This is a genomic window from Bacteroides sp. RCH18, from assembly GCF_058231005.1.
The window spans coordinates 1,787,538-1,845,208 of the sequence record NZ_JBIPTC010000002.1; the positions used below are offsets into that span (position 1 = coordinate 1,787,538).

The 57,671-nt window shown below is 43.9% G+C and carries 39 protein-coding genes (1 of these 39 only partly in view); 20 read left to right on the plus strand and 19 right to left on the minus strand.

Features of this window, described 5'->3' with window-relative positions:
- The first annotated feature begins 476 nt into the window (after positions 1 to 476).
- From ACHLI0_RS22265 to ACHLI0_RS22275, 3 genes are all read left to right on the plus strand, one after another.
- Entirely contained in the window at positions 477 to 3,233 is a 2,757-nt protein-coding gene (locus tag ACHLI0_RS22265; RefSeq protein ID WP_490750064.1) for an endo-acting ulvan lysase-like protein, read from the plus strand.
- 144 nt (positions 3,234 to 3,377) lie between these two features.
- On the plus strand, positions 3,378 to 6,671 hold the full coding sequence (locus ACHLI0_RS22270; protein ID WP_490750065.1) for an alginate lyase family protein: 3,294 nt from the start codon (positions 3,378 to 3,380) through the stop codon (positions 6,669 to 6,671).
- Between the two features lie 211 nt (positions 6,672 to 6,882).
- Complete coding sequence (locus ACHLI0_RS22275) at positions 6,883 to 7,254, plus strand: hypothetical protein (RefSeq protein WP_008766743.1); 372 nt, start codon at positions 6,883 to 6,885, stop codon at positions 7,252 to 7,254.
- 105 nt (positions 7,255 to 7,359) lie between these two features.
- On the opposite strand, the gene uxuA is transcribed toward ACHLI0_RS22275, so the two are convergent.
- Both uxuA and ACHLI0_RS22285 read right to left on the minus strand, forming a co-directional pair.
- Positions 7,360 to 8,547 (minus strand): mannonate dehydratase, encoded by a 1,188-nt coding sequence (gene uxuA, locus ACHLI0_RS22280; RefSeq protein ID WP_490750066.1) that lies wholly within the window; start codon positions 8,545 to 8,547, stop codon positions 7,360 to 7,362.
- A gap of 12 nt (positions 8,548 to 8,559) precedes the next feature.
- Entirely contained in the window at positions 8,560 to 9,375 is an 816-nt protein-coding gene (locus ACHLI0_RS22285; protein WP_490750067.1) for an SDR family oxidoreductase, read from the minus strand.
- 212 nt (positions 9,376 to 9,587) lie between these two features.
- Here ACHLI0_RS22285 and ACHLI0_RS22290 point away from each other — a divergent pair, with 212 nt between their 5' ends.
- Positions 9,588 to 11,534: a glycoside hydrolase family 97 protein gene (locus ACHLI0_RS22290; protein WP_490750068.1), complete on the plus strand. Its 1,947-nt coding sequence runs from the start codon at positions 9,588 to 9,590 to the stop codon at positions 11,532 to 11,534.
- Here the strand turns inward: ACHLI0_RS22290 and murQ are convergent.
- Genes murQ through ACHLI0_RS22305 form a run of 3 tightly spaced genes read right to left on the minus strand, consistent with a single transcriptional unit; the run spans position 11,518 to position 13,505 of the window.
- Entirely contained in the window at positions 11,518 to 12,351 is an 834-nt protein-coding gene (murQ, locus tag ACHLI0_RS22295; RefSeq protein WP_225709903.1) for an N-acetylmuramic acid 6-phosphate etherase, read from the minus strand. The genes ACHLI0_RS22290 and murQ overlap by 17 nt on opposite strands.
- A 10-nt stretch (positions 12,352 to 12,361) precedes the next feature.
- The gene (locus ACHLI0_RS22300; RefSeq protein ID WP_008760453.1) at positions 12,362 to 12,745 is read right to left on the minus strand and encodes a DUF3037 domain-containing protein; all 384 of its coding nucleotides are present in this window, start codon (positions 12,743 to 12,745) and stop codon (positions 12,362 to 12,364) included.
- Positions 12,723 to 13,505, minus strand: a complete 783-nt coding sequence (locus tag ACHLI0_RS22305) for a HipA family kinase (protein WP_225709904.1) — start codon at positions 13,503 to 13,505, stop codon at positions 12,723 to 12,725. Before ACHLI0_RS22305 ends, ACHLI0_RS22300 begins: the two co-directional genes overlap by 23 nt.
- A 153-nt stretch (positions 13,506 to 13,658) precedes the next feature.
- Here ACHLI0_RS22305 and ACHLI0_RS22310 point away from each other — a divergent pair, with 153 nt between their 5' ends.
- The 11 genes from ACHLI0_RS22310 (at position 13,659) to ACHLI0_RS22360 (ending at position 34,528) form a co-directional block, all read left to right on the plus strand.
- Complete coding sequence (locus ACHLI0_RS22310) at positions 13,659 to 15,269, plus strand: hypothetical protein (RefSeq protein WP_225709905.1); 1,611 nt, start codon at positions 13,659 to 13,661, stop codon at positions 15,267 to 15,269.
- Positions 15,270 to 15,379: 110 nt separating this feature from the next.
- A complete protein-coding gene (locus tag ACHLI0_RS22315; protein ID WP_490750069.1) occupies positions 15,380 to 17,299 on the plus strand; it encodes a glycoside hydrolase family 127 protein in 1,920 nt (639 codons plus the stop codon).
- A gap of 185 nt (positions 17,300 to 17,484) precedes the next feature.
- A complete protein-coding gene (locus tag ACHLI0_RS22320) occupies positions 17,485 to 20,268 on the plus strand; it encodes a two-component regulator propeller domain-containing protein (RefSeq protein ID WP_225709907.1) in 2,784 nt (927 codons plus the stop codon).
- A 747-nt stretch (positions 20,269 to 21,015) separates the two neighbouring features.
- Positions 21,016 to 21,531 carry a sigma-70 family RNA polymerase sigma factor gene (locus ACHLI0_RS22325; RefSeq protein ID WP_055217305.1) on the plus strand — a complete coding sequence of 172 codons (516 nt, stop codon included), beginning with the start codon at positions 21,016 to 21,018 and terminating at the stop codon, positions 21,529 to 21,531.
- Between the two features lie 68 nt (positions 21,532 to 21,599).
- Positions 21,600 to 24,887, plus strand: a complete 3,288-nt coding sequence (locus ACHLI0_RS22330; RefSeq protein WP_225709908.1) for a SusC/RagA family TonB-linked outer membrane protein — start codon at positions 21,600 to 21,602, stop codon at positions 24,885 to 24,887.
- 12 nt (positions 24,888 to 24,899) lie between these two features.
- Positions 24,900 to 26,621: a RagB/SusD family nutrient uptake outer membrane protein gene (locus tag ACHLI0_RS22335; protein ID WP_225709909.1), complete on the plus strand. Its 1,722-nt coding sequence runs from the start codon at positions 24,900 to 24,902 to the stop codon at positions 26,619 to 26,621.
- Positions 26,622 to 26,650: 29 nt separating this feature from the next.
- Entirely contained in the window at positions 26,651 to 28,102 is a 1,452-nt protein-coding gene (locus tag ACHLI0_RS22340; protein ID WP_225709910.1) for an Ig-like domain-containing protein, read from the plus strand.
- A 47-nt stretch (positions 28,103 to 28,149) separates the two neighbouring features.
- Positions 28,150 to 29,355, plus strand: coding sequence for an alginate lyase family protein (locus ACHLI0_RS22345; RefSeq protein WP_224200317.1), 1,206 nt, complete (start codon positions 28,150 to 28,152; stop codon positions 29,353 to 29,355).
- Positions 29,356 to 29,376: 21 nt separating this feature from the next.
- The gene (locus ACHLI0_RS22350) at positions 29,377 to 31,329 is read left to right on the plus strand and encodes a glycoside hydrolase family 97 protein (protein WP_081030345.1); all 1,953 of its coding nucleotides are present in this window, start codon (positions 29,377 to 29,379) and stop codon (positions 31,327 to 31,329) included.
- Between the two features lie 271 nt (positions 31,330 to 31,600).
- On the plus strand, positions 31,601 to 33,250 hold the full coding sequence (locus ACHLI0_RS22355) for a glycoside hydrolase family 43 protein (protein ID WP_490750070.1): 1,650 nt from the start codon (positions 31,601 to 31,603) through the stop codon (positions 33,248 to 33,250).
- A gap of 57 nt (positions 33,251 to 33,307) precedes the next feature.
- Positions 33,308 to 34,528: a glycoside hydrolase family 88 protein gene (locus ACHLI0_RS22360; protein WP_225709912.1), complete on the plus strand. Its 1,221-nt coding sequence runs from the start codon at positions 33,308 to 33,310 to the stop codon at positions 34,526 to 34,528.
- A gap of 192 nt (positions 34,529 to 34,720) precedes the next feature.
- Here the strand turns inward: ACHLI0_RS22360 and ACHLI0_RS22365 are convergent, their stop codons facing one another.
- The 4 genes from ACHLI0_RS22365 to ACHLI0_RS22380 form a co-directional block, all read right to left on the minus strand.
- Positions 34,721 to 35,197, minus strand: coding sequence for a copper resistance protein NlpE (locus ACHLI0_RS22365; RefSeq protein ID WP_008760465.1), 477 nt, complete (start codon positions 35,195 to 35,197; stop codon positions 34,721 to 34,723).
- A gap of 61 nt (positions 35,198 to 35,258) precedes the next feature.
- Positions 35,259 to 36,548, minus strand: coding sequence for a hemolysin family protein (locus ACHLI0_RS22370; RefSeq protein ID WP_022470179.1), 1,290 nt, complete (start codon positions 36,546 to 36,548; stop codon positions 35,259 to 35,261).
- Between the two features lie 218 nt (positions 36,549 to 36,766).
- Positions 36,767 to 37,552, minus strand: a complete 786-nt coding sequence (locus ACHLI0_RS22375; RefSeq protein ID WP_055217311.1) for a M48 family metallopeptidase — start codon at positions 37,550 to 37,552, stop codon at positions 36,767 to 36,769.
- A gap of 40 nt (positions 37,553 to 37,592) precedes the next feature.
- A complete protein-coding gene (locus tag ACHLI0_RS22380; protein WP_490750071.1) occupies positions 37,593 to 39,971 on the minus strand; it encodes a TonB-dependent receptor in 2,379 nt (792 codons plus the stop codon).
- Positions 39,972 to 40,068: 97 nt separating this feature from the next.
- On the opposite strand from ACHLI0_RS22380, the gene ACHLI0_RS22385 reads away from it, so the two are divergent.
- Entirely contained in the window at positions 40,069 to 40,503 is a 435-nt protein-coding gene (locus ACHLI0_RS22385) for a putative signal transducing protein (protein ID WP_055217540.1), read from the plus strand.
- A 26-nt stretch (positions 40,504 to 40,529) separates the two neighbouring features.
- On the plus strand, positions 40,530 to 41,348 hold the full coding sequence (locus ACHLI0_RS22390) for an alpha/beta hydrolase (protein ID WP_008766725.1): 819 nt from the start codon (positions 40,530 to 40,532) through the stop codon (positions 41,346 to 41,348).
- A 364-nt stretch (positions 41,349 to 41,712) separates the two neighbouring features.
- On the opposite strand, the gene ACHLI0_RS22395 is transcribed toward ACHLI0_RS22390, so the two are convergent.
- The gene (locus ACHLI0_RS22395) at positions 41,713 to 42,588 is read right to left on the minus strand and encodes a DUF4595 domain-containing protein (RefSeq protein WP_490750072.1); all 876 of its coding nucleotides are present in this window, start codon (positions 42,586 to 42,588) and stop codon (positions 41,713 to 41,715) included.
- Between the two features lie 6 nt (positions 42,589 to 42,594).
- Positions 42,595 to 44,049, minus strand: coding sequence for a S41 family peptidase (locus tag ACHLI0_RS22400; RefSeq protein WP_008760472.1), 1,455 nt, complete (start codon positions 44,047 to 44,049; stop codon positions 42,595 to 42,597).
- Between the two features lie 329 nt (positions 44,050 to 44,378).
- Here ACHLI0_RS22400 and mnmA point away from each other — a divergent pair, with 329 nt between their 5' ends.
- From mnmA to ACHLI0_RS22415, 3 genes are all read left to right on the plus strand, one after another.
- Positions 44,379 to 45,446, plus strand: a complete 1,068-nt coding sequence (gene mnmA / locus ACHLI0_RS22405; RefSeq protein WP_490750185.1) for a tRNA 2-thiouridine(34) synthase MnmA — start codon at positions 44,379 to 44,381, stop codon at positions 45,444 to 45,446.
- A gap of 89 nt (positions 45,447 to 45,535) precedes the next feature.
- On the plus strand, positions 45,536 to 45,790 hold the full coding sequence (locus ACHLI0_RS22410) for a hypothetical protein (protein WP_055217315.1): 255 nt from the start codon (positions 45,536 to 45,538) through the stop codon (positions 45,788 to 45,790).
- Positions 45,780 to 46,121, plus strand: coding sequence for a type II toxin-antitoxin system RelE/ParE family toxin (locus ACHLI0_RS22415; RefSeq protein ID WP_055217316.1), 342 nt, complete (start codon positions 45,780 to 45,782; stop codon positions 46,119 to 46,121). The genes ACHLI0_RS22410 and ACHLI0_RS22415 overlap by 11 nt, the downstream gene beginning before the upstream one ends.
- Before the next feature lie 4 nt (positions 46,122 to 46,125).
- Here the strand turns inward: ACHLI0_RS22415 and ACHLI0_RS22420 are convergent, their stop codons facing one another.
- The 8 genes from ACHLI0_RS22420 to ACHLI0_RS22455 all read right to left on the minus strand — a co-directional run.
- Complete coding sequence (locus tag ACHLI0_RS22420) at positions 46,126 to 46,788, minus strand: response regulator transcription factor (RefSeq protein ID WP_008760474.1); 663 nt, start codon at positions 46,786 to 46,788, stop codon at positions 46,126 to 46,128.
- 85 nt (positions 46,789 to 46,873) lie between these two features.
- A complete protein-coding gene (locus tag ACHLI0_RS22425; protein WP_008766721.1) occupies positions 46,874 to 47,464 on the minus strand; it encodes a DUF4251 domain-containing protein in 591 nt (196 codons plus the stop codon).
- Between the two features lie 67 nt (positions 47,465 to 47,531).
- The gene (locus ACHLI0_RS22430; RefSeq protein ID WP_490750073.1) at positions 47,532 to 48,959 is read right to left on the minus strand and encodes a Na+/H+ antiporter NhaC family protein; all 1,428 of its coding nucleotides are present in this window, start codon (positions 48,957 to 48,959) and stop codon (positions 47,532 to 47,534) included.
- A gap of 94 nt (positions 48,960 to 49,053) precedes the next feature.
- Entirely contained in the window at positions 49,054 to 49,926 is an 873-nt protein-coding gene (locus tag ACHLI0_RS22435; RefSeq protein WP_008760477.1) for a VIT1/CCC1 transporter family protein, read from the minus strand.
- Between the two features lie 121 nt (positions 49,927 to 50,047).
- Positions 50,048 to 50,482, minus strand: coding sequence for a hypothetical protein (locus ACHLI0_RS22440; RefSeq protein WP_055217543.1), 435 nt, complete (start codon positions 50,480 to 50,482; stop codon positions 50,048 to 50,050).
- Positions 50,483 to 50,529: 47 nt separating this feature from the next.
- A complete protein-coding gene (locus ACHLI0_RS22445) occupies positions 50,530 to 51,705 on the minus strand; it encodes an MFS transporter (protein WP_490750074.1) in 1,176 nt (391 codons plus the stop codon).
- Positions 51,706 to 51,724: 19 nt separating this feature from the next.
- On the minus strand, positions 51,725 to 54,043 hold the full coding sequence (gene pbpC, locus ACHLI0_RS22450; RefSeq protein ID WP_490750075.1) for a penicillin-binding protein 1C: 2,319 nt from the start codon (positions 54,041 to 54,043) through the stop codon (positions 51,725 to 51,727).
- A 318-nt stretch (positions 54,044 to 54,361) separates the two neighbouring features.
- Positions 54,362 to 57,671, minus strand: partial view of an alpha-2-macroglobulin family protein gene (locus tag ACHLI0_RS22455; RefSeq protein ID WP_490750076.1) — the 3' portion only. It continues 2,339 nt past the right edge of the window; the window shows 3,310 of its 5,649 coding nt (coding positions 2,340-5,649); the start codon falls outside the window, past its right edge — the gene reads right to left on this strand; the stop codon is at positions 54,362 to 54,364.

Here is a 57,671-nt window from a genome sequence, read left to right on the forward strand (position 1 = left end):
TGGTATGAAATCTTTATTTTTAACACTTTTAATAGACAGTGTTAACTATAATAATAGCATAAAAAAATTATCTTCGCATCGAAAAAGGGCGGATACCCATATGAATCCAACGATAGTTGGGGAGATTCGCAAGAACATTGTGGAGTGGCTTATGGGGACCTGTCGGTACTGTGTCTGAATGGGGAAATGCTCCTTGTATGAGTTTTATATAGCTCGATGGCAAGGATGTACAGCGAGAGGTTCCGGCGGGGACGGGGAAACGTAAGTTGCCTCCCTGATACAAAGGGAAAAAAGGGGATTGTGATAGCCTGTAAGTGGTATGCTTGCAGGCTATCTTTTTGAGTATACTTGAATGTCCGGAGTATGAAGGCAGTCCGTACCGCTGAAAATAAAAACAGCTTTTCTGATACCAGTTAGGTAAATTATTCCTTATTTTCGTATTAAATACGTAGCAAACGTAAATAAGAAATGGAAGTATGAGACGAATTTTGTTAGGATTATGTGTGCTTTTTTTCCTGAATGCGCACGGGCAGGAGATTCCGTTGCCGGAGAAGATGCCGCAGGATCATCCGAGAGTACTGACTACCCCGGAAGGAAAAAAAGAAACATGGAAGTTGATCAAGAAGGAAGCATGGGCACAAGATGTCTTTAACAAGCTGAAAGAACGGACGGAAGTATATACACGACGTACGGAAAGTCAGCCGGACTGGTTATTATCCCGTTTGGCCATGTACTGGAAGTCGCATGCAACGGAAGTGTACGTGAAAGGTGAGGTGTTCGACCATGCCGGAGGCGAGAAGGCACCTGCCCCGACGGTTCGCTATACCGGAACACGAGGGACGGCCGCTACGCACGGTCGACCTAAACTGGAAGATGTAGTACCTTATGACGATAGTGCGGAAGGAAACGTGACTTTCTGCAACAATGCCCTGAAAGGCCGTCCGCTGGAGAGTGTGCATCCGTCCAAGACCGGACGCAATATTGAAAGTCTGAACTGTGAGATTCTGGGAATTGCCCGTGACGCCGCTTTCCTCTATTGGATGACGGGAGAGGAAAAGTATGCCCGACTGGCTGCCGGCGTTTTCGATACTTATATGACGGGAATCTATTACAGGAATGTTCCTGTTGACCTGAATCACGGGCATCAGCAGACACTGGTGGGGCTGACTTCTTTTGAAGTGATCCATGAGGATGCTTTGCATATCGTTGTCCCTTTGTATGACTTCCTCTATCATTATCTGCAATCCAACTATCCGGATAAGATGATGATTTATGCCGGCGCATTGAAGAAATGGGCGGATAATATCATCGCCAACGGAGTCCCCCATAACAACTGGGATTTATTGCAGGCACGATATATCATGAACGTGGGACTGGTGCTGGAAGATAATAAAGAATATGCGGACGGGAAAGGACGCGAATACTATATTGACTACGTTATGAACCGTTCGAGCATCCGCCAGTGGAGTCTGACCAAGCTGGCCGATTACGGCTTTGACTCCGAAACGGGTATATGGGCGGAATGTCCGGGATACAGCAGTGTAGTCATCAATGACTACGCGAACTTCGCCAATCAGTTTGACCACAATCTGCAATATGACTTGGTAAAGGCAATGCCTGTGCTGGCAAAAGCAGTAGCGACTACTCCGCAGTATCTTTTTCCGAACCGGATGATCTGTGGTTTCGGAGATACGCATCCAAGTTACTTAAGTACGAACTTCTTTATCCGGATGATACAGAATGCGCAGGCAAACGGAAAGAAAGAGCAGGAACGTTACTTCACCGCTTTGCTGAAATGTCTGAATCCGGAGGAAGGCAGCGAAAAAAGTGGCAAGAAGAATGTACGGGCCTCTGTCAATTCCTTCTTTGAGGACAAGCCGTTGGTGTTGGACCCGAAGGTGGAGGCGGGGAAAATCGAGGATTATGTATCTCCTCTGTTCTATGCTCCCAACGTATCGTGGCTGGTACAGCGCAACGGGATGCATCCGCGCAACAGTCTGATGATTTCTCTCAACGCAAGTGAAGGCAATCATATGCACGCGAATGGCATTTCGATGGAGCTTTACGGAAAAGGATACGTGCTGGGACCGGATGCGGGTATCGGACTTTTCCTGTATAGCGGTCTGGATTATGCGGAATATTACTCTCAATTCCCCAGTCATAATACGGTTTGTGTAGATGGCATTTCCAGTTATCCGGTGATGAAAAGTAATCATTCTTTCGATTTGCTTTCCTGTTTTCCGGCTTCGGCGGAACCGGGTAAAGGATTTACCTCCGTCACCTATAGTCAGGTCGCTTTCCGTGAGCCGGAGAGCAGGGCGGATCAGACTCGACTGATGGGCATTGTTACTACCGGTCCGGAGACAGGGTATTATGTGGATGTATTCCGCAGCCGGAAAGAACGGGGAGGCGATAAAATGCACGATTATTTCTACCATAATTTAGGTCAGACAATGACACTTACGGCTGCCGACGGTACGGACTTGAATTTGCAGCCTACCGAAGAGCTAGCTTTCGCAGGTGCCCATCTTTATGCTTATTCCTACTTATATGATAAGAAAGTGGCTGCCACCGGTCAGGATGTGAAAGTGACTTTTACCATCGACATGAAGGATAAAGGCGGAGATGATATTTCCATGAATCTTTGGATGAAAGGAGAACCGGAACGGGAAGTGTTCACCGCACTGGCACCGATGACCGAAGGATTGAGCCGGACTCCCCATATGCCTTATAATATAAAGGAACAGCCTACTCTCACCTTCGTTGCCCGCCAGCATGGAGAAGCGTGGAACCGTCCTTTTGTCGCTGTTTATGAACCAAGTACGCAGAAAGAGCCTTCGGCTATTCAGTCAGTCTCTTACTTTGATGCGGAAGAGTCCGGATTGAAAGATTTTGCCGGTATCTGTGTGGAAAGTAAAAACGGGCGTACAGACCATATTTTCTCTTTGGCGGATTCGTCGCAGACCGCTACTTATCAGGGAATGAAAGTGAAAGCGGACTATGCCGTAATCAGTAACGAATATGCGGGAAACCGGACACTGTTTATGGGGAACGGGACGCAACTGACTGCATCCGGTATCAGTGTCCAGACTTCGGAGGCTGCTAATGTGCTGCTTGAAAAGAAGCAGGAAAAATGGTATATTCTTACTTCTGCCCCCTGTAAGATAGTGATTGACGGAAAAGCGGTGCAATCTGGAATAACCACCGAATTGACGTTATTGGCTGTACAATAAGAATCATTGCTAGATGAATAAACATATCATTGTTTTAATTGAACGATTGTTGTTTTGCGAGTTTTCATAAATATCTTTGATAGAGAATAGGTGAATCGTCTTTATTGTTCGTAATATTATAAAAGAATTTTATTCGGTAATATCATGAAGAAATATTGCTTCTTATTATTAGCTGCATTATTAGGTGGTGCAACTTGTATCTTTGCTAAAGACACGCTTGCAACCTGGAAGGCTCCCGCAGGAGTTGCTTTAAATAGTGATTTTACGGTTAAGGTCCGTTTGCAAGATGGAGTCTGGCATACCTTATCTTCTTATCTTATTAAGGTGGATGAGGTAAGAGATACACGACATTATGTAGAAAATGCTTCGATGGCAATTTTTGATTTTACAGGAAAAGTGGAAGTAGCCGTAACCTATAATTTGGGAGAAGTACAGACGGCAAAAGTCCGTCCTCTCTCGTATGATATCCCATTTCAAATCGATGGTAATACAGTAACTTTTACATTAGAGCATCCTCGAAATTTGTCAGTAGAAGTAAATGGGGATATTTTTCATAATCTTCACTTATTTACAGGATCTCCGGAAAGAACGATTCCGGACAAAGATAATCCGGAAGTAATTTACTTTGGTCCTGGAATACATACAGTAAAAAATGGGGAATTGAGAGTGCCATCCGGTAAGACTGTGTATCTGGCAGGAGGAGCTGTTTTAATGGGGCGTGTCCTAATCGAAAACGTACATGATGTAAAATTGCTAGGAAGAGGAATTATCGATCATTCTATAAAAGGAGGTATTCGTATTGCGAATTCCCGAGATGTCTATGTAGAAGGAATTGTTGCTACTCAATGTGCGACAGGAGGGTCGGAAAATGTTACTATCCGTAATGTCAAAAGTATTAGTTATTATGGGTGGGGAGATGGCATGAATGTTTTTGCGAGCAATAACGTATTATTTGATGGTGTCTTCTGCCGTAACTCAGATGATTGTACAACTGTTTATGGCACTCGTTTGGGATTTGAAGGAGGTTGTCGGAATATAACAATGCAGAATTCCACTCTTTGGGCAGATGTAGCCCATCCTATTTTTATTGGAATTCATGGTAATTCAAAAGCTCCCGAAGTTTTGGAAGATCTGAATTATATTAATATTGATATATTGGATCATAGAGAGAAACAAGTCGATTATCAAGGATGTATGGCTATTAATGCAGGTGATAACAATTTAATACGCAATGTTCATTTTGAGGACATCCGTGTTGAGAATTTCCGTCAGGGGCAACTTGTCAATTTACGTATCTTTTATAATGAAAAATACTGTACCGCTCCCGGAAGAGGAATTGAGAACATCTTGTTTAAGAATATATCCTATACCGGAGAGAATGCGGAACTTTCTATTATTGAAGGATATGATGAAAAACGTAAGGTAAAGAACATACGTTTTGAAAATTTGAAAATAAATGGAAAATTGATTGATGATAATATGCCGGACAAACCTCGGTGGTATAAGACTTCAGATATGGCACGCATATATGTAGGACCTCATGTGGAAAATATTGTTTTTACAAGTGATGTAACTCAGTCACAACGTCGTTTTGTTCATCCGGGTATTACTTATACGCAAGGTGACCTTGATCGTATGAAAGCAATGGTAGAGGCCAGACAAGAACCTTATTATTCTACCTTTTTGAAATTGAAGGAGTCTTCTTATTCATCACTTGATGCACCTGTGGTGAATCGTGGAGAGCAAATAAAGGAAGGGCGATTTAATGCTACAATCGGGGTGGATGGGCGTCGTGCTCATGATTTAGCTCTTCTTTGGCACTTGACAGGAGAAGAAGCCTATGCACGTAAGGCTGTAGAATATTTGAATGCGAATTCTTATTATACTAATACTAGTAGTCGTGGTACAGGACCGTTGGATAATGGGAAAATTTATTTGTTGATTGATGCGGCTGAAATGATGAGAGATTATTCTGGATGGACACGGCAAGATCAGCAACGTTTCAAAGATATGCTGGTTTATCCGGGGTATAGTAATACGGAAAATTATTCTGCTAAATATGCTAATTATCTGGATGATACAAAAAATGGAGTAACTTTTTATTGGAATATCTATAATTTTGATGCAGCGCGTTTCGGTAATCAAGGATTGTTTGCAGCACGCAGTATGATGGCAATGGCTATCTATCTTGATAATGAGATAATGTATGACCGTGCTTATCGCTATTTACTGGGAATGAAACATCGTAAAGATGATTTGCCATATCCTTCAGGACCGGCTATTTCCAGCGATCAACCCATTCATGTTTCTCCTACTATGATTGATTATAAATTGTTACAACGGAAGAATGATATTCAGGATTATGGTTATGACGAACAGCTTCAATATTATATTTATCCTAATGGTCAGTGTCAGGAATCCAGTCGTGATCAGGGACATGTATTAGCCGGGTTGCACAATTATGTTGCTATTGCAGAAATGGCATGGAATCAGGGGGATTCTTTATATAGTAGTTTGGATAATCGTTTATTGCTCGGGCTAGAATGGAGTTATCGTTATAACCTGTCAAGTATTCAATCTTACAAAAAACAGGAAACACCTTGGGAGCCGACAGGATTAACAAAGGATATGAATGAAGTCACATTTGATAACGGGAAATATCTCCAGATAAAAAGTCGTAGCGGACGTTGGGAGTCTGTGAATATCTCCTCTCATGGACGGGGAGATGTTGCCGGGACAGGAGGAACCAGAGAAATGGCATTGGCACATTATGCGGTGCGTAGTGGATTACCGGCTGAAAAATATACCTGGTTACAGCGTTATCGTGATTATATGATAGAACGTTATGGATGTGAAAATTGGGGAGTAGCCCCGAATTGGTTTTATGAGTGGACTGGTTGGGGGACTTTAACTAAGCGACTGACCCCTTGGATGGCAGGTGATCCGGTTACTTTTTCTACAGGTAAGCGAGTATCCGGTTTGCATCAATTGCCCAGTACAATTTTGGCTGCTGATTATGATTATTATTGTATATCAGAAAATCCTGAAGGGCATACCTATCATAATATAGGGACAGTACGTGGAAATGAGTATCGTCCGGATGGAGCAGTTGAATTACAGAAAATAGATAATAAATACGTAGTGGTTCAGGTAGAAGACGGCGAGTGGATGAATTATACTGTCAATATCCCTAAAAGTGGAGCTTATGCTGTTTATCTTACTTATTCGGCAAATTCCTCTTCACATGTAGCAATGGCCTCTGATCAGGGATTAGAAATCTCGTCTTCGATCCCTTCTTCTAAAAAGTGGAAAGAAACAAAACTTGGCGAACTTTCACTTTCGGCTGGTGCCTGTGTATTGCGTTTACGTGTTGACAAGGCCGGACAAAAGTTATGTCTCAGTGCTTTCCGATTGGAAAAAGTAGAAAGGGATAGATAAAGTGGTGATATGATATAAGTATGTGTGAAGCATTTTTTAGGGAGTAATTAACGTATAACTCAAGTAATTTGTAGGAAAATATAGAAAAAGAACAGAAAAATGATCATTATGATATTATAAATTACTATTTTTGTGCACTCTGTTACAGGATGATATTCTGATCCTGATAATTGAACCGTTGAGCATGTTTTATATTATAAATGATAGATATATGAAATTATTGATTTTTATTTCGTTATTTGGAGGCTTATTGTTAGCCTCTTGCGGTAGCAGTAGTTCACAAAAAAATGCAAGTACACAAGAAGTAAATCCGGCAGACACTATTTATTTAGGTGATTTACGTGAAAAATTTGAAGGAGATAGTATTTTCTTTAAAGTGGTTGCTCCTGACTTGATGCTGATGGATTACCAGTATTTCTGGGCGGCTACAGAGTCTGAAGCTGTGGAGAAAGGACTGACTAAAGAGTATTATAAGCGTGTTAAGAAAGAAATTTCAGAAACCAATGAAGCAATTAAAAAAGGTGTAATGAAAGGTGCGGATGTAAAACGTATACCGGATTTCCAAGAAGGACAAAAGAAATAAACCGTTTCAAAAAGAAATAGGTTATTGCTATGATAGATAAAAAGAAGGGAGATGTTAAATATGACTTCTCCCTTCTTTTTTGCATAAACGTCTGGTGAAAGAGAATCATAATTTCATCTGACGTTTTATTTCATCATCCACTACCGTCATCATACCCTCTACTTGTGCCAGTGCCAGCATACGTCCATAAAAAGAATAGCCTGGATTATACCCCTTGTCTTCATCTCCCAGCATCATTCTTCCATGATCAATGCGCATAGGTAATCCCGGATTTTCTTTCTCAAAGATTCGGATAAGGTCAATGATATGTCCTCTTCCTGCCAGGTGAGAACTTTCAATGAAGTTTCCACCCGGCATGGCAGCTGTGCTGCGTAGGTGTACAAAATGCGTACGTTTGGCAAACTTCTTTGCCAATTCGCGGGTATCATTGTGTTCGCCGGCACTCAAGGAACCTGCACAAAATGTCAGTCCGTTGTGCGGATTGTCTACTGCATTCAGGAACCAGGCTATATCTTCTTCATTAGTAACGATACGAGGAAGACCAAGAACCTGGAATGGAGGATCATCGGGATGCACACACATATTCACTCCGTATTCTTCGCAAACCGGCATAATGGCAGAAAGAAAGTAACACATATTTTCTCGCAGGATGTCACGGTTAATATCCTTGTACAAAGCTAACAACCGTTTGAAGAGAAGGACCGGTTCTTTGTCTCCTTCTTTGATGTTCCCATTGACAAATCCTTGTGTCTTAACGATAATGGTATCAATCAGATCATCCTTCTCTTTTTCGGTGATCACCTGATCCAGTTCGGAAACTTTATGAAGTTCCTCTTCTGTATAATCCTTTTCAGCCCTTTCCCGTTCCAGTATCTTTATGTCGAAATAGGCGAAACGGATACGGTCATAATACAATGAGCTAGTACCGTCCGGCCAGGGGTATTGCAAGTCTGTACGTATCCAGTCGATGACTGGCATAAAGTTATAGCAAACAGTTTTTATTCCACATTTACCCAGATTGGCAAGGCTTACTTTGTAGTTCTCTATCAACTGTTCACGTTCTGTTCCACCATATTTGATCGCTTCGCATACGGGCAAACTTTCTACTACAGACCAGCGTAGTCCGTATGACTCTATATAGGACTTCAGATCATTAATCGCTTCTACTGTCCATATTTCTCCGTTCGGTACGTCGTGCAAAGCTGTAACAATCCCTTCCACACCTATTTGCCGGAGCATTGGCAAGGTAATTTTGTCTTTCTTGCCAAACCATCTCCATGTTTTTTCCATCATAGTTTCTTCTCCTTATACGCCGCTGAATGCACTGAATCCACCGTCGATAGGCAACATTGCACCGGTTACAAAACTGGCAGCTTCGCTACACAAAAATTGTACGGCACCGTTCAATTCTTTAATATCACCAAAACGGTTCATCGGTGTCTTGGCTAAAACCTTTTTGCTTCTGTCAGTCAGCGAGCCATCCGGATTGATAAGTACGCGACGGTTCTGATCGCCGATAAAGAAACCGGGAGCAATGGCATTTACACGGATGCCGTCACCATATTTCAGAGCCATCTCACTGGCAAGCCATTGTGTAAAGTTGGCTACAGCTATCTTTGCTGCCGAATACCCCGGCACACGGGTGATGGCACTATAAGCAGCCATAGAAGACACATTGATAATGCACCCTTTTTTCTGTTTTGCCATCACTTTACCAAAGATCATAGACGGATAGACTGTACCGTTCATATTCAGGCTGGTCACTTTCTCCCAACAGGAAATGTCCATATCATAAAAGTTCTGATCCGGTTCAAGAGTCGCTCCCGGCATGTTACCTCCGGCAATATTCAGTAGAATATCAATCTGTCCCCATTGGGCAACAATCTCTTCCGCTACTTTTTTCAGACTGGCGATGTCCAGTACATTTCCCATAATGCCGATAACATCCTGACCATATTGTTTTAGTTCCGCTACACGGTTGTCCAGTTGCTCCTGACGGATGTCGATAGCTACAACTTTTGCTCCCTGCTGTACAAAGTGCTGGGCGATATTTCCTCCCAATACACCACCTGCTCCGGTAATTACAGCCACTTTACCGGCAATACTAAATAATTCGTTCATGGTTTTATTTATTACTTATATGAATTGATGCAAAAGTAGCTGCTTTTTGAATGTGATGTTGTGCTTATTTTTGCAAGATGTTTGTTTATATTTGCAGAAATGTATGGAAGAAAAGAGACTTTTACAAAAAGAATTGAGAAGTAGTGTTTCTTTGCGGGGCAGATTGAGTATAATAATTAATTCGTTCGTATATATTGGAAAAACGGATAAACATGAACTTAAATAGAATGAAGAAAAGTATCTTGCTTTTACTGTTGGCAATACCGGTATTGACAAAGGCACAGAATGTGATGACAGAAACCCGCCGGGAACTGACTTCTCCGGACGGAGCGTATCGGTTCACCTTTTACCAGCGTTCGTTGGGAGAGGATAATGCGCGAATGTATTATACGCTGACATATAAGAATCGTCCGGTAGTGGAGGAGAGTGAACTCGGTGTACAGATAGAGAATCAGCTGTTTGAATCGGCATTGGGAGTACCGAACGATACCTGCCATTTTTGGTGCGAGAATCTGAAACTAACGGATACTGACCATCGGAAAAGCGATGAAACATGGAAACCTGTATATGGAGAACGTGCCGAAGTTCGGGACTGTTATAATGAAATGACTTTAAAGTTTCGTAAAGGAGAAGGACAAGGGATGACTGAAGGCGGTTACGACAAACGTAAAAACTACTTTATGAATATTATTGTCCGCGCCTATAACGAAGGAGTGGCATTCCGTTATCATTTTCCGGAAACGACCAATGGACTATTTTTACATATTACAGGTGAACAGACAAGTTTCACAATGCCTGAAGGTACAATGGCTTACTATGAACGTTGGGCACAAGGTCCTTATGAGCTTCGTCCCCTGTCAGGGTGGGGAAAAGAGGAAAGTGAACGTCCTTTGACCATGAAATTGCCTGATGGACTGACCGTTGCGTTATTGGAAGCGGAGATGGTGGATTATGCTCGTGGTAAATTCCGTCTGTCTGCAGAAAAGCCTTCAACACTGGAAACTAGTTTGTATAGCAGTGTTGACGTAATTTCTCCCTACAGTACCCCTTGGCGTGTTATTATGGCTGCCGAACGTCCGGTCGATTTGATTAATCATACTGATCTGGTTTTGAACTTAAATACTCCCTGTCGGATGTCGGATACTTCTTGGATTAAGCCCGGGAAAGTATTCCGTTCCGGGCTGAAGCAAGCTGAAGTAATGGCTGGAATAGATTTTGCGGCCGAACGTGGCATTCAATATGTACATATGGATGCGGGATGGTATGGTCCGGAAATGAAAATGAGTTCGGATGCTACTACGGTTTCTCCGGATAAGGATCTGGATATTCCTGCTTTATGTAAATATGCTGAATCTAAAGGCATTGGATTAATGGTATATGTCAATCAACGTGCTTTGGTACAACAGTTGGATTCTTTATTGCCATTGTATAAAAAATGGGGATTGAAGGGAATTAAATTCGGTTTTGTACAGATTGGTAATCAATATTGGAGTACATGGTTACATGATGCGATCCGTAAATGTGCGGAATATGAAATGATGGTGGATATTCATGATGAATATCGTCCGACGGGTTTCAGTCGTACTTATCCCAATTTGATGACACAAGAAGGTATCGGTGGAAACGAAGAGATGCCGGATGCGACACACAATACCATTCTCCCTTATACCCGTTTTCTTGCGGGTGCAGGAGATTATACACTCTGTTATTTTAATGGCCGTGTGAAAAACACCAAAGCACATCAACTGGCAATGGCAGCCGTATATTACAGTCCTTTGCAATTTATGTTTTGGTATGATAATCCTGCTATGTATAAAGGTGAGGAGGAGCTGGAGTTCTGGAAGGCCATTCCGACTGTTTTCCTTGAAAGTCGTGCGTTGGATGGAGAAATAGGTGAATATATCGTGCAGGCCCGCCGTTCCGGAGAAGAATGGTTTGTGGGAGCAATGACAAATACAGAACCGCGTACCATTACGTTAACCACGGATTTTTTGAAACCGGGAACGAAGTATAGAGTCAACTTGTACGAAGATGACGACAAATTGAATACACGTACAAAGGTTCGTACTACTCATAAGAAGATAAAAGCCGGAGATAAGTTAACTTTGAAGTTAAAGTCCTCCGGTGGTGCTGCACTGCATTTTACTCCTGTTGAGTAGAGTTGTGTCTGCGATAGGCCTCTATCGCAGACTTAACCGAACCGTGTAGCAACAGAAGTGCTTTAGCCTTTTCGTAGTCCAGATGGAGTTCTTCGATGATCATGCGCGTTCCCCGATCAATGAGCTTTTGGTTACTCAATTGCATATTGACCATTTTATTACCTTTCACTCGCCCCAGCTCAATCATGATAGTAGTGCTGATCATATTCAGAATCATCTTTTGAGCAGTACCCGATTTCATTCGCGAACTTCCTGTCACATACTCCGGACCGACAATCACTTCTATCGGTATATCAGCTTCGGCAGCCATCGGCGAATTTGGATTACTGGTAATGCAGCCGGTCAGTATTCCGTGTTCCCGTGCTGTGCGCATGGCTCCGATCACATACGGAGTGGTGCCGGATGCTGCAATTCCGATGACTGTATCTTCACTATTGATATGATGCTGCAATAACTCTTCCCATCCGCGGGACATATCATCTTCCGCATTCTCGACGGGATTGCGCAAGGCGGTATCTCCTCCGGCGATTAGTCCGATAACTACGGTGGGAGGCATACCGAAAGTCGGAGGTATTTCGGAAGCGTCGAGTACACCTAAACGTCCGCTTGTTCCGGCCCCCATATAGAATATTCTCCCACCTTTTTTTACTCGGGGAATAATTAATGTGACCAGTTTCTCTATTTGTGGGATTGCTTTCTGCACGGCATCCGCTACTTTATGGTCTTCAGTATTGATATCTTCCAGAATCTCTTTTACCGATTTCTTGTCGAGGTCATCATAGAGCGATGGTTGCTCTGTTATCTTGATAAATTCCATGATTGATCATTTAAAGCACTAATTCTTTGAACAAACGCTCCAAGGTAGCATCCAAATCCTCGGAAAATCCGGGATGCGGGCGGGATACTTGTATACATGAGCTTTTTACAGCGGTCAGCCACCGGAAACGATCGGGGACATCCATGCTTGCTATCATTCCCCCTTCCTTACTGCCCGAACAAATCCTATCGAAGACATGCAGTCCTTCTTTCAGACAATTCATATCCAGTTCGGAAGAAAACAGTTTCAGTTTATTCTCATCTATCGTATAAAGTGATTTGAGGTATTTGCACCGTTTGGAGAACAGTACAATACCTACATTGATAAATTCTTCACGTTCTACTTTGGGAACGAAACGAATGGTTGCGTATTCATATAAGTGCCTTTCTTGCATGCTGCGCTTCATTTACAAAGATTTCGGAATGCTTGATCCTTTCCTCTAAAAATTGAATATAAATATCTCTCAGGTCTTGTGGAGTTTCCTGTCCTTCCGTCCAGTTCAACCAGTCGTCGGGGACGGTATTGACTATTTCCCGTATCTTATCGGAGGTTAGTATCTGCTTGAATGCCGTATCAGTTTCTTCCAGTTGGTCGGCAAATGGCAATAAAACATGATCTTTTATCTGCACGAACGGGGTGAGTGCCTGCTTCTGCCAGTTGGTCCAGCTATGTTGGAAGTAAAGGGAAGCTCCATGATCGATCAGCCATAATTCTTTGTGCCACATCAGCATATTGGTATTCTTGATGGTACGGTCCACATTTGTCAGAAAAGCATCCATCCATACAATCTGTGAGGCGGTTTTACCATCCACTTGATGTACGACAGGGTCGAAGGTCAACGCTCCGGACAAGAAATGCAAACCGATATTCAATCCACGGCTCCATTGCAGTAAATCCTGTATCTCTTCATCCGCTTCCGTTCGTCCGAAAGCTTCATCTAAATTCAGGAAGATGATCTCCGGTACTCTGAAGCCCAGAGTACGGGCTATTTCTCCTCCGATCAATTCAGCGATTAGGGCTTTGGTTCCGTGCCCCGCTCCTCTGAATTTTACGACATATTTGAACTCATCGTCCGCTTCAGCCAAAGCCGGCAATGATCCGCCTTCCCGCAGGGGAAGAATATATCTAGTTACGTTTGCTGTACGTAAATCCATATCACTCCTTTCTTAAATTGAGAATAAAGATACGACGTTTTTGTGAGATTGTTGATGAAAGAGTTCCTATAATAATAGTTTTTTTATATTTTTCGATTGAGTATACTTTGGTTTCGTTACGTATTACATAAAATAACGATAAATGAGTGGAACATGAAACTACTTCGATTTTTAGTCTTTGGTATATTAGCGTTTATGTTATGGCCGGAATGTATAGCGGCGGAATGGCAGTGGTCTGTACAAATACCCGGTATTATTTCTAACGAAACCGATGATCATCCACAGGCATTTCTATGGATACCTTCCGATTGTGCCCGGGTAAAAGGTGTGATGATAGGTACTCACAATATGACAGAGGAAACCCTGTTTGAGAATCCTCTGTTTCGGGAGAAAATGTCCGAAATAGATATGGGCTTGATTTGGATTACTCCGGGCTGGGATCAGAAATGGGATGTATCTGCCGGAAGTCAGAAGGCATTTGAGCAGATGTTGGAGGACTTTGCTGCTATCAGCGGTTACAATGAATTAAAATACGTTCCGATTGTTCCTTTCGGACATTCGGCGATGGCAACTTATCCTTGGAATTTTGCAGCATGGAATCCCGAACGGACATTGGCTGTCATATCCTTTCATGGAGACGCACCGCGTACTAATCTTACCGGATATGGCCGTGATAACATGGAGTGGGGGAAACGTACTATTGACGGCATTCCCGGCTTGATGATCGAAGGAGAATATGAATGGTGGGAAGACCGTGTAAATCCGGCATTGGCGTTTCGCTTAATGTATCCCCGGAGTTGCATCTCGTTTCTTTGTGATACGGGACGCGGACATTTTGATATTGCAGACCGTACGGCAGTATACCTTGCATTGTTTCTGAAGAAAGCCATGGAGTACCGATTGCCGGAAACGTATGATGTAGATAAACCTGTAATGCTGAAGAAATTGAATCCGGAAAACGGATGGCTTGCCGAGCGTTGGCATCCTGACCAAAAGAGACGTGCCAAAGCGGCTCCCTTCAAACAATACAAAGGCGATCCGCATGATGCCTTCTGGTATTTCGATAAAGAGATGGCTGACATGACAGAAGAACGTTATCGTCAGGAAAGAGGGAAAAAACCGCAATATCTTGGTTTTGTACAAGAGAACAGCCTTCTTGCATATCACCCGAAGTCTCATGTGAAAGTTGCTGCCCGTTTCCTGCCGGAGGAAGATGGACTTACTTTTCATCTGAAAGCTGTATTTACGGATAGTCTGCATAAAACCATCTCCGACGAACATTCATCGACCTTTCCCGAAATAACCCGTATCTGCGGACCGGTACAGAAGGTGAATGATACTACTTTTACCGTTCGTTTCTATCGTATGGGAATGTATAATAAGCGTCGTACAGGAGACATCTGCCTGTTGGCGAGTCATGACGGTGATAATCAATATAAAAGTACAGTACAGGAACTTAGTTTCCGGATTCCTTACCGTAACACGGAGGGGAAACGACAGTATATACTTTTCCCAGGCATTGGGGATGTGAAGGCAGGGACGGAGTCCGTCACTCTTCGGGCTACTTCCGATTGCGGACTGCCTGTATATTATTATGTGAAAGAAGGCCCTGCGGAAATCGAAGGAAACAAACTTGTATTTACCCCGATACCTCCTCGCAGCAAATATCCGTTGAAGGTGACAGTAGTAGCCTGGCAATATGGGCTGGCGGGAAAGGTACAGACAGCGGAGCCGATAGAGCGAAGTTTCTTTATTTATCAATAATATGGAATAAAACGAAAACTCATGAAATGATCAATCAGAATTAATTTCATTGTGTTGAGTGTTGAACAGGGCTTATTCGTATCTTATTCAAAAGGATACAAAGAATGATTATGAATAAGAAAAATTTAGTTGCAATAGCATTATTGGTCGTGTCGGCTATGACGTCCGCCCAATCGGTATACCCCGGTCAGCACCAGGGGAAAATGAAAAAAGAGACAGTGGCTCCTGTACAAGTACAGAGTTTTGATTTAAAAGACGTTCGGTTGCTTCCGAGCCGTTTTCGTGATAATATGTTGCGGGATTCGGCATGGATGACTTCTCTTGATGTGAATCATCTGTTACATAGCTTCCGGACCAATGCCGGAGTCTTTGCAGGTCGTGAAGGCGGCTATATGACCGTGAAAAAACTCGGTGGCTGGGAATCTCTGGACTGCGAACTTCGCGGACATACTACCGGACATTTGCTTTCAGCTTACGCATTGATGTACGCTGCTACCGGAAGTGAGATTTTCAAACTCAAAGGAGATAGCCTTGTAAACGGATTGACCGAAGTGCAGAATGCACTTAAAGGAGGATATCTGAGCGCATATCCCGAAGAACTGATCAACCGCAATATTCAGGGAAAGAGTGTCTGGGCACCTTGGTATACCTTGCATAAACTTTATTCCGGTCTGATAGACCAATACTTATATGCAGATAATCAGCAGGCTTTGAGTGTGGTGACCAAAATGGGCGACTGGGCTTATAACAAACTGAAACCGCTTAGTGAAGAGACACGCCGGTTAATGATACGTAATGAGTTCGGGGGAATCAACGAATCATTTTATAATTTATATGCCATCACAGGCGACGAGCGTTATCGTTGGTTGGCGGAATATTTCTATCATAATGACGTGATCGACCCACTGAAAGAACTTCGGGATGATTTGGGAACCAAACATACAAATACATTTATCCCGAAAGTAATTGCAGAAGCTCGCAACTATGAATTGACACAGAATGAGACGAGCAAAAAACTTTCAGAGTTTTTCTGGCATACCATGATTGACCATCACACCTTTGCTCCGGGATGCAGCAGTGATAAAGAGCATTTTTTCGACCCGAAGAAATTCTCTAAACACTTGACAGGTTATACCGGTGAAACATGTTGCACCTACAATATGCTGAAACTTAGTCGCCATCTTTTCTGCTGGACCGGTGATTCTTCTATTGCCGATTACTACGAGAGAGCATTATACAATCATATCCTTGGACAGCAAGACCCGGAAACAGGGATGGTCACTTATTTCCTTCCGTTACTTTCCGGCTCTCATAAACTGTATAGCACTAAAGAAAATTCTTTCTGGTGTTGTGTAGGTAGTGGATTCGAGAATCATGCCAAATATGGAGAAGCCATCTATTACCATAACAATAAAGGCATCTATGTGAATCTGTTTATTCCTTCCCAGGTGACTTGGAAAGAAAAAGGACTGACGCTTCTTCAGGAAACCGATTTTCCGAAGGAAGAGACTACTCGGCTCACTCTTCGTGCAGAAAAGCCAAGGCATGCTACTATTTATTTGAGATATCCCTCATGGAGTAAAAATGTGAAGGTACTTGTGAATGGTAAAAAGGTGTCAGTGAAACAGAAACCGGGTTCTTATATCGCTATTACCCGTGAATGGAAAGATGGTGACCGTATTGCGGCCACTTATCCCATGCAGATCGAGCTGGAAGCTACTCCCGATGATCCGAATAAAGTGGCTTTGCTGTATGGTCCGTTGGTACTTGCCGGAGAACGGGGAACGGAAGGAATGCAGGCACCTGCTCCTTTCTCTGATCCTGCTCTTTACAACGATTATTATACTTATAATTTTCATGTTCCTGCCGACCTGCGTACATCATTGAAAATGGACGTGAAACACCCCGAACGAACATTGCATCGTGTGGGAAAAGACTTGAAATTTACTACGGAGCAAGGAGATGTGATCCGTCCGCTTTATGATTTGCATCACCAGCGTTATGTGGTGTATTGGGATTTACAAGATTGATTTAATTTAATGAACAGGCACGAATAAATTATTCGGGTGCATTGAGTAAATACTTCCGCCTCTTCGTATTTGTCTATTAGCATTAGCAAATACGGAGAGGCGACTTTTTAGATAAGGAACCGCTCTCTTTTGGAGATTTTTGTGTATGTTTGTCACATGTTTAATTTGATAAAGCCCGTTGGCAGGTGAAAAGCACGATTAAATATTTGGTTCTTATACTAATGTGTTGGGTTTGCGGGGAGAACTTGCAGGCACAACCCTATATGTTTCGTAATGTCGTTATGTCCGACGGCCTTTCCGGCTTGTTGGTGAATGCTATTTATAAAGATTCGGAAGGTTTCATCTGGTTGGGGACAGACAATGGCCTCGACCGTTTTGACGGTGTGAAGGTGAAGCATTTCGAATTCCGCGGAGTAGATTCGGGAAGAAAGAAACGGGTGAACTGTATCACAGAAACCGGTAACAAGCAATTATGGATAGGAAACGGAATCGGACTCTGGCGGCTGAATCGCTCCGGTAGTGAATTGCAGAGAATCGTTCCCGAGAAGATCGACTTTGCCGTCAATGCTTTGTTGGCAGATGGAGATGTACTTTATATAGGCACGGAGAGAGGACTGTTTATTCAGAAAGACGGTCAGTTGCTTCAGGTACAGACCGATAAGAATATGCTGGCGGCCTGTAACCGGATCATGGACCTCTGTCTGAATGAGGATAAGAGTGTACTTTGGTTGGCTACAGTGCAGGGTTTATTTTCTTATTCGCTGAAAGACGGTCGGATTAGTTCCTGGCATTTTCAGGAGAACGTTCCTGAAGCAGATTATTTCCGTTGTCTGACCCGCATTGGCGAAACGCTGTATCTGGGGACAATGAGTCAGGGAGTCGTACGTTTCGATATCCCGAAACAGACATTTGCCCATACGGTTTCTTTGGGATGCGATGTGATATCTGATATTTCCGGCGATGGAAAGGAGACGGTGTACATCGCTACAGATGGAAATGGGGTTCATTTCCTATCTCACAAAGACCGGAAAGTGGTTCGCCGCTTTTTCCATGATGTGAATGATAAAGAAGGGATTCGCAGTAATTCTATCTACTCACTACTGGTGGATGACAGGGGGGCAGTCTGGGTAGGACATTTCCAAGCCGGATTGGATTATTCACTGTATCAAAACGGACTGTTCCGTACGTACGCTTATCCTCCTCAGTTTAACTCTGCCAATTTATCCATTCGTTCGTTCGTAAACCGGGGACCGGAGAAAGTGATTGGTTCGCGTGACGGATTGTTCTATATTAACGAAGCTACCGGCATAGTGAAAAGTTTCGTGAAACCGGTTCTTACGTCCGATCTGATCCTTACCATTTGCTTCTATGAAGGTGAATATTATATCGGTACGTATGGCGGTGGCATGATGGTATTAAATCCGCAGACACTATCTCTTAAATACTTTACACAGGGGGATACGGAACTCTTCCAGAAAGGACATATCTTCTGTGTAAAACCGGATAACAGGGGAAATCTTTGGATTGGCACCTCGCAGGGATTATTCTGTTACAACGGACAGACAAAGCAAATCAAAAACTTCACCAGTGCCAACTCTCAGTTGCCCGAAGGAAATGTCTATGAAGTAAGTTTCGACTCTACCGGAAAAGGATGGATTGCTACGGAAACCGGTATGTGCATCTATGATCCGGCCTCACAAAGCCTTCGTTCCAATGTGTTTCCGGAAGGATTTGTACACAAAGATAAAGTACGTACTATTTATGAAGATGCAGAACATAACCTTTACTTTATTCGTGAGAAAGGCAGCCTGTTTACTTCTACCTTAACGATGGACCATTTCCGCAATCAATCGGTACTTTCTACTCTTCCTGATAACTCACTGATGTCAATAACAGAAGATAATCAAGGCTGGCTGTGGGTAGGCTGCAACGATGGATTGTTGCGCATTAAGGAAGAGGGAGAGGAGTACGACTCCTTCACCTTCAATGACGGAGTGCCGGGACCGACTTTCACTAACGGAGCGGCTTATAAAGATGAAAAAGGACTGTTGTGGTTTGGCAATACTAAGGGGCTGATCTATGTAGATCCGAAACAGGTAGATGAGGTACGTGGAAAGGTCCGTCCGATTGTCTTTACGGATATTCTGGCTAATGGAGTTTCCATCAACAAATCATCATTGAAGTATAATCAGAACAATCTTACTTTCTGTTTTACCGATTTTGCGTACGGATTGCCTTCTGCCTTGTTATATGAGTATAAACTGGAAGGAGTGGACAGTGACTGGAAGTTGCTGACAGCACAGAGTGAAGTATCGTATTATGGGCTTTCTTCCGGGACATACACATTCTGTGTACGTATTCCGGGCAATGAACAATCAATGGCCACTTATAAGGTGACAGTGCAGCCGATGATTCCTTGGTGGGAATGGGCGATTCTTGCTATATCGATTATTCTGATCGTTGTTCTGGTGAGATACTATGTGCGGAAATCTGCGCCATTGGTCACGGAAGTACATGAGATCTCATCCGAAGAAGAAGAGGAAGAAGAAAAGACGGCCGAACCACATCCTGCAGAAGAAAAATATAAGGCCAACCGTATGAGCGAAGCCGAATGTAAAGAGCTTCATGACAGGCTCGTTGCCTATGTGGAGAAAGAAAAACCTTATATTAATCCCGATCTGAAAATGGGAGAACTTGCCGCCGCATTGCATACTTCCTCCCATTCCTTGTCTTATCTGCTCAATCAATATCTTAATCAGTCATACTATGATTTTATTAATGAGTATCGGGTTGCCCAGTTCAAGAAAATGGTAGAAGATAGTGATTACTCCCGTTATACATTGACAGCATTGGCCGAATTATGCGGCTTCAGTTCACGTGCTTCTTTCTTCCGTTCATTCAAGAAAAGTACCGGAGTTACTCCGAACGAGTATATTCGTAGTATCGGAGGAACGGCTAAGGATGAATAGTAAATATGCTCCCTTCATTAAGCTATTATGCAGGTAAGATTAATGTATTCGGTCAGTAACAAGAGATCGTTTCACGTATATGATCCCATCGGTTCATGTACGTGATTCATTGGGTTTACGTACATGAACTGAATGGTTCACGTACGTGAAATGAATACATGAAAGCACCTGAATATATTAGTCAAGCCTTGTTTGTATGTTAAGCTTCCCAGCCTTTGTCTTAATACATGCAGCATACATAGAACAATATTGGGCGTAAACAACGTACATTCACGGCAAAAATGGTGTTTTTAACATTGGTAGACGTTACCCTTGAATAGTCTGTCTAATACCTGATAATCAAATGAATAAATAGAACGTTTATCAAAAACTGGTGATAATAGAAATCAAGAACTATTCTATTATCACCTTATTATCACCATCTATTATCACCCTTACTTCTTTAATTATAAGACACTTGTCCTGCCAAGGTGATAAGTGACAATAACCAAAGGCTTTTTGTTTCCCAGGTTACTTTGCTCAAATGGATGAGATATGAACCATCGGTCTGCTTATTATGCCCAAACAGAGTCTCATTTTATAAAATGAGACTCTGTTTTAAATGCACATAACTTGTTGATTATTAGTTGTGTGAATAAAATAAAGTCTACCTAGATGCGTTGAGATTCATCTCCCTTGTTTTTTGAAATCATTCTCCGGAATTGCCTTTATATTTGCATCGTGTTCAAAACCGAAAAAGATAGTATTATGGAGACAACAGCTTACACTTCCGACAACATTATCACCCGTTCTTACGAGGAATATCATCAGGTAATCTTAAACTATATTACCTATCGGATTGCTCACCGTTATGAAGCGGAGGATTTAACTCAGGATGTATTTGTGCGTCTGATGGATTACAAACAGATGCTCCGTCCGGATACAGTAAAATACTTCCTCTTCACGATCGCACGCAATTTAGTGACCGACTATATCCGTCGTTATTATAAAAAGCAGGAGATAGATAGTTACCTCTATGATTTTACTGTCACTTCTTCCAATGATACTGAAGAGAAAATCCTTGCTGATGACTTGGCTTCTATAGAACGACGTCAGCTTACTATTTTACCGGAACAGCGCCGCGTGGTTTATATCTTAAGTAGATATGAAGATAAAACTTCTACAGAAATAGCGGAAGAATTACATCTTAGCCGGCGTACAGTTGAGAATCATCTCTTTTTGGGACGCCGGGAGATGCGGGAGTTCTTCAAGAAATGCATTTAATCTTATTATTTAATAAATACCCTTTGTGCTTATGGAAAAAGAGTTAGAATCTATCCAGAGACATTTAGATGCCTCATCTAATTTTAGAAAACAAGAATTTTATACTATTTTTAAACCTCAAATTTAATTTTATGAAACAAAGAGGATTAATTTTTAATTCGCGGCCTGACAAAACCATTGCGTTAGTGTTAGGATTGATGTTGGGACTATGTCCTGTTTCAAAGGCATGGGCCGATACAAATATGAATGATAGCCAGATTGTGGCGCAAACCCAGAAGAGGGTGAAAGGGCAGGTGGTAGATGCGACGGGTGAACCATTGATTGGCGTCAACATCAGTGTTATAGGAGGAACTGAAGGTACTATAACGGATATCGATGGAAACTATTCAATAAATGTACCTGCCAAAGCGAAACTGAAATTTAGCTATATTGGCTATAAGGAACAGATTGTAGAAGTGACTACGCAGACTGTAATCAATATGAAATTGCAGGAAGATAGTGAAGTGCTGGATGAAGTTGTTGTAGTGGGGTATGGAACACAGAAGAAAGAATCACTGACAGGAGCTGTTACAGTAGTTAGTGATAAAATGATTAAAGATAAGGGAGTGCTTGCCAGTCCGGCCCAGGCATTGCAGGGGCAAGTTCCGGGAGTGATTATTACCCGAAACTCATCGGCTCCGGGTGATGAAAGCTGGAATATGAAATTACGTGGTTCTTTCTCCAAGAATAATTCTGATCCTTTGATTATTATTGATGGGGTAGAGTCTGATGCTTTTAGTCAGATAAACCCTTCAGATATTGAATCTATTAATTTCTTAAAAGATGCTTCAGCTGCTATTTATGGTAGCAAGGCTGCTGGTGGAGTAGTGCTTATTCAAACAAAAAAAGCGAAGAGTGGAAAGGCCAAAATTGAATATAGCGGTTCTGTTACAGCTAAATTGGTTGGTTTGCAACCCACACTGATGAGTTTGGATGAATGGTGTGATGCGGCTACGCAAGTACGTATAAATGATGGATTTAAATCTGATGATAAATGGTTGCAATATGTAGCTTTAGCAAAAGCGTATAGAGGACACTACATCGATCTGGATCATAGTGAGAATCCGTTTGCGACAGATTTTCATGATGTCGATGATTTTGTGTTTTTTGATACTGACTGGCAAGATATATTATGGGGAACTACAGCCTCTACCTCTCATGAGTTGAGTGTGTCCGGAGGAACGGAGAAAAATACTTATCGTTTATCTGCACGTTATATGTATGATGGAAGTAACCTGAAATGGGGTAATAATAATAATCAGCGTTATAATTTCCGTCTGACTAATAATTTCCAGGTTACGGATGCTTTCAATATTGAATCTGTCATTGCATACAATCGTCAGGATCAAGTTGCTCCGACGCAGATTAATAAAGCGTTGACATCTTCGGTTCAACAACCGGGCTTTCCTTCATCTACGATTGATGGCAAACCTTATTCATGGGGATCTTGGGGAGCACCCAACTGGTATTGTGAATTGGGAGGAGACAATAAATTAAGAGTTTCGGCTATCAATATCAGTGAAACTTTGAGATATAAGTTTAACAAGAACTTTGATGCAGTTGCTACTATGGGTTATAATACTTCTACTTCTATACGTGATATAAAGTCAGAAGCAATCGACTGGTATAATTACGCCGGAACAAGGAAAGTAATAACCAACCCGGAAAAGAGTGAGAGTTTTTATAACAAGACGTTTTCGCGTACCGATATGTACACTCTTAATGCTTATCTTAATTGGCATAAAACATTGGCCGAAAAACATAATTTAGCAGCAATGTTAGGTGTGCAATATAGTTTCAAGGATTACGATTACACAGCTACCAATGCCAAGAATATATTGCCTTCTCTGGATGTAATAAATGGTATCGGAGAAGTAACCTTACAAAATAAAGATAAGAATGGTCCCGAAAGATATCAAGAAGCTCTCTTATCCTATTTCTCTCGTTTGAATTACAATTATATGTCTAAATATTTGTTGGAAGGTAATTTCCGCTATGATGGTTCTTCTAAATTTCAACCGGAAAATCGTTGGGCTTTTTTCTGGGGAGTATCCGGAGGATGGCGATTGAGCGAGGAGAACTTTATGAAGAATTTAAATCTGTTTGATGAGTTGAAATTAAGACTCTCTTATGGGACTGTAGGAAATCAAGGGGGAATTGACCGCTATGACGGAGTCCAGCTTTATGACTTCTCACAGAATAAAGGAGCTTTAGTGGGCGACAACAAATTGTCTTATGTGAATACTAACGGTAAATTGATTAGCCTTGATCGCACATGGGAAACTATTCAGAATTATAATATCGGATTAGATTTCGGTTTGTTTGATAATCGTCTGACCGGTACAGCGGAAGTTTTTTGGAAGGTATGTAACAACATGTTGATAGATGTGACTTATCCGGCTATATTGGGAGACAAAGCACCTACGGCAAATGTTGGCAGTTTCAATGCACGTGGTTGGGAAGGAACTATAAACTGGGCTGAAAAAATCGGTAAAATCTCGTACCACATTGGAGGGACTTTTACTTATGCAACTAATAAGTTGACAGACAATGGCGGTAGTGTTGTTATTAAGGAAGGAGTGCGCTCCGATCGTGAAGGGTATCCTTTGAATTCTGTATTTGGCCTGAAATATTGTGGCAAGATTCAGACAGAGGAACAGTTAGAAAAATACATGAAGCGTTATGGTGGCAATAATACTTTAGATATGCCTAGTGCACTGCGTTTGGGTGATAATATGTTTGAAGATGTGAATCGTGATGGAAAACTGACAGAAGCTGATTATGTGTATTTAGGTACTGACGATCCGAAAATCTCCTTCTCTTTCAATGGAGGGATGGAATGGAACGGGTTTGATGTTTCCGTAGTCTTTCAAGGGGTGGGTAAACGCACTGTTTGGCGTGACGGAGATAATAGTAGTAATATAAATTGGCGTATCCCGATGCGACAGGTATATATGAACACTACTAATCAGTCTGTAGGTAATGTCTGGTCACCCGATAATCCGAATGCGCATTATCCTACTTATACAAGTGTATCCCAGATCAATAATTACAATTATCGTTGTTCCTCTTGGTCGGTTGAAGACGGTTCTTATTTACGTTTGAAAAATATAACATTGGGTTATACTATTCCTGCAACATTATTGGCTAAAACAAAAGTTATCAGTTATGCCCGTGTTTATGTTACTGGAGCCGACTTATGGGAAACAAGTAAAATAAACGATGGATGGGACCCGGAAGCTTCTCGTAAAGTCTCAGGTTATGGGCGTTATCCATTCACACGAAATGTTACATTTGGATTAAACTTAACTTTTTAAATTTGGAATGTTATGAAATTATATAGGATAAAATATGCTTTTATAGTGGCAGTAGGTTTAATGTTGCATTCGTGCTTGGACTTAGAACCTAAAGACCAGTTGGCAGAAACAAATATATGGAGTACCCCTTCCGATTTTGAATTATTTGCTAATCAGTTCTATGGATGGAGCCGTAATTTTAGCGTAGTCGATAATCATTCGACCAAACCGTTGCATTCGGATTATAATTCAGATTTAATGACTTATAAAGATGACCGTAATCGCTTTAGTAATGGCTCGAACGCCGTTCAGGAGTCTGATGGAAATTATGGTGATGCCTATGCGCATATCCGCCGAACTAATTTGTTGCTGAAAAATGCGGAGGATTATTCTAATCAGGCGGATATAGCACAGTTTGTAGGTGAAGCAAAATTCTTTCGTGCCTACTCATATTTCGAATTGGTACAGTTATATGGTAATGCAATTATTGTTACCAAGCCTTTGAATGTAACAGACCCGGAATTAAAAGTTGCTCAGAATGATCGTAGTGAGGTTATTGATTTTATTATAAAAGACTTGGAGGACGCTGCATTATTGTTGCCCAAATATGCGGAAGTAGAAAAAGGCCGTATCAGTCAAGAAGGATGTTGGGCGTTTTTGTCCAGAGTAGCTTTATATGAAGGTACTTGGCAGAAATTCAGAGACAATGTGGAACGTGGAAAGTCATTGTTGGATATCGCAGCCAAAGCAGCCAAAGAGGTAATAGATAGCAAGCAATTCAGCATGTTTAATCCGGAAGCTTTGGGGGATAGTGCCCAGAAATATATGTTTATATTGGAGGATACAAAGTCTAACCCTGCCGGATTGAAAAAGGATGCTAATAAGGAGTATATTTTTTCTCGTCGCTATGATGAGATATTGAATCCTATAGGCAAGAATATCACAAAGGGCAATTTGATAAATGTGGTGTGGATTACCCGTAAGTTTGCCAATATGTATCTTTGTCAGGACGGACTTCCTATTGATAAGTCTCCGTTGTTTAAAGGATATGATAAAATGGATTCCGAATTTATGAATCGTGATAACCGGATGCGTTATACAATGGCTCGCCCACATGATAATTTCTGGAGCAACAGCAATCCGCGTGTAACTTGGAATGGAGATGCGGCAGATCTGGCATCGGCTTCCATTAAAAATTTTATCCCGAATGCCGGTACCGGATATCATAATCAGAAATGGGCTGCGGAGCGTGCCGTTAGAGATAATTATGAGGGTTATGATTTTCCTGTAATTCGTTATGCCGAGATTTTATTGAATTATGCTGAAGCTGTATTTGAACGTGATGACCGGATTTCTGATAGTGATTTAAATATTTCTTTGAATTTGGTACGTTGCCGGGTGAATAAGAAGATGCCTAAACTTTCTAATGAGTTTGTTTCTATTAATAGCCTGGATTTGAGAACAGAGATTCGTCGTGAACGTACAATTGAATTGTTTCATGAAGGATTCCGTCTGGATGATTTGAAACGTTGGAAGACAGCGGAGACTGAAATGCCGCAAGATCTTCTAGGTATTAAATGGAAAGGAACGGAATATGAGACAGCATGGCCTAAATGTCAGTATACAAGAAATGCTGATGGTATTTTAGTACTTGAAACAGGCCGTAAATGGGCTGAAAAGAATTATTTGTTCCCTTTGCCTAAGGATCAGTTACAGCTAAATCCTAATTTGAAACAAAACCGGGGATGGGAATAATGTATAGTGTACTTTAAATGATGAATGATATGAAAAATAGATATTCTTTTTTTGTGAACAAAGTTTGGGGGATTAGTCTTTTAAGTCTATGCCTTACGGTCGTTTCATGTGAAGATGAGAAACAATTTACGACGGGGATGCCTGAAGTGCAGTTAATTAATAGCATCACGTTGGACGTATCGGAACAACTGCCGGTTGCCATCGGTATGGATACTACGATTGTATATTCCATTACACCTGAAAATCCTACAAGTTCAGAACTTTTATGGGTTTCCTCAGATGAGAAGGTAGCTACAGTATCTGAGAATGGTACGATTTCGGGTAAAACAGAAGGAAGTGCTATTATTTCTGTTACTCCTGCCATTGGCTTTGGTGTGGCCAATATTACTCAACGTACTATTAAGGTAACAGTTATTCCTGAGGTTATAAAAGCGACGGGAATTGAATTTACAAATGTTGATGGTGAGGGGAATTTGGTAAAAGAACTCTATCAAACCGATAAATTACAGTTGACTTATCGCATTTTGCCTGCTGATCACACTTATTCTTATTTGACATGGAAGAGTAGTGATGAGAGCAAAGCTACAGTTGATGAGAAAGGCGTAGTGACCGGAATAGAGCCGGGAAATGTTTCTATTTATGCTTATACACATGACAAAAGTGGTGTTGTGGGGGAATTTAAGCTCGAAATATTACCATTTATTCCTGTTGAGGATGTGAAAATAGAACCATATAATGAACTGCTGTATGTGAGTCAGGAGCTTGCTCTGGATTATTCTTTTACTCCGGAATCTGCTACTGCCAGTACCGTTGAATGGCTTTCCAGTGACGAAAAAGTCGTAACAGTGAAGCAAGGAGTGGTGACGGCAGTCGGTTTTGGAACGGCTACTGTTTCAGCGACTTGTATTTCGAACGGTAAATCTTCCTCTGTAACTCTTACAGTCGATCCGGGCTGGTGGATTTGGGATGGACGTAATAGTTTTAAGAATTGGGGAATTGCCCAGAATTATTCAAGCTTCGTTGTCCAAGATGGAAAAATGATTGTAACATGTGGTCAGCAAAATACAGAAATGAAACGTGCCGACTTAAGACTTTCCGCCAGTGATAAGGCACCGATGCATTGGGGCAATTATCCGGTGATAGCTCTTAGAACCGACCTTCCTGGAGGTGGCAAAGGTATCGGCAAGGGAGGGGTCTATACGCTAAATTTGGTTTTGACTTCCGGAACAGGTGCAAGCAAGTCCGAAAATAATGGTATTTTATTGAATGATGGTACACGTATGTTGTATTGGGATGTTGCCTCATGGGGGAAATTCTCAACTACAGAACTTTGCTACTATAAAACGTTTGAAGTAAAGGTGGCAGATATCTATAATCAGAACCTGCCAACCGGGCAGTACACTGTCTATTGGATTCGTTCCTTTAAAAGTGTTGCAGAGGCGGAAGCTTATGCCAATGCCGAAGTCGCTGCCGGTAAATAAAGCGTGATATATAGATAATTATTTAATGGTTTACTAAAAGTATTTGTATGAAAAAGAATTTTATATTGATATGTATTCTATTGATCGGTAGTACATTTGGTTCTTCTTGCAGTGAGATTGAAGATGGTGTAAACAGAATGGACGAATGGGAAGATGATAAAATAGAAGTTGACTATCCTGCTAAATTTGTCCATCCCGGTATAATGCATACTACGGGTGATATTGAGCGTTGGCGTGAGATTGTTGCAAATAAGGAGCAACCGGCCTATGGCTGCTACGAGATTTTTGTGGCGGATGCCCGTTCAAAATCGGATTATGTGATGCAAGGACCTTATAAAGAGATCTACAGAGGGAATGACAATGGAAATCGACCTAGTATCCAAGGTAAATATGAGAGTGATTTTAATGCGGCTTATCAGAATTCGGTGATGTATGCTGTCACTAAAAAGGAAGCTCATGCCCAAAAGGCAACAGAAATTTTAGTGGCTTATGCGAATACCTTAGAAGCGATTGTTGCTGGTGATCAGCCTTTGCTGGCGGGTATTATGGGAGTCAAGTTTATGTATGCTGCCGAAATGATGCGTTATTTATATCCTCAGGGAATGACAGATGATAATTTTGACAAGGTCTGTACTATGTTTAAGAAAATCTTTGTTCCTGTTCTTGATGAGTTTATTGCCACTCCGGCTTATTCAAATGGAAATTGGGGAGCATCTGTGGGGATGAGTTATGTAGCTGCTGCTGTGCTTCTCAATGATATGGATATGTATAAGAAGGGGGTAGACTTTTATTTGAATGGGAATGATAATGGTACGATCAAGAATTACGTGGATGGCGATACGGGGCAATGTCAGGAAAGTGGGAGAGACCAGGCGCATACACAACTGGGATTAGCTTGCCTGTCGGTCACTTGTGAGATAGCTTACAAACAAGGTACTGATCTTTATGAAGTTTTGGACAATCGTTTGAGGAAAGGATTTGAATATACTTCTATGTATAATATCGGTCATGACGATGTTCCTTTTAAAACATGGACAGATATAACCGGCAAATATTGTAGCTGGACTAAAATATCAGCTGATGGCAGAGGACAATTTCGTCCGGTATTTGAAATGGTCTACAATCATTATGTAAATCGTAAGGGATTGAACATGGTTTATACAAAAGAAGTTCTTGATAAGATTCGTCCGGAAGGATACTACTATGAACATTTTGGTTTTGGAACGTTCTTGTTCAGTGATAAAAAGAAATAGAATCTTAAAATTATCTGTATAATGAAATATAGCGCGTTTTTTATATGTTTGTTGCTGGCACTGAAAGTGCCGGCACAAACATTTCAAATCACTTCTCCTGATGGTAAGATACGTTTGCAAGTCAATTATGAGGACCAACTGTCTTATTCTGCTTCCTTTCAGGGGAAGACGTTGATTAGTGATTCACCATTAGGTTTTGAATTTAAGAATGAAAAGCCGATGGGCACTAACCTTTCTTTGCAGAATACTCCTGAAGTACTTGCGGAAAGTGAGTCATGGACACCGGTAGTAAAGAATAAGCATGATAAAGTTACTCTGAACTGGAATGAAGCTACATTGAATTTCCGTGAGAAAGGAGGAGATTGCCGGCAGATGGATTTTTGCATTCGCGTATATGATAACGGTATCGCATTTCGTTATCAGTTATATGGTGTACGCAAGATTGGCAATAGACATCTGACACGTGAATTGACAGGTTTCTCTCTCCCTGAATCATCAGTGGCATGGGTTGCTAAGTATAAACGTAATTATACTTCGTCACAGGAATCGGAATTTGTTAAAACACCATTGAGTAAAATGCCGACGGATACAGTAGCTGGCCTGCCTTTCCTAGTCGAGATTGACAAACAAAATTATGTAGCGATTACTGAAGCATATATTGATGATTATCCGGGATTTTATATAGGTGTGGCAGATAGCAAGGTGGAAGGGCGACAAATGCTGACTACAAAGTTGTCACCTCTGCCCGGCGAGAATGAGGATGGAGTAAAAGCCCGCTTTTCTCAGAAGATGGTGACACCTTGGCGTGTTATCATGATTGGAGATAATCCGGGGAAGTTTATTGAATCAGAATTAATCGCCGGATTGAATCCGCCATGTGCTATTGAAGATACGTCGTGGATAAAACCGGGAATGGCCGCCTGGGATCATTGGTGGAGTGGAGAGGTGAAAATGGAAATGGACGTGATTAAGGAGTATATAGATCTTGCTTCGATTCAAGGCTGGCCTTATATGGTGATAGACTGGCAATGGTATGGGCGCTATAATAAAGCGGATGCCGATATCACTAAACCGGCACCTCAATTGGATATGCAGGAGATACTTGAATATGCACGTTTGAAGAATGTACGTTGCTGGCTGTGGCTTTATTGTACGGACATAAATAAGAACGATAGCTATAAAGAGGCTTTTGCTCTTTATGAGAAATGGGGGATTGCCGGTGTAAAGATTGATTTTATGGATCGTGATGATCAGGAAATGGTGAATTGGTATCGGAAGATTGTCACAACTGCGGCAAAACACAAGTTAATGGTTGATTTTCATGGCTCTTATAAGCCTGATGGTATTGAACGTACGTATCCTAACTTGCTGACGCGTGAAGGAGTAATGGGAGAGGAGTATTCAAAATTCACAGATAGAATAGTGCCGGAACATAATGTGACGCTTGCTTTTACCCGTATGCTGGCAGGACCTATGGATTATACTCCGGGCGGCTTTCTGAACGTTCCTCTTAAGGAATTTAAGAAACAGAGTCCTACTTTAGTGGCAAACACTCGTTGTGCAGAACTTTCTAAGTTCGTGATTTATGAAAGTCCGTTTACTGTCGTTTCTGATCATCCTAAACATATTCTCGGGCAGCAAGGAGCGGACTTCCTCAAGGTAGTGCCTACTGTATGGGATGACACTCGTTTTTTAGATGGGTATCCGGGGGAATTTATTGCATTGGCGAAACGGTCAAATGAACAATGGTTTGTCGGTGTGATGAATAACAGTACGAAACGGGTTATAAAACTAGACACTTCTTTCTTACCTGAAGGCGAATACGAACTTGAATATTGGAAAGACGCTAAAAATGCGGATAAGAAAGCGACGGAACTGGTAAATCAAAAGGTGCGTATTGTTGCCGGAAAACCTTTGACCGTGAAAATGGTTGCAGGTGGCGGTTATGTAGGTATACTGACTCCGGTACGTTAAAACTGCATAGTATTTGGGCAGTACTACTTTGACGAAGTAGTGTAAATGATAAAATGAAAATACTATTTAATGGAAATATAGAAAAAACTTGCGAGGGGATTAGGTATTTACCTGATCCCCTTCGTATATATAGGCAAATAGGTTAGTAATAAGATTGTTGAAAAGAGATAAGGATTCAGTTTTTGAAAGATTGGTTTTAATATAAGGTAAAAAGAACCTGTTTTTAGGAATAACGATTAGTATGTTTGAATGAATTGATTAGTAAGGTTATATGCGTAAAAAGATTCTGTTTATAGCAGGAATGATGGCTTGCTGTACTTGGGCGAGTGCACAGGAAATATCCCGGACCTGGGTGGCTGATAAAGGCAATGGTACTTATCAGAACCCTGTTCTATATGCCGACTATTCCGATCCGGACGTATGTGCGGCAGGAGATGATTTCTATATGACGGCTTCCAGTTTTAATTGCATACCGGGACTTCCTATACTTCATTCCCGTGATCTGGTAAACTGGTCGCTGGTGAATTATGCGTTGCCGGTACAGGAACCCAAAGAGTTTTTCGATAAAGCGCAGCATGGGAAAGGTGTATGGGCTCCTGCTATCCGCTTTCATAAGGGAGAATTTTATATTTACTGGGGCGATCCGGATTATGGAATCTACATGATAAAGACCAGAGACCCGAAAGGATCATGGAGCAAACCCGTATTGGTGAAAGCCGGAAAAGGAATGATCGACCCGACGCCACTTTGGGACGAGGACGGGAAAGTATATCTGATACATGCTTATGCCGGCAGTCGCAGCGGAGTGAACAGCATTCTGGTAATCTGCGAATTGAATGCGGAAGGAACGGAAGTGATCTCCGATCCGGTACTGGTGTTCGATGGAAATGACGGAAAGAACCATACGGTAGAGGGACCGAAGCTCTATAAACGGAATGGTTATTATTATATTTTCGCTCCGGCAGGCGGAGTAGCTACCGGTTGGCAGCTGGTGCTTCGTTCAAAGAATATCTATGGTCCCTATGAATCAAAGATCGTGATGGCGCAGGGGAAGACCACCATCAACGGTCCGCATCAGGGGGGCTGGGTAGATACAAATACAGGAGAATCGTGGTTCGTCCACTTTCAGGATCAAGGGGCTTACGGACGTGTTATTCATCTCAATCCGATGAAATGGGTGAATGACTGGCCTGTGATCGGAGTGGATAAAGACAAAGACGGTTGCGGAGAACCTGTCACCACCTATAAAAAGCCGAATGTCGGAAAGATGTATCCGGTAGCTACTCCTCCGGAAAGTGACGAGTTCGATACACGGCACTTGGGATTACAGTGGCAGTGGCATGCCAACAAACAGGATACCTACGGATTTACGACAGATCTAGGATATATCCGGCTCTATGCAGGCAGCCTTTCCAAGGAGTTCGTGAATTTTTGGGAAGTGCCTAATCTGCTGCTGCAAAAGTTTCCCGCCGAAGAGTTCACGGCTACTACCAAGCTGACGTTTACCGCCAAGCAGGATGGAGAGCAAGCCGGAATGATAGTAATGGGATGGGATTATAGTTATCTGTCTGTCCGTAAAGCCGGCGACAAGTTTATCCTGCAACAAGCCGTATGCAAAAATGCGGAACAACAGCACCCCGAACAAGTGAAAGAACTGGCGAGCTTTCCGGTGGAATATCTGAAAATGCCGGGAGTGGCTGATAATGAGTGGAAGACCGTTTACTTACGGGTAAAAGTAGCCAAAGGAGCCGTTTGCACCTTTGCCTATAGTCTCGATGGAAAGAAGTACACAGCAGCGGGAGAACCTTTTACTGCCCGGCAGGGAAAGTGGATAGGAGCGAAAGTCGGTTTGTTCTGTGTCACCCCTAATGATGGAAATCGCGGATGGGCGGACGTAGACTGGTTCCGGGTAACTAAATAAGAAAGAATAAGTGAGAATAAAAAATAAGAAACTAACACGAAGATATAGAACGAAAAAATGAAGAAGATTGTAGCAGGGTTGGTTGTAGTACTAGGCTTTTGTGCATGTGCCCATCGGACTTCCGGTACGTTGGATGTGAATAAAGCTCTGGATTATTGCGCGGAACAGACCCAACGTTCACTGGTAGAACTGAAAGGAGACTCGGGTATAGACTATACAATGATGCCACGTAATGTCATGGCAGACGAGCATCATTGGAACTGTCGGAAAGCAACGAAGGAAGAATGGTGTGCCGGTTTCTGGCCGGGAGTGTTGTGGTATGATTATGAGTACACACAAGACAAGAATATACTGGAAGAAGCCGAAAAGTTTACGGCATCCTTAGAGTTCCTTTCCCGCATTCCGGCTTATGATCATGATCTGGGCTTTCTGGTCTTTTGCAGCTACGGTAACGGATATCGCCTGACCCAGAATCCCGCTTACAAACAAGTGATTCTGGACACAGCCGATTCATTGGCTACTTTGTTTAATCCGGTAGTCGGCACGATGCTGTCCTGGCCACGGGAAGTAGAACCCCGCAACTGGCCCCACAATACCATCATGGACAACATGATCAATCTTGAGATGCTTTTCTGGGCAGCAAAGAACGGTGGTAATCCTTACTTATACGACATCGCTGTATCTCATGCCGACAAGACCATGAAATGTCAGTTCCGTCCGGACTATACCTCATATCATGTAGCGGTATACGATACTATCACAGGTAACCTGATTAAAGGAGTGACTCACCAAGGATATGCGGACAGCACAATGTGGGCACGTGGACAAGCGTGGGCTATTTATGGTTACACCGTAGTCTATCGTGAAACGAAAGACCCCAAATACCTTGACTTTGTGCAGAAAGTAGCCGATGTCTATCTGGAACGCTTGCCCGAAGACAAAGTGCCTTATTGGGATTTCAGTGCTCCGGGCATACCCGATGCTCCGCGTGATGCTTCGGCGGCTGCCGTAGTAGCTTCCGCGCTGCTCGAACTGTCTGCCTATCTCCCCAATGGAAAAGGCAAACACTACAAGGATGCCGCTATCGAAATGCTGACAAGCCTGAGTTCCGACAATTATCAGAGCGGTAAAAGCAATCCGGCTTTCCTGCTCCATAGCACAGGCCATTGGCCGGCTCATTCAGAGATAGACGCTTCTATTATCTATGCAGACTATTATTATATAGAGGCATTGCTTCGTCTGAAACGCCTGCAGAAGGGGGAAGGAGTATTGGGATAGAGATGTTAGTAAGCAGAACGATGTAAGCACAATCACCTTACATCATCAGTTGGACAGAAATAAAAAGGGGATGTGTCAGACTTCCCTTTTAACGAAATCATCCTCGCCACAGATAATCGTAGCGAGGATGATATTTAATTTATGAGGGTTTCAACACATCCTCTTTCTTTTTACTGGTTAGGGTTTAGGTTATTATTTCTTTACCTTGATGATGTCATAATTCAGATCGCTGACAGCTTCCTGCAGGCTATCGTTTACCAGACGCAGGGTAGTGTCATTAACAATCACAAAATACATTGGAGCCTCACCATCATTCGGAGTTAACTTAACAGCTTTGGTAGGTTTTTTGTTCACTACTTTTTGGATAGTCTGTTGTTTTCCTTTAGAAGAGAAGGTTTTGTTCTTACCCTGACCTTCTGCATCGAGGTAAGTCATATCCAGTGTATACGTGGTATCTACACCGTCAGTTGCAGCGTTCAGGGTCAATACGTAGTCGATACCCGGACCGTCGGCAGCAGGGAGTGTACCTTCATAAACTTCGGTCACTTCTGTGATCGGAGCCATTTCTATAGAAAGACTGTCTGCTTCTGCCTCTGCGGCTTTGTTGGCTTTTGACTGGCAAGATGCCAAAGCAGCTACGACTGCTGCTAACATAATTACTTTTTTCATCGTTAAGTGCTTTAAGTTAATATAAATATAGTGAGCTTACTGCTCGGGTTATTCTTTTTCTTTATTCTTCTTCGTCCCGTTTGATGACCAGCAGTTTGTCTACCCGTCCGCGGTCCATATCTACTACTTCGAATTGCAGGTTCTTGTAGGTGAAGATATCTCCGGCTTTCGGGATACCGCCCAGCAGGAACATAGCCAATCCTCCGAGGGTCGTGAAGTCTTCGTCCTCCAGGTCTTCATAAGATAAGATTCCCATCTCTTCCATAAAGTCCTTGATGTTCATCGAGGCTTCCACCAGCATCGAACCATCCTGTCTTCTGACGATATCTTCCTCTTCCGTATCGTCCTCTTCAAGGATGTCTCCGAAGATGCTTTCGGTAAGGTCGTGCAGGGTAATGATACCTTCTGTACTACCATACTCGTTAACAACAACTCCGAACTTGTTTTTGTTCTTCTTGAACAGCTCTAAAATTTTATTTGCATATAAACTTTCGGGGATAAACAGAGCCGGACGGGCTATTTCACGCAGATTGAACTCCTTTTTGTTGCCCACCATCAGAATAATATCCTTTACGGATACCACACCGATAATCTCATCTTTCCGCTCGTCCACCAACAGATATTTGCTGTAGTGCTCTTCTTCGATTGTCTTCATCACCTTGTCTTTCGTGTCATCGGGATGGAAGATGACAAGGTCTCTGCGGTGTGTCATCAGTTCATTGGCACGTTTGTCCGAGAAACGGAACACATCACGCAGCATTTCCGTCTCTTCTTTGTCGATCACTCCCTGTTCGGAGCTTTGGTGGAGAATCATTTTGATTTCTTCCTGTGTCATCGGGCGTTCTTCGTTCTTTACGCCGATGATTCTGTTCAGCAGGCGGGTGGAGATACTGAGCAGCCAGACGAACGGATAGGATACTTTCGTCAATAAAATCATAATCGGACTGAACAAGGTTGCGTATCGTTCCGGATTACTGAGGGCAATGGATTTGGGAACCAGCTCTCCGATGATAAGAGAGAGATAGGTGATGATTACCACAGTGGTGATCATGGCCAGATTACGTGCATAGGCTTCCGCTCCCGGTATGAGGGAGAAGAGCGGAACAAGGTCGTCTGCGATAGCGACACCACCATAGGCACCGGATACGATACCGATCAGGGTGATACCGATTTGAATAGTGGACAAGAACTTTTCGGGTTCTTCCAGTTGTTTCAGTACTCCACGTGCAGATTTGTTGCCTTTTCCGGCGAGAGTTTCGAGACGTGCTTTGCTGGAAGATACCAGCGCAATTTCGTACATGGCAAAGATACCATTCAATACGAGTAAGAGAAGTATGATAAGAAATTCCATAAATGGATTTAAATGATTACTGCCGTGAAATTACATGAAATCACGACATCATGCAAATATGTGCTGTATATTAATGATTTTTTAATAAACAATTGGTGCGGAATGGTAATGTATTCTTTGAGATGAGGGGTGCTTAAGAACAAAAGAACATATTCCGGGATTGCAAAGTGGATGCTCTCGGAATATGTTCTTTTATTTTCTATGTTCTTGAATCTTTCTTATTGCTTATATTTATCAGCCAGTTCTTTAGCGCGGGCTACACGTTTGGCTGTGTCGGGGTGTGAAGAAAACATTCTCTGCATGTAGGAAGATGCGGGAGCTCCGTTGGACAATTCGAGAAGTTTATTCAATGATTTGTACATGCCATAGGGGTCGATGTTGTTTTTTACGCAGAACTCTACACCGTAGGCATCCGCTTCGTACTCTTGTTTTTGTGAGTATTGTGCGCCGGCAAGTGCTTCTGCCATAGCTCCCAGTTCAGAGTCAGTCAGTTTGGCGACCTGGCTGCTAGCTGCTCCTGCCGCATTCTTTACGGCCGAGCGGAGATAGGCATTCTTCATTGCGTCTTTAGAGTCGGTATGGATGACGTGACCGATTTCATGACCGATTACTGCCATTACTTCTTCGTCAGTCATGACGTCCATCAGTCCGGCACAGATACGTACGCTGCCGTCGCCACAGGCGAAAGCGTTTACGTCCACTACTTCATATACGCCAAAGTTTACCTGCATGCCTTCTACCTCTTTGATGTTTCCGGTCAGTCTTTCCAGACGTTTTCCATATTCGCTGTCCGGTTTGGTCAGTGGGTTATGCTTGTCCATCCATTCCATGTATTCTTTACTCATGGCAGCGATGTCAGCATCCGATAAGGTGATTGCTTGTACGGCATCCTTGCCTGCTTGAAGAGCTTTGCCAATGTTGATTTTCTTTCCGAATTGTGCTGAAGCGTTAAAACAACTCATGCCCAAAAACAGCAGGGCTACTAATGCAATTTGTTTTTTCATCATAGTGAATTTTTAGTTTGTTATTATATAATATATAGTGTTAGTATTCAAACGTGATTCCCAAAGTCGGCAGCAGTGTACCGCTTTCTTGCTTGAGGGACTTCATGACATACCGTTGTTCGGCTATCGGTGCGTCCGGATTCTTGATTACTCCGGTGCTCATTAATACATCTGCCTGTTTCAGCTTGCTGCCCGCTATATTCTGCAGATCGATGTAGAAACCCAGCATACAGCGCTTCAGATAGAATGTTTTGTCTATGCGGATATCTACCTGAGTAAAGGCCGAAAGCCGTTCTTCATTGTATCGGGTATAGTCGTAATACGGTTTTCCCTGTGCATTCCAGGCTGTTACCAGAGATGACTTTTCGGCATCATAAGGAGTATAGGGGGCACCGCCTATACAGCTGACTTTCATTCCGACACTCCAGTGCCGGGGGAGATTGTAAGTTCCCCGCAAGTTGAAAATAAAGCGGTTGTCCCATGCGGAAGCGATGTATTCGCTTTCCTTATCAGTACGATATTCGCTTTTAAAGAGCGTGAAAGATGAGGCGAGATTCAGTTTCTTGGCGATCAGCCATTTAAGGAGAAGCTCTGCTCCGTAAGACCGTCCCTGTGCGGTGGAGGTAAGCAGTTCGTTACCAATCACGCCATAATCGTTTCCTTTGCAGGTCAACGGAATGCCGTCGGCTATGGAAAGAGGAATTTTGTCATAGTCTTTATAGAATCCTTCAATGGATACTTCGAAGGTATCGCCCTTTCTCCAGTTCAGTCCTACGCTACCCTGGCTGACTTGCATATAGTGGAGCGCATACTTGTTGGCATAGAGTCCGTTATTGTTTTTAAAGCCGAGAGCGGTGTAGGGAGGCAGTTGATAATAGAGTCCTGCGTTTCCGCTCAGCGACCAGTGCTCCGTCAGTTGATAGGAGAGCGACAGGCGGGGAGAAAGCTGGTCGGACAGGTCTTTCATGGCTGCCGAGTAGTTGTTGGCATCGGCACGCAGTCCCAGAGAAGCCGTAAAACGCTCGTCTATGGAGGTGTAATTGACCGTTCCGAAAAGTCCCCAGCGCATAATGCCCAGATAGGTATGGTAGTCGAACGTCTGCGCATGGTCGGTATATACCTTCTGAAAGGTGGTGTTGCTATACTGGCTATAGTCCAGACTGGTTCCGACAGTGACTTTCCAGTTGCGGAAAGACGAACTGTTCTCAAGACGGAGCTGAGTATTTTGTTCTGTAGAGCGGAGGCGGAGCATCAGATGATCCGGATCGCTTTCGTCGTTCTGCTGATATTTGGTGTTCCGGTTGTTCAGATAACTGTGGCTGGCAACGACCGACTGCACGTGTGCCCCCGCATAGTGCCGGTATACGGCACCTAGAGTGAACGTCTCCTGCTGAATCTTAGGCAGGTAACTGAGGATGTATTCGTTGTCTTCATCGTCGGCTTTGGTGTTTAGTTTCATCTTATCAATGCCGCCCAGCCCTAGTACGGTCAATTCATTCCGGGCGTCAAACCTTGTTTTCAGCTTGAACTGCGCATCCGTAAAAGTCGGCAGAAAGGGCAGGCCGAGCATATCAAACAGGAATTGCAGGTAGGACTGACGGACGGAAACCAGATAGGAAGTCTTCTTGCCCAAATGTCCGTTGGAGGCAAGGGAGACTTCGGAAGCTCCGAGAGTAGCTTTCAGGGAATTGCGTTCCATGTCCCCGTCGCGCAATTTGAAGTCGAGCACGGAACTGAGCGCATTTCCTTTGTCTGTCGGGAAGGCTCCGGTATAGAAGTTCACTTCCCGTATCAGGTCGGCATTAAGGATACCTACCGGACCGCCCGATGCTCCCTGTGTGCTGAAATGGTTGATATTGGGGATCTCTACTCCGTCCAGATAAAAGCGGTTTTCGGAAGGCGATCCACCGCGTACGATCAGGTCGTTACGGTATCCTATCGGTGAGAAGGCAACTCCCGGATAAGACTGTACGATGCGTGAGATGTCCCGGTTGGCTCCCGGACTCTTTTCTATTTCCTGCAATCCGATGATGCGCAGGCTGACCGGACTTTCAATGTCCCGACGGAAAGGGGAGGCGGTGACGGTCACTCCTTCCAGTTCCGTCTGATTCTCTTCCATCTCTATCTGTATATGTAGGTCCCTGGTCGAAAGTATGTATTCGGGGGTAGTGACGGTTTTGTATCCGATAGCAGACGCTTGCAGGCGATAGATGCCGGGCGGAACTTGTCCGATTGAAAACTTCCCTTCGGCATTTGTCACTCCGCCTTTATTGAGTCCGACAATCATTACATTGATAAATTCCAACGGCTGACGGCTGGATTTATCAATGACTGTTCCCTTCACTTGGTGGACAGGCTGTGCCAGAAGGAAGGATATGGTTATGTTGCAAAACAGCAGAAGCGACAGTAGTCTTTTCATGTTATTTGTAGTTTAGCGACTGCAAAGTTAATGGAAAATAGTTTCACATTTCAATTTTATGTTCTATTTTTGTGGGAATAATAAAATCTGGTTAAGTATGAAAACCGTAAAATTGATTACCTGTAATGACGCGATGAAGGCGCATATCCTTCAAGGAGCGCTGGAGAATGAGGGCATTGAATCTATTCTGCATAATGAGAACTTTTCTACTTTGTATAAAAGTTGCGTGAGCAGTATTGCGGGAGTGGATATTCTGGTGGCGGATGAAGATTATGAGAAAGCCGTTCAGGTGCTGAGGCAGAACCAAAGCTGGCCCGAAGAACTGACGCTCTGTCCTTATTGCGGTTCGTCCGATATTAAATTCGTATTGAGAAAAGGACACAAACTACGTGCCGTTGGTGCGGCTGTACTTTCCATGCTGGCAGCGGCGCCTCCGGGGGACAATCATTGGGAATATACTTGCCAGCAGTGTCATCAGACTTTTGAGACACCTGTCGCCAAATTTCAACCTTCGGGAGAAGACGAAGAATGATTGGATCTAAACATATTATAAACACAATGAAAAAGAAAAAACTTCTATTAATCGCTCTTTTGTTAGTTGGGGCAGCGTCTTCTTTTGCTGCCAAAGTAGATACGTTATTAGTGAAAAGTCCTTCCATGAACAAGGACATCAAGGTAGTAGTAGTCACTCCGGATGCGGCATTGGGAAAGAAAGCTACGGCGTGTCCTACTGTTTATCTCTTGCATGGCTTTGGCGGTCATGCCAAGACGTGGATTGAGATTAAACCCAATCTGCCTCAGATTGCGGATGAGAAAGGAATCATATTTGTTTGCCCGGACGGAAGTACCAGCTGGTATTGGGACAGTCCGAAAGACCCGTCTTTTCGATATGAAACTTTTGTCTCATCGGAACTGGTGAAGTATATAGACGGACATTACAAGACAATTACCGACCGCAAGGGGCGTGCCATTACCGGTCTGAGTATGGGCGGACATGGTGGTCTGTGGACTGCTATCCGTCATAAAGATACCTTTGGCGCTTGTGGAAGTACAAGTGGAGGTGTAGACATTCGTCCGTTCCCGAAGAACTGGGATATGGCAAAACGCTTGGGGGACTATGAATCCAACAAGGAAATATGGGACACGCATACTGTAATCAATCAGATTGATAAGATTCAGAACGGGGATTTAGCGATTATCTTTGATTGTGGCGAGGCTGACTTCTTCATTCAAGTGAATAAGGATTTGCACAACCGCTTATTGGAAAAGAAGATCGATCATGATTTTATCACCCGTCCCGGAGGACATACCGGAGAATACTGGAATAACGCTATCGATTACCAGATTTTGTTCTTTGATAAATTCTTCAGGAAATAAAACCGGAAAAGCTTGACTTTTGCATCCGGATGTCGTATCTTTGGAGACATAATCATATAGTAGATTGAAATTAAACTACGGTAGAAGGAGGAAGTGAAAACTTTCTCCTTTTTTTGTGTACTACTTGGTGAGGAACTGTTCAGATCGGCGCTGGGAGTGATTCAGCTCGGTGCTTATTGAAATTTAGAAGGTATGTCGGGAAGAATTAGAAGGTATGTTAAGGCAAATTACATACTATGTTAAGTGTAATCAGATGCTTTGTTAGGTGAAAACGGAGGCTTTGTTTCGATAAACAGGCTTTTATGTAGCGGAAAAGGCCAGTCGGAGTTAAGAATCTATAATTCTGCTCTTGACAAGAATCGGGTTATTCAATCGTAATTGAGATCGTGCGATTCAGATAAGATGTACTCTTACCATTGCTATATTTAGTACTGATCTTTAGACTGACAGGTTTCTTGTTTTTATCAAAGTTGTAGGTATATTCGGTTCTTTCGGTGTATGTGTCACTCGACTCATTGGGGCAGGACGCGGTAGTAAGGTGCTGAGTCGGTTTGCCAAGCATGCCGGCAAACAAGGCTTCACGATGGAAGGAGAGAGGATAAGTATCTGCCACCAGCATGCAGGGGAGGCGATAATAATTGATGTCTTCTCCCGCTTCATAATTAGTCTGAAGCTTTCCGTAACCGGTGGATGATTCATAGGGCAGTGAAGGAGAGATGGTGGAAATTAAATCGCCCTTGTCATACTGTAGAGAAAGAGTGTGCGAGACAACTGCATCGCTGCTTCCTTCCCGGGGCATAATCTTCTCATTTACTTGTGTCAGATAGCCGTCCGTATATGAAAAGGTATATTGTCTCTTCTGGTCGAGAGAAGCATATTCGCATTGCGTGGCGTATCCTTCTTTGTTTAGGGTGTATTTACGCTCAGTCCCTATTTCGTCTGTGAAAGTAACACTGCTTCTGTTGCTTCCGTATTGGATGGTAAGCGGATGGCTGATGATCTCTGTTAAGTCCGCTATCGAAACCTCTTGCGTGTAGGTATAACCGGTCAGCCAGGCATCTTCGTAGTGAAACTCTTCCTTTTTAGTAACATCAGATACCCCGGCTCCATCGGACTTGCAAAATTCGGAGAACAGCATCTTGCTTATTTCCGGGTCAGGAACTTCTGTGCCTGCTTTTTCTTCATCATCCGAACAACCGAACATTACTATCGCACACAACAGAAGGGCTATCTTTTTCATACTTGTTTATTTAATCCGTAACCCTCCGGCAAATCTTCTGCTGGCAGGACTGCTGACACTTTTTTCTATCTTAATACTCTTGGTACTTCGAGTTTCTTCTTCTTTGTCTTCGTCTTTCGGCGGATAGGTTCCCTCCAATGTCTGGATGGCTATGCTTAGCATTCTTTCTTTAGGATTGCCGAAAGGGAGGAACTGGCTGTAATCAGTAGTCCCGTTAATAGACGTTTCGCTTATTTTGAATTTATCGCTGGGAACAAGCACGAATGCGTCTTCGCCCGCATCATGGTCGGAGTTGTAAACGGTGCATACCACCGGATTGACAGACCAGCGGTAGGTTTCATTGATGAATTGCTCTGTAGCCACTGTTTGTCCCTTGCTTGCGCTACCCATGACAATAATGTTAGGAGCCTGATCCTCTTTGTATAGGCTGGTCAGTAGCATTTCTGCTGCTCCGGCTGTTGTTCCGCTGGTGATTGCTACCAAAGTGTTTTGATTCAGATTGACACCGGTCTTCAGCACCTCCTGATCGAAATTGATGGTCGCGTCTTTGTCCAAGTTCTTGTCGTTATATTCCAGATAAGCCATCGGAGTGCCCATTCTTGCATTTGGCACAAGGATGGTGGCAAGTAACTGAACACAGTCCAGCGATCCTCCTTCGTTATAGCGAAGGTCAAGGATAGTGGCTTGTACGTTGGCTTCCTGAAATATCGTTGAGACTTTACGTAATTCATTATTATACTTCTCCGGATCGTCATTGGTTCCGGCGGTGAAGCTGTTGTACATCAGATAGCCGACTTTAGCACCATTGTCTAAAGTCAGAATTTCGTATTTATGTACCGGTTGGTCTTCTATAGACTGGGCGGCTCCCAAATCCAGCGTGACACCGTTCGGTACTACTTTATACACCATAACCGGTTCTTCCGGTACTTCTTCCCCTTCTTCGGGCTCTTCCTCGACTTCTTTCCATACCCCCATCGAAAGTTCTCTTGCTATTGTACCTTGCAGTAGTTGCGTTTCATACTTCTTGCTGATATAGGAAGTGTCTACTTTCATAATCCAGTCACCGCGTTGGAGTCCGGCTTTTTCGGCGGGTGATTCGGGGATAACATAAGTAATCAAGGCATTGTATGCCGTATCGTTATCCTGACTCTTGACGAGCGAGTAGTCGAATCCATAGGTTGGCAACGGAGCTTCCAGAACAGAATCTACAAAAGAGTAGCTGTCTTTGTCCCATTTTGCTTTGGATAAGAAGGTGGCAGGGTCCTGAAACAGGTTTACTTCATCGTAGCCAGGCATATATTGATACCACAGATAATTCTGTTGCATGATATCATACATCCATGTATCCAGTTCAGTCAAGTGGGCATATTCCGGCCAGCGGTCCACACCACACGAAAAGAAGCTGCTGACAGATACGACGATCAGGGCAGGTATAAGTAGTATTTTACGTAAATTCGTCATCTTAAAAAGCTTTTCAGTGTGCAAATGTAGGAAATACTTTGCTTATCTACCACATTTATGGTATAAAAATGCCTTCAATATGTGATAGGCTGTTAGCAAATCCCGCCTTATCTTTGCAACATCGAAAATGATCAATAGGTATTCATATAAATAGAGAGAGAATAATTAGAATCCAAAGAGAGTGATATAGAGTAAATGATTTTTGGATGGACCGTAACCTGACTTTGATAAAGATTTAATGAAACAGATTTGCTGATGTGCTAATTTGTCGGTGATTAATACATTGGCATCTTAGCACAACTTTTGTTGTTTAACGAATAATTATGATGATGAATATAGCTGCATTATTGTCCGGAGGTGTCGATAGCTCTGTTGTCGTTCACCTTCTTTGTGAGCAAGGATACAAACCGACTCTTTTCTATATCAAAATAGGTATGGACGGGGCGGAGTATATGGATTGTTCGGCCGAAGAAGATATTGAAATGTCCACTGCCATTGCCCGTAAGTATGGTTTGTCCTTGGAAGTCGTGGACTTGCATAAGGAATACTGGGAGAATGTGGCCGCCTACGCGATTGATAAAATAAGGAAAGGACTGACGCCGAATCCGGATGTGATGTGTAACAAACTCATCAAGTTCGGCTGTTTTGAACAGCAGGTCGGAAAAGATTTCGATTTTACGGCGACGGGGCATTACGCCACCACCATCCGGCAGGACGGCAAGACGTGGCTTGGAACAGCCAAAGACCCTGTTAAAGACCAGACGGATTTCTTGGCCCAGATAGACTACCTGCAAGTTTCCAAACTGATGTTTCCTATCGGCGGACTGATGAAGCAAGAGGTACGCGAAATCGCAAGCAGGGCAGGATTGCCCAGTGCCCGAAGAAAGGACAGTCAGGGAATTTGCTTTTTGGGAAAGATTAACTATAATGATTTCGTGCGTCGTTTCCTGGGAGAGCGGGAAGGGGCGATTATAGAACTGGAAACCGGAAAGAAAGTGGGCACGCATCGCGGCTACTGGTTCCATACGATCGGACAGCGGAAAGGACTTGGGTTGAGTGGCGGTCCCTGGTTTGTGATCAAGAAGGATATTGAGGAAAATATCATCTATGTCTCTCACGGATATGGAGTCGAAACGCAGTTTGGCAGTGAGTTCCGTATCAATGATTTCCACTTTATTACGGAGAATCCGTGGAAAGATACCGGAAAGGAGATAGATATTACGTTCAAGATTCGTCACACTCCCGAATTTACGAAAGGAAAGCTGGTACAGGAAGAGGGCGGTCAGTTCCGTATCTTATCTTCTGAGAAGTTGCAGGGCATTGCTCCCGGTCAGTTCGGGGTGATTTATGATGAAGAAGCGGGGATATGTGTAGGAAGTGGTGAGATACTCTGTTAAATACTTCTTTTTGAAGAGGGAAGATTATACAAACAGGAATATTTTCATTACTTTTGTTTCGTAGAATATTAAAATGGAGGAGGATTGATATGACAACGATGGAATTGAAAAGTCTGAAAATGGACTTGGTTGAGGAACTCCTGAGTTTGAATGACAAAGAGATGCTCAATCGGGTGAAAAACTATTTGAAGCGCCTGAAGAAAGAGGAAGCTGAAAAAGAGGAAGAGACAATCAGTAAAGAAGAAATTCTTGCCGGGATTGCCGCAGGGTTGAAAGAAGTAAAACTTTCAAAGGATGGTAAACTAAAACAAAAGACCGCAAGAGAATTCCTTAATGAATTATGAAATAATAGTTAAGCCAACATTTCAGCGGGAAGCGAAACGAATGGCAAAGCACTATGTGTCTTTTAAAGAAGACTTTGCTGCATTGGTTGATGAATTGGAACAGAACCCCCTGTTAGGAACAGACTTAGGACATGGCTTACGTAAAATACGGATGAAAATATCCTCAAAGGGAAAAGGCAAAAGTGGCGGGGCGAGAGTCATTACTTTTTTATTGCATGTTTCAGAAGAAGATGCTGTATTGAATATGCTTTTTATTTATGATAAGGCTGAACGTGCGTCTATTTCATCGAAAGAAATAGAACAATTATTGAAGCAGAATGCCTTGAAATAGATGATCAAATATAGTATTCCGCTAAATCCACAATCCCTGCACGCATCGCGTACTTGGTAGCTTCGTGCACATTGTTGACTCCCAGCTTCCGGAAGATATTCTTTCGGTGGCTGTTGATTGTATGAAAGCTGAGGTTCTTTTCTGCCGCTATTTCTTTTGTCGTCTTCCCCAGTGCAATTTCTTTGAGGATATTCTTTTCTGTCTGCGTCAGCAGATGATCATCCACCGTTGCAGGGGATGCGGCGGAAGAAGCCGTTCCCGAAAGCAGCAGATTGCTGACATGATTGCAGATATACCGTTGTTTGCGTGAAGCGCATTGCAGGGCGGACATGATTTCCTCTTTCGAGTTATCTTTCATGACTACTCCGAAAGCCATGCTGCTGAATAATACCTGACGGAGAAAATTGATACTTAACTCATCGGAGAACAGAATCCAGTCGGCCTCTTTAAACCGCTCCTGCAGGACAATCAGTTCGTCCGCTCCGGCAAAATCGAATAAGGTATAATCCAGAATAACCACCGCTTGCGGATACAGGCGCAGCTGCTGAATCAGTTCGGCCTTGTTGTCAGCCTCTAAAAGAACGGATACATCCTTTTGCCGGCTTAGCAGAAACATCATTCCTGCCTTACTGATATCCTGGTTGTCTGCGATGATATATTCCCTCATAATGATCAATTAAAAAAACTCCGCTACAAATGTACGCATTTTGCGCGATTTGTAGCGGAGTTATTTTTATATTCTTCTGTTCGGATTACCAGGCACGTCCTTTGAAGATGTTTGACTGATCCAGTGGGACGATATTACCGTTCAATGTCAGGTTGTTGTTATTGAAGTTCGGGCTGATAGATACCGAAGCATTGTTGTTACCGCTGCTCATATTAATAAATACCTGAGCTGAGATACCGATGCCCTGTACACTGAATGAACAGTTTACATTTCCTTTCTTATCGATATTCATCTTCATGTCCGAAGAGTTACCGTCTACAGTCACACCACCGATACCGTTAGGGCCGGGATAAGGAGTGTTGAAAGCTGTCTGTACAGTGGCTCTGTTTCCGTTCATCAGGACGAAGTTAGTGTTGGAAGTCACGAAGGAACTCATACCGTTACGGAAGATCACCTGATTGGCTTCCAGAACAAACTGTTTGTTCTTCAAAGCCTGTACAGCCTGCTGGTAAGCTGCCATGTCCTGTACCTGTTCTTCTGCGCGAAGTTTTGCTCTTTCTGCGTCTCTTTCTGCTTTTCTGTCTGCGCGGCGGATGGCTGCGTTACTTTCCTGTGCATACATCATTGTGCTCGCACTTACTAAAACTAATGCTAATAATGCAATAAACTTTTTCATAACTTTTTTTTGTTTAGGTTTAATACGTTGTTCGTTTATTGCAAAAACAAAGTGTATGCCAGATTGTTCACGGGCGTTTTACAATTTTATATCCGATAGCTGCGACAGCGATACTCATTAAAGGACTGATTATGTTGAAAAAGCAATAGGGGAGGTACACCAGCGTAGGCACACTCAGAATGGTAGCCTGCGTCATTCCACAGGTATTCCATGGGATCAGTACGGATGTAACGGTTACTGAATCCTCGGTGGTCCGGCTGAGCAGGCAGCTTTCGTAACCTTTTTTAGCATAAATGTCGCGAAACATATTCCCGGTCAGGATGATGCTGATGTACTGGTCGGCAGTTGCCAGATTGAGGAAAAGCCCCGAACAGACAGTAGCCGATACGACGCTGGCTGTTTTCTTCATAAAGCGTACGAAGAGCGATGTGATGCTTCCCAGCATACCGCTGGCTGTCATTGCCCCGCCGAAACACATGGCACATAATATCAGCCAGATGGTATTCATCATCCCCGACATACCACGGGTAGCAATTAAATCTGTCAAAACGGCATTGTCGGTCTGCAGGCTTGTCTTGCCATAGATGGTCATCATCAGTCCTTTAAACAGGGAGTCGAAGTTGGAAACAGCAGCCCCCGAAATTTCCCGCAACAAATCCGGCTGGAAGATCAGAGCAAAAATACCCGCCAATAGAGTGGACAGAAACAGAGTAATGATGGAAGGCACTTTCCGTGCAATCAATATGCCTGTTGCTATCGGTATAATCAGCAGCCACGGGGTGATATGGAACTTTTCGTTCAGGGCAGCTGCCACTTCCGCGATGTGCTGGGTATTGCTGGCGTCATGAGACAGACCTGCTACCGTAAATATAATCAGTGTAATGATCAGTGAGGGCACCGTAGTAATCATCATGTAGCGGATATGACGGAAGAGGGGCGTGTCCGTGACGGATGCCGCCAATATGGTCGTCTCGGACAAGGGAGAAACCTTATCGCCGAAATAGGCACCGGAGATGATAGCTCCCGCAATCCAGCCTTCTTCAAATCCCTGTGCCTTCCCGATGCCCATGAGGGCAATACCGATGGTGGCGATCGTTGTCCATGAACTTCCGGTCATAACGGAGATCAATACGCAAATAATACAGGTGGATGTCAGGAAGAAACTGGGATGGATAATCTGCATCCCGTAATAAATTAAAGTGGGCACTACTCCGCTAATCATCCAGATACCGCTTAATGCGCCGATAATCAGTAAGATGATGATGGCTGTTGTCACTCCTGCCACGTTGTTCGTGATTGCCAGTTCGTAGTCTTTCCAGGGGATTTTGTAGAAAGCCATGCCGATAAGAATACAAATGGCGGTGGTAGTAAGCAGCGATACCTGACTTCCGCCATTGAGGGCATCACTGCCAAATACACGAATGGTGGCGAATAGTAATATCACTAATACGACAATGGGCAATAGTGATACGAGGGGAGATGGAGCTTTCTTCATTCTAAATATAACGCTTTATTATTTAATCTGGTGGTGTAGGTTTCTTTATTATGTAACTACCGGACCTTCAATGATGTCGGATGCTTTATTGATTTCAGGCATCGATTCCGGTAAATGTCTTTAGAGCGTATCCTATCAGGAAACTGATACCAGCCACGCTGAAACTGAGTACAGCCATTTCCGTAAACCGTTTTCGGAAGCTTTCACCACGGGCTACGGAATAATAGTAGTTGAAAAGAGCAATGATGATAAGTGCCATGGTCAGCATCACTCCTAAAGCTACGATTACATTGCTGATCAGTATAAACGGAGTAACCAGTGACACTACTGTGATCAGATAGGCGATTCCTGTATATACAGCTGCTTTTACCGGATGTTTCTTATCATCCCCTTCCGATTTGGTAGAAAGATATTCGGAAGATGCCATTGACAGTGCAGCGGCTATCCCTGTGATACTGCCGGTCAATGCAATCAGTTTACTGTCACTCAAGGCAAGTGTGAAACCTGCCAGTGCACCTGTAAACTCAACCAGCGCATCATTAAGTCCCAGTACGACCGATCCCATATATTCCAGCCGTTCTTCATTGATAAGTGAAATCAACTTCTGCTCGTGCACTTCTTCTTCATGTGCCAGACGTTGTAGGTCCGGTATATGGGCATATTTATCATAATTATTATGGGCATTTTCCTCACTGGATTCCATTAATTTGATGGCGAATGTGATACCTAGTATGCGTGCCAGAAAGTAGAAACGGGCGATACGCTTATAGTCCGGACCGATTTCTTTTCCTGTATATTTCTTGAGGATAGCGTAATGCGACTTTTCTTCTGCTGCTATCAGTCGGAGCGTTTTGCGGTTATTCTCGTCTTTTTCGATAGATGCGAGCCGTTCATATAAGATGCTTTCTGTTATCTCGTTTCGTTGAAAGCGGGTGAATTCGGCAATATCCTGTTGGGTTGGAATCATTTCTTTATTTTTTTGGTCGCGCAAAGATACAATAAAAAGACAGAATTCTTTTTACCTTGCCGGACAGCACAATAAAATTTATTATAAGTTTATATTTTATTGGAATATAGATGCTTTTCTGTTACACTGGATTCGTCTTGCGCCTCAGCCACCAGTAACGGATGAAGAGTACACCGGTCAGGATCAGTGCGATGGACAGTCCTGTGTAGAAGACAGATATAAAACTTTCGGGCAACAGGTGGAAGCTGCGGATGGTGATGCCAAGGCAGATCATAAAGATCATGACGATCCAGCTTTTGACATCGAAGAAGGAGAAAGGGCAGTTCTTCTGTTCCTTTTTCCGTTCGATCCTTTGAGTATGCTTGTAATAGAGTCTTTTGAAGATTAATACGAAGAACAGCAGAAAGACGACGGTTGCTTCTCCTATCTTGAACATCCAGCCTTCGGAGTTATTAAGCCATGTAACGATGCCTATTCGCAAGATATTGGCACCGGCGATAATCCAGACGGTGCCTGCTGTGATAAGTAAGATTTCTTTGTTAACTCCGTATTTCATGTTTCCCTTTTTTTGTATTAAACGGTTTACTGCTCCGTTTTGTTGACTCACTTCTTCGACAAAGTTGTAATTAGTAAAGAAATGCAGGTCAGTGTAGCTCCAATTCCGACAACACCATGCCATCCGTACAATTGCCAGAATGTACCCGCAAGGAAGGTTCCCAGGGAACCGCCGACGAAGTAGGTCGTCATGAAAATTGTATTGATGCGGTTGGAGGCCCGGGGTGACAGTTCGAAGATACTGGTCTGATTACTGAGCTGGATACACTGCATACCTATGTCGATGATGATAATTCCCAGAATGATACCAAGGTAGGTGTTTTCTCCGACGAAGAAGAGTAGCCATGAGAAGAGGATCAGCCCGCAACCGATGAAGTTGAAGCGGCGGACACCCACTCTCTTTACGTACTTCCCCACAAAGGAGGCGGTTAATGCTCCCGCCACACCGCATAATCCCAGCAAACCGATGATGTCGCTATTGGCATGAAAGGGGGCTTGCCCCATCTTGAAAGCAAGGCAGGACCACATGGCAAGAAGGGAACCGAAGTTTAACGCCGCACGAATGGAATAAATGCGCAGCTGCGGAAACTCTTTCACCAAAGCCAGCAGGGATTTCATCAGGTCGCCGTATTTTCCCCGGAAGTTGGTCTGAATATCGGGAAGGACTTTGAGCACGACAATCGCGCAGACGAACATCATGGCTGCGGCGATGTAATACATTTCGCGCCATCCGAACAGTTCGCCGACGAATCCGCTGACCACCCGTGAAGCAAGGATTCCGGTCAGCAAGCCCGATAGGACGATCCCGACATTCCTGCCTTTGTTTTCCGGACGGGAGAACTGGGCGGCTATGGGAATGAATATCTGCGGAATCATGGAGCAGGCTCCCGTGAAGAACGAAGCAAGGAGTATCAGATGGATATTGTCTGCCAAAGCAATCGTCAGCAGGGAGAATATCAGGACAAAGAAATTGACAAGGATAATCTTTTTCCGCTGATACAAATCACCTAAGGGAGTGATAAACAAGAGTCCCGCTGCATAGCCTATTTGTGTGACCATGGCAATCAGGTTGGTACGGAATTCTGATATGCCAAGTTCTTGGCGTATCATATTTAGCAGCGGTTGGATATAATAGATGTTGGCTACCGAGACTCCTGCCACAATGGCGAGCGTCCACAGGATGGATGCTGGCAGACCTCCGTTTTCTTTCAATGACTGTTTCATGCTGCAAAGATAATGAATATCACTCAACAAAGAAAGTGGTGGAGATGGTATTTCCTTCACCGTCTACTGCCGTCAGCGAATGTTTGCCGACGGCGGGTTGCAGGGAGATTTTGTGAAAGTCCTGTGTCTGCGCTTGGTAGGTCTCGTCAAGATGCCAGAAAACGGTAGCGTTAGGATTGTTGTGCGCCAGTTCTACAGTCAGGAAACCTTTGCTACCATCCAGTTGCTTGGGCAGTTTGATGCGTGCGTTCATCGGAGGATAGATAAATTGCATCGGCTGGAAAGTATCTTCTCCGCATCCGGCTTTAAAAGGAGGCAGCGGTTTATACTCCGGATGATGTTGCTTGTAATACCATTCCCATACGGGTGGCAGTGTGAACCAGCTTTTTCGAAGCGTAGGCTCCGTGTTGGCGCAATTTTCATAAATACGCTGGCTTTCATCGGCTGATAAAGTGACGAGATGGTGATAGGGGCATGCCTCTGTCCGCAGTCCTGCCGGTAAAACAAGAAGCGTGTCCGTTTCATCACAGAACCGTCCTTTCAGATGTCCTGATTTCCGGCAGACCTCTGCTTCGACAAAGATGCCCGCAGGACGTGTAAACCACGAAGAGGAGGGGAGCAGATTAAAAATATCGAATAGTACGGGACCGGCTGTCTGTGCACCTACCAGCCCGGGTTTTCCTTCTCCGGTGGCGTTTCCTACCCATACGCCGACTGCATAGCGGGGCGTAACACCCACCGCCCAAGCATCCCGGAATCCGTAGCTTGTTCCGGTTTTCCATGCAATGGTCTGCATGGAAGGAATGGATTTCCAGTCGATCTCTTCGGGACGGTTGACTTCTTTCAGGGCATCGAATGTCTGCCATACGGCGCCTGGCTGAAAAGGATCGGTTGATTCTGTGATTCGGCTTGTCGGGAGCAACAGGCTGCAAGACCTTTGCGGCAGTTGCAACAAACTGCGTCCCATCATTGCATATGCGTTTGTTACATCCCATAAAGTGGCTTCCGCTCCTCCCAGAATAAGTGATAAACCATAGTGGGAAGAAGAACGGTTAATCGTCTTTAGTCCGATCTGTTGCAGGAAACTATGAAACTTCGGGACTCCGTATCTTTGCAGCATCGTGACCGCAGGAATATTTAATGAACGCGCGAGAGCTTCCGAAGCGGGAACAGCCCCTTCGAACTGCATACTGAAATTCTGTGGCGTAAATCCGTTGATATTGACAGGGACGTCCGGCAGCAACATATCCGGCAGTAAACTTCCTTCCTGTAACATCGCGTAATATAAGAAAGGTTTGAGAATACTACCTGTACTTCTCGGAGCCTGAATGACGTCCACTTGATTGCCTCCTTGTTTCCGGTCGAAATGGACGTTGCCGCAGTATGCCACCACTTGATTGCTCGGAATTTCAATCACCAGAATGGCCAGATTACGAATATCACTTCGCCCGAATTCGTTACTCCATCGTTCCGCCAGGTCCTCTACCTGAGTCTGAATGCCCTTGTTGATGGTCGAACGGGAGTATTCACCATTTCGTTCCTGATAGAACCGGCTGACCAGATACGGTGCGATCTGTGGGAGCGGATGAGGCTCATCGGGAAGTGGCTCGCTGATAGCCAGTTCGTAGGTAGACGAATCGATGGTTTTCTTTTCGAGAAGCTGTTTCAGCAGGCGGTTTCGTTTGTCAAGCAACGTTTTCCGTCCTTTGGACAGATGAATCATGGCGGGCGCGTTGGGAAGAACGGCAAGCATGGCAGACTCCGCCCACGATAGGTCATCGGCAGAATGTCCGAAGTAGCGCCATGCGGCGGCATCCAGTCCCACTACATTTCCCCCGAAAGGGGCATGGGAGATATACATGGAAAGAATCTCCTCTTTGGAAGCGCGAAATTCCAGGCGGGTGGCCCAGATCATTTCAATCAGTTTCTCACGGAAGGTGCGCGATTCGTTCCGTGCCAGGCGGATGGTCTGCATGGTCAGCGTGCTGCCTCCGCTTACGATGCGTTTATTTTTCACATTCTGATAGAAAGCTCTTCCGATAGCGAACGGATTGACTCCCCAATGGTGATAGAAATGTTTGTCTTCGAAAGTGATGAGGCATTCCTTGATCTTTTCCGGAGTCGTGTTTCGGGGAGGGAATCTCCATTGGCCGTCGGAGGCGATGCGTGCACCCAGCAGTTCCTCGTTCCGGTCCGTCACTACTGTGGAGTAGGGGACATGAAACAGGTGGCGGGGAAGACAAAAGATATATCCTGTCACCAAAAAAGCAAGGATACAAAGTATTACTTTTTTGGTGACGGACAATCGTTTGAAGAAATTCAAGATTTTACTTCCCATGCAATATGCTATCTGTTAATTTTATCTGTTATTCAGTTGCCTTAGACAGATACTCTTATATATGATAAACTAAACGGGGTTAACTAAAAAGTCGACTCTATCTTTAATGGGGTGACTAAAAAGTCGACTCTATCTCAACTCTCCTCTTTCGGGAAGGAGGAGTACCCGTAGGGGGAGGTGGTAGGTGAATTATAACTCTCTATATTACAGTGAACTATGCATTTACCTACCACCCCGGCTTTACCTCCCCTCCTTCCCGAAGGAGGGGAGTTTGAGATACTGCCGACTTTTTAGTCAGCTCTATTGAATCATCTCTTGTCAGCGGCTGACAGTCGTTCTTCCCGCTTTGGTGCGAGCCTGTACCGCTGCATCATACATAGCTTCGCACTGAATGGCCGGAAGAATGAAGTTACCTGCATAAGTTGCCTGCAACCTTACGGTAAATGTTTTCGATTCACCCCGTCGCAGATCGAAATAAGTCAATACCCGGTCGTCACGAATATCTTTATAGGTGTACTTACTGGCTGAACTTTCCGAAGTATTCGCTTCATTAGAATTGGAAGAGGACGCTTCCGGAACAATCATCCGTTCATTATATATTTCCCATCCGGACGGTATGATATGTGTCAGTGCCAGATTGCTGTAATCGGAAGTACCGCTGATATTGGATAGGGTGACCGTAGACATGAAGTCCGTTCCCTGTCTGATGTCTTCCACGGAAATCGGTGAACCCGCCATATCTGTGTATTTCACATCCAGCCGGATATTATCGGCAATGGCTGGCAGCGTATCATTCAGCAATTGGGTACGTGTAATCAGGTCTACGCTCAATGCTCCTTTGCCTTGATTCTTCACAGAGACTGTTCCCGATTTCGGAGAAGTAGCTATCTCCTTCTCAAATACGGCTTTAGCAGATTTTACGGCGGGCTGTTGCTTGCCGTTCCAGCTCCATGTGAAATCCAGTGTACCGGATAATTGCTCCGCAAGTCGTCCCATTGCCATCAGGGCAAAGGCGGTAGACTGCGTGCTGAACCAGTTCTCCTGTGCCAGATTCTGTGATACCTTCTTAGCCTGTTGCAACGCATCCCGATCCCGTTTCATCAGAATGAGCGTTTCCAGAATCATTGCTTCATCCCGGTCGGACGAACCGTAAATCAGATTCATGGAAGAGTAAGGAATGACGGTCGTTTCTGCGTTGTATACTAATTCTCCAGCAGGTTTCATCTTTCCGGTCAGCGCATAGGCGGCTGCCAGTCTCCATTTGGCTTGGATGGAGAGTCCCGGCTGTTCCTTCATGCGGTTCATGGCTCCGTATTCCGGTGCACCGGCCAGTGCAAGGGTATAGAGGCGGAAGGCCTGCTGCAATTCCGATTGCCATATCTGCCAGTTGCTTGCTTCCTGCGGCATACGCCAGTTTTGGGCGGCGGCACGCTGGAAGCGTTTCCATTTGTTCAGTACGTTCGGATGAACGGCATACCCTTTTTCTTGTGCCAGTGTCAGGAACATACCCGTGTAAGAAGTGATCCATTCATCGGCGACGGCGTTGCCCGGCCAGTATACAAATCCGCCGTTGGGAAGCTGGCGGGCATATATCTGCCGGATAGCTTCCTGTACATTCGTCTTTATTTTCTCGGCCTCCTGTTCGTCCACCGCCTTGAACTGGGAGACGAATAAGAGAGGTAATGCTTTGGAAGTCAGTTGCTCTGTGCAATGATGCTGATAGTTGTATAAGAAGTCGAATCTACGGCTGATGTCTACCGACGGAATGCGGGAGACTTCCAGTTGCACCTGATTGTTAGCCGAAGAAGAACCTGCCAGTGTGTATGACAGTTCGGCCTCCTGACCGGCTTCTATCCATTGGCTGTTGCGTAAGGTAACCACCGGATTCGGATTCCGGACTTCTATTTCGATCGTTTCTTTTGTCTGCTGTCCGTTGCCGCTTGCCGTCAGGTGGATGGTTGCCTTTCCGGTTTTGCTGCCTGTTTTCAGAGTGAAGTATGCCAGTTGGTCACCCGGCTGGTCAAAAGTGAGTGACTGCTGGCGATTGCCCGTGATCTGTACGCCTGCGCCGGATGCTTCCAGCGATACGGTCACGTTCTTCACTTGGTTCTCCATAGCGAATACATTCACCGGAACGGTAATTTCTTCCTGCGTACTCAATACACGGGGCAGAGTAGACAACAGCATGAGCGGTGTCCGCACAAATGCAGTCTTTTCCGCATTTCCGTAAGCGCCGTCCTGTCCGGCAACTACCATCGCACGTACAGAACCCACATACATCGGAAGCTTCAACGTATGTGTCTGTTGCTTGCCTTTCGCAAGATAGAAAGGACCGATAAATTTGACCACCGGTTTGAAACGGTTGGCTTTGGCATCTGCCGGTTTCAGCGAGGCATCTCCACCCGTGCTGAACAATGAACTGTAACGTCCGCCGGAAGCACCCAGCACATCGTCGTACATATCCCATGTACGGATGCCGAGAGCTTCGCGTGCATAAAACTCGTTCCACGGGTCGGGCGTCTTGAAGTTAGTCAGATCGAGCAGACCGTCATCCACAATCGCCAGTGTATAAGTCATCGGTTTTCCGCTTTTCTCGCTGACAGTCACGTTAAAGTCAGTTTCCGGACGCAGCACTTCCGGCATCTTGATCTGCGGTTGCAGAATCGTCTGACGGTTGGTCACAAATACCGGAGCAATGCCGTACATACGGATCGGCAGATCATTGACCGTCTGCGCATGAGGCTGTAACAGACTGATATGCAGATAAACATTCGGAGCCATTTCCGGTGTAATCTTGAAGGTGAGTTTCGTATCTCCCTGATCGGACACTTCGAGCCATTGCTGCTGCAAGACGGTCGAACCGTTTTCGAGGGATACCAGTGCACGTCCTCCGGCGGCTGCGGGAATGATTGCCGTGGCTGTTTCTCCTATCTCATAAGAATCTTTGTCCAGTGAGAAAGCAAGCATCTTGATGCCGCTCGGGTCTGTCTTGTTCGAACGTCCGCGCCAGTCGGGCCAGTCGATGTAGACGGTTCCTCCGGTGGCGTGTCCGCTTTCACGGTCTTTCACGTACACCAGATAGCGTCCCCAATCCGGATAATTGATGCGGAACTTGAAGGAGGCTTTTCCTCCTGTGGTCTGCAGGTTACCACTGGCAACGGGAGTGATGGAACTGTTGTTGATGTAGGTTCCGAAAGACTCTTCACCGTTTTCCCACCACCAGCTCCAGCTGATCCGGTAGATTTTATATTCCAGATTGGAACGGTTCACCGGCTGTCCCTGATCGTTGACCGTCACGATATCAAACACATGATCTTTGTCTGTTTCGATATACTTTCCTTTCGGCTGGTTCAGATTGATGCCCACATACGATGTGAACGGAGAGAAGGGAACAGTCTGCGAGTAAATGCTTGCATCTCCTCCCGGTTCGAAAACACGGGTGGTGAGCGTTGCATTCAGCATGCCCGGAGCACCCATTGCTACCGGAAGCTGTATATTGACGCCTGCTCTTCCTTCCGCATCCAGTACCCCGTTGAACACATCCGCCCGGACGGTCGTAAAGTCCGTTGCCGGATTGTTGAACAGGTATTGTCCGTAGTTCTTGAACTGCGTATTGACTTTCGATAAG

Bases quoted from the DNA above. Each gene is read 5' to 3' on its own strand.
- ACHLI0_RS22265 (WP_490750064.1), top strand. From the start codon at position 477: ATGAGACGAATTTTGTTAGGATTATGTGTGCTTTTTTTCCTGAATGCG.
- ACHLI0_RS22270 (WP_490750065.1), top strand. From the start codon at position 3,378: ATGAAGAAATATTGCTTCTTATTATTAGCTGCATTATTAGGTGGTGCA.
- ACHLI0_RS22275 (WP_008766743.1), top strand. From the start codon at position 6,883: ATGAAATTATTGATTTTTATTTCGTTATTTGGAGGCTTATTGTTAGCC.
- uxuA (WP_490750066.1), bottom strand. From the start codon at position 8,547: ATGATGGAAAAAACATGGAGATGGTTTGGCAAGAAAGACAAAATTACC.
- ACHLI0_RS22285 (WP_490750067.1), bottom strand. From the start codon at position 9,375: ATGAACGAATTATTTAGTATTGCCGGTAAAGTGGCTGTAATTACCGGA.
- ACHLI0_RS22290 (WP_490750068.1), top strand. From the start codon at position 9,588: ATGAACTTAAATAGAATGAAGAAAAGTATCTTGCTTTTACTGTTGGCA.
- murQ (WP_225709903.1), bottom strand. From the start codon at position 12,351: ATGGAATTTATCAAGATAACAGAGCAACCATCGCTCTATGATGACCTC.
- ACHLI0_RS22300 (WP_008760453.1), bottom strand. From the start codon at position 12,745: ATGCAAGAAAGGCACTTATATGAATACGCAACCATTCGTTTCGTTCCC.
- ACHLI0_RS22305 (WP_225709904.1), bottom strand. From the start codon at position 13,505: ATGGATTTACGTACAGCAAACGTAACTAGATATATTCTTCCCCTGCGG.
- ACHLI0_RS22310 (WP_225709905.1), top strand. From the start codon at position 13,659: ATGAAACTACTTCGATTTTTAGTCTTTGGTATATTAGCGTTTATGTTA.
- ACHLI0_RS22315 (WP_490750069.1), top strand. From the start codon at position 15,380: ATGAATAAGAAAAATTTAGTTGCAATAGCATTATTGGTCGTGTCGGCT.
- ACHLI0_RS22325 (WP_055217305.1), top strand. From the start codon at position 21,016: ATGGAGACAACAGCTTACACTTCCGACAACATTATCACCCGTTCTTAC.
- ACHLI0_RS22330 (WP_225709908.1), top strand. From the start codon at position 21,600: ATGCCTCATCTAATTTTAGAAAACAAGAATTTTATACTATTTTTAAAC.
- ACHLI0_RS22335 (WP_225709909.1), top strand. From the start codon at position 24,900: ATGAAATTATATAGGATAAAATATGCTTTTATAGTGGCAGTAGGTTTA.
- ACHLI0_RS22340 (WP_225709910.1), top strand. From the start codon at position 26,651: ATGAAAAATAGATATTCTTTTTTTGTGAACAAAGTTTGGGGGATTAGT.
- ACHLI0_RS22345 (WP_224200317.1), top strand. From the start codon at position 28,150: ATGAAAAAGAATTTTATATTGATATGTATTCTATTGATCGGTAGTACA.
- ACHLI0_RS22350 (WP_081030345.1), top strand. From the start codon at position 29,377: ATGAAATATAGCGCGTTTTTTATATGTTTGTTGCTGGCACTGAAAGTG.
- ACHLI0_RS22355 (WP_490750070.1), top strand. From the start codon at position 31,601: ATGCGTAAAAAGATTCTGTTTATAGCAGGAATGATGGCTTGCTGTACT.
- ACHLI0_RS22360 (WP_225709912.1), top strand. From the start codon at position 33,308: ATGAAGAAGATTGTAGCAGGGTTGGTTGTAGTACTAGGCTTTTGTGCA.
- ACHLI0_RS22365 (WP_008760465.1), bottom strand. From the start codon at position 35,197: ATGAAAAAAGTAATTATGTTAGCAGCAGTCGTAGCTGCTTTGGCATCT.
- ACHLI0_RS22370 (WP_022470179.1), bottom strand. From the start codon at position 36,548: ATGGAATTTCTTATCATACTTCTCTTACTCGTATTGAATGGTATCTTT.
- ACHLI0_RS22375 (WP_055217311.1), bottom strand. From the start codon at position 37,552: ATGAAAAAACAAATTGCATTAGTAGCCCTGCTGTTTTTGGGCATGAGT.
- ACHLI0_RS22380 (WP_490750071.1), bottom strand. From the start codon at position 39,971: ATGAAAAGACTACTGTCGCTTCTGCTGTTTTGCAACATAACCATATCC.
- ACHLI0_RS22385 (WP_055217540.1), top strand. From the start codon at position 40,069: ATGAAAACCGTAAAATTGATTACCTGTAATGACGCGATGAAGGCGCAT.
- ACHLI0_RS22390 (WP_008766725.1), top strand. From the start codon at position 40,530: ATGAAAAAGAAAAAACTTCTATTAATCGCTCTTTTGTTAGTTGGGGCA.
- ACHLI0_RS22395 (WP_490750072.1), bottom strand. From the start codon at position 42,588: ATGAAAAAGATAGCCCTTCTGTTGTGTGCGATAGTAATGTTCGGTTGT.
- ACHLI0_RS22400 (WP_008760472.1), bottom strand. From the start codon at position 44,049: ATGACGAATTTACGTAAAATACTACTTATACCTGCCCTGATCGTCGTA.
- mnmA (WP_490750185.1), top strand. From the start codon at position 44,379: ATGAATATAGCTGCATTATTGTCCGGAGGTGTCGATAGCTCTGTTGTC.
- ACHLI0_RS22410 (WP_055217315.1), top strand. From the start codon at position 45,536: ATGACAACGATGGAATTGAAAAGTCTGAAAATGGACTTGGTTGAGGAA.
- ACHLI0_RS22415 (WP_055217316.1), top strand. From the start codon at position 45,780: ATGAATTATGAAATAATAGTTAAGCCAACATTTCAGCGGGAAGCGAAA.
- ACHLI0_RS22420 (WP_008760474.1), bottom strand. From the start codon at position 46,788: ATGAGGGAATATATCATCGCAGACAACCAGGATATCAGTAAGGCAGGA.
- ACHLI0_RS22425 (WP_008766721.1), bottom strand. From the start codon at position 47,464: ATGAAAAAGTTTATTGCATTATTAGCATTAGTTTTAGTAAGTGCGAGC.
- ACHLI0_RS22430 (WP_490750073.1), bottom strand. From the start codon at position 48,959: ATGAAGAAAGCTCCATCTCCCCTCGTATCACTATTGCCCATTGTCGTA.
- ACHLI0_RS22435 (WP_008760477.1), bottom strand. From the start codon at position 49,926: ATGATTCCAACCCAACAGGATATTGCCGAATTCACCCGCTTTCAACGA.
- ACHLI0_RS22440 (WP_055217543.1), bottom strand. From the start codon at position 50,482: ATGAAATACGGAGTTAACAAAGAAATCTTACTTATCACAGCAGGCACC.
- ACHLI0_RS22445 (WP_490750074.1), bottom strand. From the start codon at position 51,705: ATGAAACAGTCATTGAAAGAAAACGGAGGTCTGCCAGCATCCATCCTG.
- pbpC (WP_490750075.1), bottom strand. From the start codon at position 54,043: ATGGGAAGTAAAATCTTGAATTTCTTCAAACGATTGTCCGTCACCAAA.